Raw genomic sequence first — 56,663 nt, 5'->3', positions numbered from 1 at the left:
CCGAAGGTAGAGAATTAGCTATACATGGCGAATTTACTTTTGTTGCTCTGGATGAGAATAAGAAGCCTACAACAGTAATCAAGTAAAACGTTTTTACCCGGGTTTCTCTTTGCAATACCGGGTAAAACTTAATTTAGCAACCAGAATAAATAAGTATAGACTAAGGGCGCTGCAATTAATAAACCATCAAATCGGTCTAAAAAGCCACCGTGTCCAGGTAAAAAATTACCAGAGTCTTTTACGCCTACGCTACGTTTTAGCATTGATTCTACCAAATCTCCTAAAGTGCCGAAACAAGAAATGATCAATGCCATTCCGGACCATTCCAAGAGAGAAATTTCATGGAACCAGCTATTGATTATAAAAGCTACAATTAAACCGGTAAATATTCCACCAAAAAAGCCTTCCCAAGATTTTTTTGGTGAATGACGCTCAAACAAGCGATGTTTGCCGAACTTCATTCCAAATAAATAAGCCCCCGTATCATTTGCCCATAACATTAGTAAAAAGGCTAAAGGAAAATGAAAGCTGTAAGAATTATTTGTTATGAACCCTAAACTAAAGAAGAAAACAAAGGGAACAATCACAAAAATTAACCCTAAAAAAGTAAAAGCGATATTGGAAAAAGGACGTTCGCTTTTACGATAGAGCTCTGCTATAAATACAGCAAAAAATAAAGGAATATATAATAAAAGGTTTTTAACAGGAATATCGATAAAATGAGACGCTGCTATGCTGCCAAAACAAAGTATGGCTAAAGCAACTCCAATAAATAAGTTAGGATGTATTTTTGTTGTTTTAATCATCCGGTAAAACTCCAGCAAACAAACCATGCTTAACAACAGATAAAATGCCGTAAAAGTATAGGCCCCTAAAAAAATAGAACCTAACATAACAATGGTAAAGAAAAACGCGGTAATGGCTCTAGTTTTCATAAGGTTGCTGTATGTTGTTTTGGCTGGCTTTCTTTTTGATGAACAATAAAAGCGAAACGGTTAAAATTGCGCTAATTACACTCATATATAAAGGAACACTCTGCATATCAGATTCGTTAAGAGGAAGGTTTTTACTTTGGTAATAATAAGCCACAAAAACGGCATAAGCATTATTTAAAAAATGCGCAAAAACGGCGTACCATATACTTCCTGTCCAGAAATATAAATATCCAAATGTTGCACCTAAGAACATGCGGGTAAAAAAGCCAAAAAACTGAAAGTGAATACTGCTGAAAATAATTGCTGATAACCAGATGGCTACATGAGGGTTAACCACTAATCTGAAAATACTGCGCTGCAATCCACCTCTGAAAATAAATTCTTCACAAATTGCGGGGGTTACAGCAATTACCAATAAATTGACAATAAGACCCCAGCCCGAAGATGTTTTTAAAATAATTTCGGTTGTTTTGGCCAGATCAGTTTCCATTGCCCGCATCCAGTCTTCTATATTCTTTAAGAAAGCAGGGAGAGACATTTTTTGATTGAGTTCATTTACCCATGACAGAAACGGGAGGCTGCATAAACCTATAAAGGCTGCCATAAGTAATAAGCTGGGCTTAGGTTTTTCAAAACCATAAAACTTATTTAGAGGCTTTCTTTCAACTACGGCAAGTAAAATAGCCGGAGTTAAGAATAAACCAAACTGTTGTGCCGTTAATATGATTTTAAAAGCACCTACATTTTTTTCATTAAGCTGATTAGACAAAACGGCCATTAATGTGTCTAAGCCATACAAAAGATAAACAATTATACAGGCAGCTAAGGCAAAAACAATTAGGCCTAAAATGGCAAATAAGCCTAAAAACATAAGTTGTATAATAGGGTTATTCTCTTGCTTACCGGGTGCGTTTGGATACATTATTTTAATTATATGTAACTTTGCAGTTAAAATAAAACAGGGTTGAAGATATAAAATGTCAGTAAAGATAGGAAATATTGATTTAGGAGACTTTCCTTTATTGTTAGCTCCAATGGAAGATGTGAGCGATCCTCCTTTTCGTTATGTATGCAAACAAGGAGGGGCAGACATGATGTACACAGAGTTTATTTCATCTGAAGGATTGATCAGGTCTGCTGCTAAAAGCCGTCAAAAGTTGGATGTTTTTGAATATGAAAGGCCAATAGGCATTCAGATATTTGGTAGCGATATAGAAAGTATGCGTGAAGCGACTGAAATTGCCACCCTTGCTCAGCCTGACCTGATAGATATCAATTATGGCTGTCCCGTTAAAAATGTAGCGTGTAGAGGTGCGGGTGCAAGCTTGCTACAGGACATTGACAAAATGGTTAAAATGACTGAAGCCGTTGTTAAGGCTACGCATTTACCAGTTACTGTAAAAACCCGTTTAGGCTGGGATGACAATACGAAGAATGTTTATGAAGTGGCAGAGCGGTTGCAAGACATAGGCATACAGGCTTTAACCATACACGGTCGTACCAGGGCGCAGCTCTATAAAGGAGAGGCAGATTGGACATTGATCAGAGAGATCAAAAGAAATCCACGAATCAAAATACCCATATTTGGAAATGGAGATGTGGACAGTCCGGTTAAGGCGGCTAACTGGCGTATGGAATATGAAGTAGATGGGATTATGATAGGACGTGCGGCCATAGGTTATCCATGGATTTTCAGAGAAATCAAACATTTTTTCGAAACAGGGCAATTAATGGACGGACCAACACTGGAAGAACGCGTTTTGGCCTGTAGAACACATTTAACTAAATCAATTGAATGGAAAGGGCCTAAAACAGGGGTGTTTGAAATGCGCAGGCATTATGCCAATTACTTTAAGGGCTTACCTGATTTTAAACCTTATCGTATGCAATTGGTTAAAGAAGAAAACATCGAAGTGATATACAGCTTACTTGACGAAATTTCAGAAAAATACCTGTTTGCAGAACTTTAAGTTAAATGGCCTGATTATTGAGCACAAAAAATTAAAAATAAGCTATGGTTACGGCAACAACACAAGGCGTAAAAATCTCTATAGAAACGATTTATCAGGATCATCAATCTGATTGGGCAAATGCACACTTTATGTTTGCTTATCGTATTTCTATAGAAAACCTTACAGATTATGCCGTACAGCTTTTAAGCCGAAAATGGCTTATTTTTGATTCTAATGGAACTTTAAGAGAAGTAGAAGGGCAGGGAGTAGTGGGAGAGCAACCCATAATAGAACCCGGAGAAAGCTATGTATATGTTTCGGGATGTAACTTAAAAACAGAAATAGGAAGTATGCGTGGTTATTACGTCATGCAACGTGTTTCTGATGAGAAAAATTTTATTGTAGATATTCCTGAGTTTGAACTGGTTGTTCCTTATAAGCTCAATTAGCATTTTATTTTTTTGCTCCGAAAGCCAGATCTCCAGCATCACCTAAACCCGGTACAATATAAGCCTTTGTAGTCATTTCATCATCAATTGCGCCTAACCAGAGGTGTGCTTTAGGCAAATTTGCCCTTACATGTTTAACACCCTCTGTACTTGCAATTGCAGATACAATGTGTAATTTCTCTATCTTATATTCATTGATCAGTTCTTTGGCACAAAGTACCATACTTAAACCTGTTGCTAACATAGGATCAGCCAGTATAACGGTTTTTCCTTCCAGCTCAGGAGCTGAAATATGTTCCATTTGTATAATGAAATCTCCGCCTTTTACCACCTTTCTGTAAGCAGTAATAAAAGCTGATTCGGCTTTATCAAAAACACTTAGTAAGCCTTGGTGCATAGGCAAGCCGGCTCTTAATATGGTGGCAATAACAGGTTGTTGTACTAAAACTTTACTATTAGCAATACCTAAAGGAGTAGTAGTTTCAATATTTTTATAAGCCAAGTGTTTGCTAATTTCATGTCCAAAATAAGCGCCAATGCGTTCAAGGTTTTTTCTAAAACGCATAGAATCTTTTTGAATAATCTCGTCTCTTAACTCAGCAATATAGGTATTGGCAATGCAGGAAGTTTTACTAATATCAACTATCATTATGCTAAAATTGTATAAATATAATTATTTAACGGCCATTTCAACCATAAATCTGTAAACCTCAGACCACCCTTTCCAGGTTTCTGTTTCTGAGAGTGATTCGTTATGCCATAAACAACAAAAAGTACCATTTACCAGTTTAACGTGTCCCATAATTTTAGAAATAACTTCTTTTGCTTTCTTGGGATTTAGTTTTAAATAAACTTTCAATGTAGAATCCATTACCGCAAAAGGGTGAACTTTTAATACAGATTGCTTTTCAAGCTGAAGATCATACCAGAAAAATGAAGTACAGGTACCCGCCCTGAATCCGGCCTGCGAAGCATATCCCATGCTGTAATCATGTAAAATATGGGCTTCTTTTAATTGCAGGTAAGTTTTTGGTAAATGTAATCTTAAAAAATGTTGTCGGGATTTATGAATAGGTTTCTCTACTAACAGTGAGAGATTTTTTATTTCTTCGGTTAGCATCTGTTTATGCTGGTTTGAAGCATATGAAGGATGTATGCCTATATCTGCATATTGTGCCGTTTCTTTAATCAGGGCGTTAAAGTTTTCTTTACCGGGTTTAATGTTGATATCATACTTTTTATCGCCTTTATGTGCATAAAGAAAGAAAAAGATTGGGTTTAAATTATGCTTATTATGAATTTGTCGAAGCATTTCATACGTATCAAAAGGATCTTTTCTTTTTTTCATGCCGGTTAAGAGCACGTTCTTTAAACGCTCTTGATCTCTTTCTAATAAGGCCTTAATTACACGGGCTGTATTCTTTAAAAGGCCGCTGTTTTGAAAATGATAAGCTCTGTCTATATCAAAAGTAGGAACAAACGTAAAAGCCCTTGAACCGAATTTTAAACCGGGAAGATATTTAAGGAGTATATTTTTGAGCATGAGTGCCCACATATCCACTATTGGAAAATCTAGTAAACCCAAATTGAATTGTAAACTGTTTTCTGCCTTAAAACGCTGGTGTTTATCCGGTTCAAAAGGCAGGTATTCTTCATAACGTGAAACAAAGTAAAAAGAAGCAGCAAAAATGTCAAAAGGCAAAAATCCAAATTTTACTGGAAAAGGAACCAGGGTATCTCCAAAAATGATCTGATCAATATGCTGAGGTTGAATTTTGGTTTCAAATAAAAGTTTACAAGATCCAAAATGCAATTCCTGTTTAAGAGGCTGATCCGCGTAGCTGAATTTTGACCCATCATATTGTGAAAACTCACCTTCATTGGTGCTAAAAGAAAGATCTCCTTCATACAACAGAATATCTTTAAACATAAAATTAAAGATATATTTTACCCGTGGAGTAAGCTGTTTGCAAAAGATGAGTAGAGACATATTAAACAGAACAAACGGTTCAAATTACATAAAAATACCAATAAGACTTAAGAAAATGGAGATATAATTTGAAGAATTTCGTTGAAATAACTCATTTGCAGGTCATCTTAGTTTTAACCGGTTAAAACAAAACGGGTAATTTTTGTGATTAAATAAACAAGGCTTTATTTTTACATTGCATGAAATTCAAACTCATATCAGATTATAAACCTACCGGAGATCAGCCTCAGGCTATAGCTCAACTGGTAGAAGGCGTACAATCAGAAGAACATTATCAGACCTTATTGGGTGTAACAGGTTCCGGAAAAACATTTACCGTGGCTAATGTTATTGAGCAGACTCAAAAACCAACCCTGATATTAAGTCACAACAAAACACTCGCGGCACAATTATATGGTGAGTTTAAGCAGTTTTTCCCTGAAAATGCGGTTAATTACTTTGTGTCTTATTACGATTACTATCAGCCAGAGGCTTACATGCCTACTACCAATACTTATATAGAGAAAGACCTGAGCATAAACGAAGAAATAGAAAAATTACGGCTGCGAACAACTTCGGCACTAATGTCTGGCAGGAGAGATGTAATTGTTGTTTCATCCATTTCATGCATTTACGGTATGGGAAACCCTGAAGATTTTTCCCGCTCGGTTTTCAGGTTTGGAGTGGGTACAAAAATTACGAGAAACTCATTTTTACATCATCTGGTAGAGATCTTATACGCAAGGACCATTAATGATTTTAAACGGGGAACTTTCAGGGTAAAAGGAGATACGGTAGATATTTATCCGGCTTATCTTGATAATGCGTATCGCATATCTTTCTTTGGTGACGAAATAGAAGAACTTACAGTAATAGATCCTGTTACGGGAAAAACATTAGAAAAAATGCAGGATATGTCAATTTATCCGGCAAATCTGTTTGTTACGCCAAAAGACAGATTTAATCAGTCTATATGGGCTATTCAGGAAGAACTTGAGGTAAGAAAGAACCAGCTCACCAAAGATGGGCTTTTGCTTGAAGCCAAGAGATTGGAAGAGCGGGTTAACTTTGATATAGAAATGATGAAAGAACTGGGCTATTGCTCAGGAATAGAAAATTATTCCAGATTTTTTGATGGTAGGCCTCCGGGAATGCGTCCCTTCTGTTTATTAGATTATTTTCCGGATGATTATTTAATGGTGATTGATGAAAGCCATGTTACCGTTCCGCAAATAAGAGCCATGTATGGTGGAGATAGATCAAGAAAACTTGCTCTTGTTGAGTACGGATTTCGTTTACCTTCGGCCTTAGATAACCGACCATTGAATTTTGAGGAATTTGAACGGATGGCTCCACAGACCATTTATGTAAGCGCAACACCTGCCGATTATGAATTACAGAAATCGGATGGTGTAGTAGTAGAACAAGTGATCAGGCCAACCGGATTATTGGATCCTTTAATAGAAGTAAGGCCCGCAGTTAATCAGGTTGATGATTTGTTGGACGAAATAGATAAAACCGTTAAGAACGGAGACAGGGTTCTGGTTACCACGCTTACCAAGCGAATGGCAGAAGAACTGACCAAATATATGGATCGCTTAAATATCAGGTGCCGATATATACACTCTGAAATCAAGACCTTAGAAAGGGTTGAAATTTTAAGAGGATTACGATTGGGAGAATTTGACGTTTTGGTGGGGATTAACTTGTTAAGAGAAGGATTAGATTTACCGGAAGTAAGTTTAGTAGCTATATTAGATGCGGATAAAGAAGGGTTTTTGCGATCAGATAGGGCATTGATACAAACCATTGGTAGGGCTGCTCGTAACGATAGAGGAAGGGTAATCATGTACGCAGATGATATGACCGATTCAATGGAGCGAACAATTACAGAAACCAATCGGAGAAGAGAAAAGCAAATTGCTTATAATACTGAACATGGTATCACACCAAAAACAGTGGGTAAATCTAAAGAAGAAATTTTAGAGCAAACATCTGTATTGGAAGTATCTGAACGTATGAAGGCCAAAGCAAGAGCTTATGTTGAAGTAGATGAAGTAAGCATTGCTGCAGACCCTATTGTACAATACATGAGTAAAACAGAGCTTAAAAAAGCGATTGATCAATCTAGAAAAGATATGCAGAAAGCGGCGAAAGATACCGACTTTTTACTGGCAGCACGCTTGCGTGATGAGATGTTTGCTTTAGAAAAAGTATTTGAAGAACGCTTTGGAAAAACAGAGAAATAGAAATATATGGACGGGCAAAATAGAAAAGACATTTATCCAGGATTGGAAGTAGGTATTATCTTAAAGAAAGATCAGCGGAACGGAAATATTACTTATGGTGTGGTGAAGAATATCTTAACCTCTGCATCTTTTCATTCAAGAGGAATAAAAGTTAGGCTAGAAGATGGGCAGATTGGGCGTGTGGCAGAAATTGTACAGGAAGATTAATCATTAGTCCTGCCGTGCCTGAAATAATACCCAGCTAAATTTACTGCAATTACAAAGTGGTTAAAAACATTTGGGAAAAAGCCATAATAATGCGTAAAGATTTTAAAACGTTCTTTTAAGCTTTCCCAATGTTTTTTTTTGCTCATTCCACCTACCAAGTATTTTGCTACGTACTGATGGGTATTTACAATATTCGAAGATTTTTTTGCCGCTTTGATAATCCAATCTATGTCAGAACTGTATTTGTATTTCAAATCGTAAGGTTCTGCAAGGCTTCGTTTTACATAAATAGCCTGATGGCTGATGTTCATCCCATATTTAAAGCTCTGCCAGTTAAACTGTTCAGGAGCCTCATGTCTGCGCTGACCTAAGCTATGCCAGTCCTCATCATACATTTCTGTTTCACCATAATAAATGTCTCCTGAAGGTGCCGAATTAAAAACATTCTCAACCGTATGGCTGTCATAGATCTCATCGCCAGAGTTCATAAATAATACATAATCGCCCTTAGCTAAAGCCAGCCCCTTATTCATGGCATCATAAATACCTTTATCGGGTTCGGAGATAAAGCAAGCCAGCTTATCTTTATATTGTGCTATCTTTTCGGGCGTACCATCATTAGATGCCCCGTCTATAACAATGTATTCAATGTTAGGATAAGTTTGGTTCAATACCGATAACATGGTGCGTTCAATGTCTTTAACATTATTGTAAACGATGGTAATTACACTCAGTTTCGGTTTCATATTTATTGAGGTTGTTCGGCAATTAAATGTTGGTACAATGTTAAGTGTTGATGAGCAATAACTTCAGGTGCAAACTCCTTTAAAATGGTTTTGCGGGCTTCTTTTTGTATCTCTTCTTTATCTTCTGTTAGATACAACCATTCAATACCATCTGCCAGATCAGTAACAGACTGGTATTTGGCCAGGTAACCATTCTGCAGATGTTTTACCATATCTGGAATACCGCCTGTTTCAAAAGCAACTACGGGAGTTGCACAAGCTAAACTTTCCATCACTGTATTAGGAAGGTTGTCTTCAAGAGAAGGGGTTACAAATACATCAGCAGCGGCATAACATTTTGCCAAATGATCATCTTTATTGATTGTGCCTAAAAAAGTGGTTTTAAAAGGAAATTGAGGGACATCTTGCTGGTCTTTATTCCCAAAAATTACCAGTTCAATCTGCTCATTATCAATTTCAGGTCTCGATGCAAGTTCTTTTAACGCCTCAACAAGATAAGGAGTTCCTTTGTGCTTATCATTTTTAGATGGCATGAAACCACTTAAAATAACAAACTTTTGCGGGCTTATTTTTAAGATTTTTTTGGCTTCTGTCTTAACATAAGGTTTAAAAACAGCTATTTCAATGGTGTTGGGTATAACAGAAATATTTCTCAAGCCCAGTAAGCTGCTGTGCTTAACCGATGCGGCCATCCAATTACTGGGTGCAATGATATGAAAATTAAGATTTGTATAAGCCTTTTGTTTTCTTAACCAGTTACGATGAGAAAGATCTTTTTCTCCTGCAAACTTTAATAAAGGGCAATGTCCGCATTGTTTATGGTAATTTTCACAGCTATAACGCACATGACATCCGCCGGTAAAGGCATTGCTATCATGAAAAGTCCACACAATAGGTTTATCTAGCTCATCAAGCTGAGCTAAAAATTTTGGAGATAAAAAACCATGATTGATCCAGTGGATGTGGATGACATCGGCCTCTTTTACCAATGGATGTTTTAATACCGACCTGCCAAACCATTGCAAAGAAAATGGTGTTCGAGCCGATTGTTTAGTGAAGAACCGAGATAAATAACGTTCGCCAAGAATGTTAAAAACAGCTCTTATTTTAGCAAAGAAGTGTTGGCTTAAATTAAAAATCTTAGGATTGTGTCCAAACTTATAGAAAACCAACACATCTGAGGTGCAATTGGCAGCGTTTAATGAATCGCTTAAACGAAGACAGGCTCTACCTGCCCCCCCGTTTCCATCATAAGTATTTAGGTGAACAATTTTCAAATCAATCAAAAATAATATTTATTAAGAAGGCTTACTAAACCTTAACGCAAAAAATTACTCAAAACATATGCAAAAAAAATTTGGTTATATAAGTTTATGAGCAATGTACTCACCGACAGAGATTTTTGGTTAAACTATTGGCAGCGTAAAACAGGGCTGGCAGTAGAAATTCCTGAAAACTATTTATTCTATAAACAACTAACAAATATCATTAAACAGGATGACGTAAAAACCGCTATTGAATTGGGTGGTTTTCCTGGATATTATGCGGCTTATCTCAAAAAATATCATAATCTGGATGTAACCCTGCTCGATTATTTTATACACCCACCCATTACTTCTGCGCTCTTGGCTGCAAACAGATTGCAGTCGGATGATGTAAAAATCATAGAAGCAGATTTGTTTGCTTACACTCCACAAAAACAATATGATCTGGTATTAAGCTGTGGGCTGATTGAGCATTTTACAGATACCAAGGACATTATAGAGCGCCATGTAGCCTTTCTAAAACCCGGAGGAAGTCTGTTTATTACCCTTCCTAATTTTCGTGGCATAAACGGATGGTTTCAGTTAAAATTTGATAAAGAGAATTACGATAAGCATAACATCAATTGCATGGATCCAAAATTATTGGAGGCCATTTGCAAAGATTTAGGCCTAAAAGTTTTGCAATCCGAATATTTCGGTAAATTTAGTGTGTGGTTAGAAAATGAAAAAGAGAAGTCTATCGGGGTAAAAGCGTTTAAAAAAGCCGTATGGGTTTTAGGAAAGGTGTTTACCCGAGTATTTTCTTTTGAAACCAAACAACTCTCGCCATACATTATGGTTTATGCAAAAAAGGTCTAAATTAATATGAAACAAACCTACCTAATAATATTGGTTCTTTTAACCTCTTGTGCAACTAAAATAAAGGCACAAAATACAGAAGCAAATGAGATTAATAATGCTGTAAACTCAAGGTACATTAGCAGTAGAAAGACTTTTACAGGAAAACTGGACGATATAGAAAATAAAGATATCAGAGAAAAAATAGCAAAAGAGCTAAACAGGAATATTGATGCTGATAAGGCCATATTGATTAATTATTTTCAACGAGGGCCGAACTGCATTACTTATAAATATAACAATGAGACCTATTCCTCTATGTTGAACAATACAGTTAATATTTCAAATCGAATAACGGCTGAAAAAAACGCGGTTGACTTCTTTATTTATGCTAAAGATGCTTTTCATTTAGACTTGTTGAAGGATAGAAAGGATTTTATACAAGATTCGGGCTTTTTTCAAAGCAATGTTTTTACCATTCAGGAAAATTGTGGGGCATTTTTAATCTTAAAACCAGACGGAAGATTTATGAAATGCTATGATGAAGATTATTTTACCGAAGTAGATAATTTTTTAAAGCAGAAATAAAGCAGAGCGATTAAAAAGGAAGTGCTGCAAACTTTTCTTTAACAAACCGTATAACTCTTTGTACAAAACTACCTTTTCTATATGTTAAAAAGTGTTTAATAGCACCATAGGCCTGTTTATTTTCTTCAATAACTTCAGGGAAGTAGCTAATGGGTTTTGGATTAATGATCACATTATAAATATCGTTAATACCTGAATGAACCCCTGAACCGTCGTGGCCAATATTGTTGATTAATGAATGTGCCGGGTTTAAGGTCAGGCCTCCTTTCAAGAAAATAGAGGCGTACCATCTGATAGCCCAGGAGTTATTTTTGCCTCGTTTAAATTCCTTAACCTGTTTCCAGAAATTCATGGAATGATCTATGGAGAAGGCTTTTATTTTTTCTTTGTCGAACTGTTTGACCAATACATCTATGTTGGGTTCAAAATGACGCCATGCCCTTTCCCAGGTAGCCCAGCCCCAACTGCTCGCCGCTCGGTAGAAAAAAGTTTCGGGCAGGTCATTTTCTTTAAGGTTATACATGTAGGCCCCAATATGCATGACTTTTTCTTCATTATGATACCGATCTAAAGCATTGTTGAAATAGGTTAAAGTATGAGGAGAAGAGATCAGATCGTCTTCAAATACAATCACTTTACCATAATCTTTTATAAGCTGAGAAACCCCCTCAATAATGGAATTGGCTAAACCTGTATTGGTCTTGCGCTCAATAACCTTAATAGATTTGAAACCCTCTATATTATTAATGATAGACCTTACCTCGCTAACTTTTTCCTGATCATCATTGGTTTTTGCCCCGTCTGAAAAAATAAATAAACGACTATCTGATGCAAGCGCATTCTGTTGCAGAAACTTAAGGGTACGTTCTGTGTGCTGCGGACGATTGTAAACAAATAACGCTATAGGGGCAAGATTTTGCATTGAATTAAATGGCTAAACAGTTTTGTTCTTTATAAAATACAGAAGTGGCCTTGTAATAAAAAAGACCTGGAGAAATGCCTGAAAAGTACAACTCTTTAAATCCCTGTGCAGATAAGAAAGATCTGGCTTCCTGATAAGTTTCTCTTTCCGAGTCGTCAAGTACAATCACTCCGTTAGCAGATAAAGCATTAACAGCATGTTTGCAACAGTTTACCCGGTCTCTGCCATCTACAATAATCACATCGAATTTTTTTCCGGTTAACATCGCTTTTTGTGCATATTCGCCGTTAGGTTCTAATTGTGTAAATATCATTTCGGCATTCTCAGCTTTTTCGTTTACAATCTTCTTGAACCAAGCTTCATCATGCTCAACAGAAACTACAGAACCAACTCTTTTGGCATAAAATAAAGTAGAGTTACCAGAGCCATATTCAAATACACTTAAGGATTTGTTTAATCGAACCTTTATAAAATCGATAAAAGAATAAGTTACCCATGGAATAGGCTGACCCTCGGCATCAATAGCCTGTTTTTGATCAAAAGCATTGAACCACCCAATTTCGTTTAAATAGCCCTTTCCGTTATAAGAAAGCAAGGCTGCTAATCTTTTAGGCTTTGCAATTAGTTTTGCAAGCGCTGTAAATTTATTCAACGTTTAAATATTTTTTGAAATATACTTACCAAAAATACAGATTTTAACATCATTATGCCTTGTCTGCGGGTTTTGGGGATAAAAAGAATAAGAAAAGTAGAAGAAGCATAGGCCACTACAGTAGCTATTGCTGTTCCCATCATACCCATTTTGGGAATTAAAATAAAGTTAAGTACTACGTTTACAATGGCTCCAAAGCCCGTACGAATAAAGGTTAATTTATGATAACCTTCTGCAATCAATACCTGTGTACTGGCCACACCCAGAAAAACAAACAGCGAACCCCACACATGTACGGTTAAAACCGGTGCTGCGGCAGCATACTGGGTTTTAAAAAGTTTGTAGATCAAAGGTGAAGCAAAGCTGATAAAGATCGCAAACGACAGGCTTAACCAGATCATCAAATCATAAAGATTTTGAATCCGTTTCATATACCGTTGTTTATCATCTCTCCTTGCATTTAAGATAGCCGGAAATAAGGAAGCTACAATGGCTCCCGGAACAAAATTCAGAGCCTCACTAAACATTACAACCGTTGCATATGCGCCTGCCGCTGCAGCACCTTCAGATCCCAATAACTCTTTTAGCATAATGGTATCTATACGCATGTAAACAGAAACCATAATACCTGAAATAATCAGAGGCCATGAAAAACTGAGTAGTTTTTTAGCCAGTTTTTGATCAAAACTCCAGTCAAATATTTTTCGACCACTACGGTTATAGGTTAAGAAATATCCAAGAGAAAGCACAAAAACATCAAATAAGGCAGCATAAACAAAAGAGATTAAATCGGCATTGCTTTTTATCAGGATGATTTTAATCGCTGCAGAGATAAGATTTCCAATTACCTGCACCTGCATAATGTACTTAGACTGTACCTGCGATTGAAAAAAAGCATCTATCACAGTTAAAGACTGTAATAAACCGGTAAAAGAAAGAATAAATATAATCTGATAAGAAATTCCATTTAAAGGGAAAAACTGCCAAACCACAAAAATAAGTGGAACACAGACTGCTCCGGCTATCGCCTTTAACCCAAAAGCAGTTCCTAAAATTTTATTCTTGCTTTGAGGAAACTGATGTAATTCCTTAACAATAAAGCTGTCTAGCCCCAGACCGGCAACAGAAGCAAAAAGAAAAATATAAGAAATGGAAGTATTCAGAATACCATTTTTATTTGCAAGAAGATAATTTGCCAGAAAAATACTTACCACCATTTTAATGGCTAAGCTACCTACACGGCCAAACATTAACAGGCCGGTATTTTTAAAGTACTTTTTAAAGGCTTCTTCATCAAAGCCGGTTTTAGCCAATAACTTCATGCGGTCAAATATGCAAAATTAGCTTTATTGCTTAAAACTATTCTCAATGCGCTCTATCTGTTTAAGGTGATGTTTTAAATGGATTTGAATAAACCTGACCCACTGCCGAGCATTAAGCAGATTTAATACAGGATGTTTTACTTTAACAGATGGATCAGCTGTTTTTATAAGGCTGAAGTGTTTTTCAAACATGATCTCAAAATCAGTAATTAGTTGACGGGCAGCTTCTATGCTAATCTTTTTTACCCGACTCTCTATTCTTTCAGGAGCTTTTATTTTCTTTCCCGAAGGAAATTTGCCCCATAATAAAACCATTTTTACTTTAAAAGGGGTAGAACCTTTTGTTCCCTGACCCTTTATACAATTACTGATAGCCATCATAGATAGCAGGCTGGAGTCAAAAATATGATTGTACACCTCAGCATAACTCCAACCGCCCAGAGGAGGTGTTTCAGTGAATTGTTCAGGATTCAAGGTCTCTAATACAGCCCGATATTTTGCAGTTAGCAGTTGTATAGATGTTTTGATCCCTGATAAACTCATTAATCTAAATTAATTAAAAATGTAATAACAATTCTTCCAAATGGTTGATCTGCCAGTTTACATCTGTCGGTTTTTCTATGTTGGCGGGATTAAAAAATATGGCTTTGATCCCGAAATCCTGCGCTCCTCTGATATCAGCCTCTAAACTGTCGCCTATCATGATGCTTTCATGCTTAAATGCAGAAGCTTTATTCAAAGCGTATTCAAAAATAGCTTTGTCAGGTTTGTTTACGCCCACATCTTCAGAAATAATTACATTTTTAAAGTAAGGGTTCAGGTTAGAAACACTCATCTTTGTCAATGTAGTTTCTTTAAAGCCATTAGAAATAATATGTAAGTGGTACTTGTTCTGAAGATAGCTCAATACCTTTTGGGCCCCATCAAATAAATTGGTTTTATAAGGGCTTATGCGAACATAGTCCTGTTCAAACTCACTCGGTATTAATTCGGGCTTTATGCCTAATTCTAAAAAAGTCTTTTTAAATCGTTGCTCTCTGAGGGTTTCCTTATTGATTTTGCCATTATGATACATAGCCCATAAAGCATGATTATTAACCGTATAAAGCGCTATAAATTGCTGTGCCGAAGAAACACCTAAGGCATTTAAATCATATTTGTCATACAACTCTAAAAGTGCTTCCTGTGCATTGCGATCAAAATCCCAGATGGTGTGGTCTAAATCAAAAAAGATGTGTTTTATGGTATTTTCCATGATATACCGATAAAGGTAAGGCATAAAAGTAAGATCCGTTTAAAGCGGATGTAAAAAAACAGCGAAATGTAAGCTTCAGGCTTTTTACTTTCTGCTAACCAATAGACTGTTAAGGAATTGTATTTTTGAATTATGAAAATAGAAATTTGGTCGGATGTGATGTGCCCGTTTTGCTATATAGGCAAAAGACATCTTGAAAAAGCAATGGATAAACTGCCATTTAAAGATAAGATAGATATAGAGTGGAGAAGCTATCAGCTTAATCCTGATTATCAGAACGAAAATCATGAAACGGTGTATGATTACTTATCGCGCAGTAAAGGAATGAGCGTAGATCAGGCTAAACAAATGACAGCTCAGGTTAGAAACATGGCCGATGAAGCGGGATTATCTGTAGATTTTGGTAAAAACATACCGGCTAATACTTTTAAAGCACATCAGTTGATTCATTTTGCTGCAACTAAGAAGCTGCAAAATCAGGCAGAGGAAGCTCTGTTTAAGGCACATTTTACCGAAGGAAAAGATGTAAACGATAAAGTTATATTATTAGACATTGCTAGCAATTTAGGTTTGGACAGGACAGAAGCAGAAGAGGCGCTTAATAAAGAAACATTTGCTGAAGCAGTGAGATATGATATTTATGAAAGCCAGCAGATAGGCATAAGGGGAGTTCCTTTTTTTGTGCTTGACAGAAAATATGCCCTTTCAGGCGCACAACCTGTAGAAGCATTTGAAGCCGCATTGAAACAAAGTTTTGATGAATGGAGCAAAACACAGCAACCCAATCTAACATCTCTAAATGCTGATGATCAAGCTTCATGTACTGATGAAGGCTGTAGCATATAAAATAAAGAGGCTGTTTAAAAAATCTAGCGATTCGTCATTCTGAACTTGTTTCAGAATCTGAAACATTTTATAGAATCTCTCAGAGAGACCCTGAAATAAATTCAGGGTGACGACTGACTTTTAAACAGCCTCTTAATGTAAGTACTATTTTAAGGAATTAATATTATTGGTAAGCTTAAAATTATCGGCATTTCTCATCAGGTCTACCATGATTTTAACACTTTCATCCTCAATAAAATCATCATTAATAATCTTATTAGCTGCTTTATCTGTTTTGCTTAATGCAGGTAAACCTTTTGAAGCACGAATTTCATTTAAACGGGCCAGGTTTTTATTTTCTATCTGATCGCGTTCTGCTTTTAGCTTGGCTTCATTTAAAGGAACAGAAGTCTCATTCTCTTTTTGCTTAACCTCAGCTACATCTTCTTTTAAGATTTTATACTCAACTGATTTTTCCATACGCTGATTATGTAACTGATTTAAGGTAGCCTTAGCTAAAGTAAAATCATTAAAAGGTGTATAATTAGAGGCTTTAATCATGTCAAAAGGTAAAGCAGAAGGCTCTGTATCTTCCCCAATCTTATCTAAAGGATAAATTGAAGGGAACTGAATATCAGGAATTACACCCTTATGCTGTGTACTGTTACCACTTACACGATAGAATTTAGCCATAGTAAGATTAATCTGACCTAATACAGGAACCCCGTTTTTATCTACAATCGTTACCGTATTAGAGTTTTTATCGTTTTTAGCTGTTTCGTTTTTCTTATTGAAAAGACTCATCAGTTTTTGGATCATAGAAGGATTCATGATAGAGTTCAGATCAATAGAAGACTGTACGGTTCCTTTACCATAAGTTTGGGTACCAATAATAATGCCCCTTCCATAATCCTGCATAGCTCCTGCAAAAATCTCAGAAGCAGATGCGCTTAAACGGTCAACCATAACACCTAAAGGACCAGACCAGGCAACTTTGCTCTCTTCATCATCATAAACTTTTACACTGTTTCTGTAATCTTTTACCTGTACAACAGGGCCTTTACCTACAAATAAGCCAGACAATTCAACGGCTTCATTTAGAGAACCTCCACCATTTGCTCGTAAATCTACAAGCACGGCATCTACTTTGTCCATATTTTTCAGTGTATCCAACAATAACCTTACGTCGCGTGTGGTACTTTTGTAATTTGGATCGCCGGCATTAGCCGCTTTGAAGTCTGCATAAAAAGCAGGGATTTTAATGATCCCTATTTTATATGTTTTTCCATTATCAGTAATGGTTTTTACTGATTTTTTAGCAGATTGTTCTTCTAAAATGATCTTATCTCTCACTAAGGTAACAACCTTAGGTTTTGATGATAAGTCCTGTCCAACAGGAATAACTTTTAAACGCACAACGGTTCCTTTGGGGCCTTTTATTTTAGCTACAGTATTATCTATACGCCAGCCAATCACATCTTCAAACTCCCCGTTTTCACCTTGCGCAACAGCAATAATTTTATCACCGGCATTAAGCTGCTTGCTTTTAAAGGCAGGGCTTCCGGCAACAATAGAAACAATTTTGGTTACTTCGTTGTCTAATTGTAACGTAGCACCAATGCCCTCAAGAGATCTTGACATTTCCTGATTAAAGGTTTCTGCGTTTCGGGGGTTAAAGTAATTGGTATGTGGATCAATAGCCTCTGTAAAAGAGTCCATTAAGATTTGAAATACATCCTGATTGTTAACTTTTGCAGCCTGCGATTTTAGGTTCTGGTATCTTTTGGTCAAAGTTTCAGAATTCTTGGCTTGCTCAGAACCGGTAATTTTTAAATTTACCAGTTCATATTTTATGCGTTTGTTCCAAATGTTGTCTAATTCATTTTGAGATGCTGCCCAAGGTAATTTCTCCCGGTCATAAACGTAAGAATCATCCTGGTTGAAGTCATATTTTGTGTTTACGCGGGAAAGAGAATAATCAATGCGTTGGTTATATCTCTTTAAATAGACATTGAACATATAAAAAGGAACGCTTAGGTCTCCCTCTCTAAGGTAATCATCAAAATTATACCTGGATTTTTCAAACTCTGTAATATCAGCGTTTACAAAATAACTGCGAGATGGGTCTAACGCCTTAATATACCGGTCAAAGATAATGCTCGAAATAGAGTCGTTAATCTTGATTTTTTTGTAATTGTAGTTCTCAATCAATGAGACCAATTCCCTGCTAACCAAACTCTGCTGCTCATCAGGTTTAATGTTGATCACTCCTTCTACAGGCTTTTGTGCTTTGGGTTGCGCACTACAGGCCAGCACAGCTGCGGTAAGCGTGATGGTGAATATTTTCTTTAGCATCTCTCTAACTGTTTTAAAATCCATTGTTGTAAAAAACATCATCCAATATGATACCAATTTTTTAAATAAACAAAAAAGACACAGCGATTTTCTGTATCTTTTTTGTAAACTTAGTAAAAAATGACCTCTGCTTGCGCAAAAATCTATGTGGGTTTAACTTAATGACCTTAACTTTTGCCTTTGCTTTTTTCTGTAAGTACAGATTTACTTACCCTTATGCGCTGATTGTATTGAAGCAGATTAGAAGCTTTTGCCAGTTCCTCTGCTCTTAACAGATCTTTAGATGCCAGCCCAAATTCTTTTTTCTTGATTTTAATATCTGCAATACCCAATACAGAATCTAAATAGATGGATTGATTATTCAGCTGCTGAGCTAATATACCCTGCTGTGTATAAAACCACATAGACTGGGTTAATTTATTCGCGGCAAAATAAATGCGGCCAAGCATATTATAAGATAACATTTGCCCGTTTCTGCTTCCGATCTTTGAGTAATTTTTCAATGCAGATTTAAGAACAACCTGTTCAGCTTCATTATAATTCTCTTGTTCAAGTAGCAATGCGCTAATCTTTAAAAGAACCGAACCGTATTTGTTGTATTTTTTGTCGGCGTTATATTCTTCGGCAGCTTTTTTATATAATGTAATGGCCCCACTCAAATCTCCCATTTGTTCATTAAACTCTGCCAGCTCCATTTGCTTATCGGCATTAGATACTTTGGTACTGATAACAGCGATATTAATAGCTGGCTGGCTTCCTGCATTTTCTGCCCCATTTGGGGAGATAAAGTTTTGAGCCATAGCCCAATTACATGCTATAAATGCGATGAACGTTAATGCTGTTCTTTTCATTTTATAAAAGTTGGAAAGCAAATATAACAAAATAATTACATCATTAAATCTGCTTTTATTCTGATTTTCAGGAGATAAAGAAAATAATGGAACGCTGTTGACAAAAAATGTAACAAATAAAGCAGATAAAAATCTAAATTGTAAACAGACGAATAAGCATGTTAATTACAACCACAAATCAGGTAGAAGGTAAAAAGGTAGTAAAATACCTGGGCCTTGTAACAGGAGAAACAATTATTGGCGCAAATATATTTAAGGATATTTTTGCCGGTATAAGAGATATTGTAGGCGGAAGATCAGGCTCGTATGAGCAGGTTTTGAGGGAAGGAAAAAATACTGCCGTTAATGAAATGCAACAATACGCTGCGGCATTGGGTGCGAATGCTGTAATTGGTGTTGATCTGGATTACGAAACGGTAGGAAATGGCGGAAGTATGTTAATGGTTGCGGCAAGTGGTACGGCCGTTATTTTAGAAGATCTTCCGTAATAAATAAGGGTGTTTAAATCTGGAAAGCAAATCCCGGTAAAATGGGAAGAGTAACCTTTTTAAACACCCCTTTATTTTTTGCAAAAATTAGCGCTGAGGCATTTTTGGCATATTTCTCATTAATTTTGCTGCTGCTGCAGGGTTTGAAAACTGTTTCATCACCTTACGCATATCCTCAAACTGTTTAAGCAGTTTACTTACGTCCTCTAATTTAGTTCCTGAACCTCTGGCAATCCTGGCTCTGCGACCCGGATTAATTGCATCAGGATTTTCTTTTTCAAAAGGGGTCATAGATTGGATAATAGCCTCAACACTCTTAAAAGCATTGTCATCAATATCAACGTTCTTCATCATTTTTCCAACACCAGGTATCATGCCCATTAAATCTTTCATGTTACCCATTTTCTTAATCTGTTGGATTTGATTGTAGAAATCGTTGAAATCAAACTTATTCTTACGGATTTTCTTTTGAAGTTCAGCGGCTTGTTGCTCATCAAATTGCTGCTGAGCTCTTTCTACTAAGGAAACCACATCACCCATACCGAGAATACGCGAAGCCATCCTGTCTGGATAAAAGACATCCAACGCATCCATTTTCTCGCCTGTACCAATGAATTTAATCGGTTTATCAACAACCGATTTGATAGATAGGGCAGCACCGCCACGAGTATCACCGTCTAATTTGGTTAAAACAACACCGGTAAAATCAAGTCTGTCGTTAAATACTTTTGCAGTATTTACGGCATCCTGTCCAGTCATTGAGTCAACCACAAATAAAATTTCATGAGGCTTGGTCTGAGCTTTAACGTCAGAAATTTCGGCCATTAAAGCTTCATCAATTGATAAGCGGCCGGCGGTATCTATAATTACAACGTTGTTATTATTCTTTTTACCCTCTTCAATGCCTTCTAAAGCAATGGCAACAGGATCTTTGGATTCGGTATTGGCATAAACCGGAACATCGATCTGTTCACCTAAAACCTTCAGTTGGTCAACAGCCGCCGGACGATAAACGTCGCCAGCAACCATAAGAGGTTTTTTGCCCTTACTCTTAAGGTGTAAAGCAAGTTTACCCGTAAAGGTGGTTTTACCCGCACCGTTTAAACCTGCAATTAATATAATAGTTGGGTTGTTTTTTAAATCTAGTTCTGTAGCCTCACCACCCATTAAAGCAGCAAGCTCATCGTTCATGATCTTGGTAAGTAACTGCCCGGGTGAAATAGAAGTTAATACATTTGCTCCTAAAGCTTTTTCTTTTACCTGATCTGTAAAAGTTTTGGCTGTTTTATAGTTTACGTCAGCATCCAATAACGCTTTACGGATCTCCTTCATGGTTTCAGCCACGTTAATTTCCGTAATGCTTCCCTGTCCTTTTAAGACCTTAAATGCTCTGTCTAACTTATCCTGTAAATTTTCAAACATTGTTTTTAATGCTTTGGTATTTTATAAAAGGCAAAGGTATTGTTTTTTTGCCTAAAAGCTATTTAATCCTGATTATAAGACCATTTTTCTATTCTCGTATTTTAAAATACCTTGCTTTTATTTCTAAGTGTATCTGAAAAGTTACATAAATACTAATCAATTAGTTTTAATATTAATTTATTAGTAGTAAGTTTGTTTATCAAATTTTATAACATGATCAAATTAGCAAAAAGAGAAGAGCAGATTATGCAGGCATTCTGGGATGTGGAGAAAGCTTTTATAAGAGATATTATTCCTTTGCTACCAGACCCTAAACCACATTACAACAGTGTGGCCACAATGGTAAGGATTTTAGAGGAGAAAGGATTTTTAGGACATGAGGTAATCGGTAATATTTTCTGTTATTTTCCAATTATCAGCAGAGAAGAATACCAGAAACATGCTTTAAAAGATGTGGTAAGTCAGTATTTTGATAACTCTTACCCTCGAATGCTGGCTTTTTTTGCCAAAGAACAAAATCTCTCAGAAGAAGAGTTAACTGAAATTATCACGATTATTAAAAACAGGAAATCATGACCTTTTATGTATTAAGTGTGGCCCTGATTTTAGCAGGGTGCCTCTTGTTTTATAAACTGTTACTACAAAAGGAAACTTTCTTTCCCTTGAACCGGTTTGTACTATTAATCTGTCTCGCACTTTCTTTTAGTTTGCCTTTAGTGCCAGTGCCTCAACAATGGTCTTTCAGAAAGGCAAATGTAGACATACCTTTTCCCGAAAAACCTCCTCTGCCAGCATTAAAGGCAGATAAAACCTTTTCAGATCAAGAAGATGCCTCATTTAATACAGATCATACTCAATTAGCGGCGAATGATTCTTTCTTTAAAGATATAGCTCCTTTAAAGATTTTACAGTGGATCTACTGGCTTGGTGTAGCCGTTTTTGGCATCAATTTTCTTTTTCAGTTAGGCGTTCTGCTTTACAGAGCCTATTCGCGACCTATGATTAAAGATGGACGTTTCAGAATTATTGAGCTTTCAGGAGATCAGGCTCCTTGTTCTTTTGGCAATACCATTTTTATTAATCCTGAGAAATATGATTGGGATACCTATAACCAGATCATTATCCATGAGAAGATTCATATACAACAAGGACACAGCTATGATATTCTTTTGGTTGAACTTGCGCTGGTTTTTCAATGGTTCAATCCTTGCGCCTGGATGTATCGTAAGGCTATGGAAGACAACCTTGAGTTTCTAACCGATAATGAATTGTTGGCTCACTCGGATATTGAACCTGAAAGCTACCAGATGAGTCTGGTAAAAGTTTCAGTACCTCATTTTCCGGTTAGCTTAACTACCAACTATAATCAATCCATACTTAAAAAAAGATTAGTTATGATGAACGCAAAAAAATCTAACGTAAATTCTACCTGGAAATACCTTTTTATTCTGCCTTTGTTAATGGCTTTTATGGCTTTTCTTAACGAGCCTGTAGCTTATGCCAAAAATAGCGGACAGTTTTCCGGTAAAAGTAACCCGTTTCAATACATGCAAAGTGAAGGTGACTGGTTTGCCACTATTAAAGGCGACAAGATAAATGTTCGCTTTACATCTGATGATGACGGAGATAGTAAAAGTACGCAGACTTTTTCTATGAATGATTTTAAAAATCTTCCGGTAAATACCGAAGGAACTTTCTCGGTAAGCCGGGATGCTGGGTCAATGACTTTTACAGGAAAGTTTGAAGGGAACACAGGCAGAGGCAGATATAAGTTTAATCCTGATGCTGGCTTTAAAAACTTTATGGATAAAGAAGGGATAGCGGGCCTAAAAGAGAAAGATCTTTTGGTATTCTTCCTGATTAATGTAAAAAAAGATTATGTAAAGTCATTAAAAAATATGGGATATCAGCAAATATCTAAAGAAGATCTTATTCCTTTGGTTGCCTTAAATGTTAATACTGAATATATCACATCTTTAAAAACTGCAGGAATTGAAGGGCTTACTTTACAACAGCTTATACCATTAAAAGCGTTGAATGTAGATGCTAAATTTGTTGAAGGGGTTAAAACCTCGGGCTATAAAAAAATCTCGGCCGACAGATTGGTTACGCTAAAGGCAAATGGCATAAACGGCGAATACCTTAAAAACATAAAAGCAGCCGAATCAGAAAATCGTAAAGTTACCAATGAGGAAACAAAAGAAGTTGTTGCTAAATCAAAGGGAGCTAAAAAAATCACGATGCAAGCAGGAGAAGATGATGAGCTGGGAAAACTAATTGCCAAGAAAGTGTTGAATGTTACACCTGAATTTGCCCAAGGCTTTATCAATATGGGTTTGAAGGTTTCAGACGATAACTTGTTTGCTTTTAAGTCATTAGGCGTTACGCCCGAATTTCTTGAGAGCTTTAAGGCTGCGGGCTTAAAAGTTACCGATGAACAATTAATTTCTTTTAAATCGTTGGGTATTACTGCCAGTGACTTTAGCGATTTTAAAAAAATAGGCTTCAAAAATGTAAGTGTTGATGATGTGATTTCGGCTAGAGCTACAGGAACTACTCCCGGTTTTATCAACTCTATGAAGAAAAAAGGTCACAATTATGATTCTATAGAAGACTATATCAAAATGAAAGTACTTTCTGTAGAGTAACCCTCCAATATTTTATTTGAAATAAACCAAAATCTACAAACTTGTTTCCTGGTTATTTATAACAGGAAACAAGTTTGGTAAGGAGCCCTTTGCCTAAAAAACCAAATTTAAATCTTAACAAGCTTCATTACTCGTTTTTTGAAATCAGTGCCCTTGATAAAAAATGTTAAAAAACGATGTTAGGTGAAACATATACAGGCTTAATGCCATCTAATTAAAAATAAACCAAACGAACAATGAAAATAAAAGCGTTATTTTTTGCTTTTCTATTGATAAATATTGCTGCATTTGCACAAAACACTGCTAAAAAGAGACTTCCGGCAAAAAGAACCGGAGCAGCTATAAAGGTTGATGGAATATTAAATGATGAAGCATGGGCCGATGCCCCTGTTGCAGGTGATTTTATCGAAATGAGGCCAAACCCGGGCAAGCCAGAGTCTAAAGATAAAAGAACCGAGGTAAAAATCTTATATGATGATTTTGCTATCTATGTAGGTGCCCGTATGTATGATAATCCTGAAAGTGTAACAAGAGAAATTGTACAGAGAGATAATATAGGAAATGCAGATTTTATAGGGGTAATTTTTGATACCTTTTTAGATGGGATCAACGGGAATGGGTTCTTTGTAACGGCGGCCGGCGTTCAGTTTGATGCGAAGTATTCGCAGATAGGCGGAGAAGATGCCAACTGGAATGCAGTTTGGGATAGCGCCGTAAAAATAGACGATAAAGGATGGACAGCAGAATTTAAAATTCCATATTCGGCTTTGCGTTTCTCTACAAAGGATATACAAAACTGGGGCTTTAACATCACCCGTAAACGTACCGGGGTTAATCAGCAGTTTTTTTGGAATTCGGTGGATCCCAAAGTAAGTGGTTTTATTAATCAAAGTGGAGTACTAGAAGGTTTGCAAAATATAAAGGCGCCTTTGCGTTTATCTTTTTCACCTTATGTAGCTACGCTTTTTAGCCACTATCCTTACAATACACCGGGAATTAGTAACTCAAAAGTTTCTTTTAGCGGCGGGATGGATGTGAAATACGGGATTAATAAAAGTTTTACACTTGATATGACCCTGATACCCGATTTTGGTCAGGTACAGAGCGATAATCGTATCTTGAATCTAACGCCTTTTGAAGTTCGTTTTGATGAGAACAGGCAGTTTTTTACAGAAGGAACAGAAATGTTCAATAAAGGAGATTTGTTTTACTCCAAAAGGATTGGTTCAATTCCTTCCTATCATGATTTATCTGGCGTAAAACCTGGCGAGACACTTATAGAAAACCCACAGGAAGCCAAAATTCTCAATGCTACAAAAATATCAGGGCGTACAGCTGGAGGTTTAGGAATAGGGGTTTTTAATGCTTTAACCAACAAAATGTATGCTGAAGTGGAAGATGCGCAGGGCAACCGTCGCCGGTTTGAAAACCAGCCTTTAACCAATTATAACATTATTGTTCTAGACCAGTCGTTAAAAAATAACAGTTCAGTAAGTTTTATTAATGCCAGTACACTTAGGCAGGGCAGTGCTTATGATGCAAATGTAAGCGCTGCACTTTTTGATCTGAGCGATAAACAGAATAAGTATTTTGTAAGTGGAGACGGAAAGATGAGTTATGTTACGGCAAGCTCTGAAAAAGCAGATAGAAATGGTTATAGCTATAACTTTAAGGTAGGTAAAAAGAGCGGTAATTTTACCTGGCAATACGTACATGAGCTGGCCGATACCAAATTTGATCCTTCTGATATGGGATTTTACCAGAACAATAATTTTCTGAATCAGGGACTTAACGTTGCTTACAACGTTTACAAACCCAGTAAATGGTATAATGAAGTACAAGCTTGGTTTGAGCTTATGTACTCAAGAAGATATAAACCAGGAGATTACCAGAAATTTGGGATATATCCGGGTACCTATGTGCAGTTTAAAAATTTCTGGTCTGTTGAGCTGAATGGCTTTTGGGAAGCAGAGCAGAATGATTTTTACGAGTCGAGAAATGGACAGGTCTATAAAAATCCTGAAAGCTACAGACTGGCAGTTTACGTAAATCCTAATAGAGCAAAACCTTACAACTTTGGAGGAAATATCCGTTATCTGGCACAGGCTAAATATAATAGCCACAGTTATAATTTTTATTTCTTCCAAAACATGCGTTTTAATAACCGATTTGCCATGGGCATAGACCTGAACTATAACCCTAACTTTAATCAGGTAAACTGGGTTGCGGCTAACGGAAATACAGCGCTTTTCTCAAAATATGACAGACGTACCGTAGAAAACTCAATAGACGCAAAATACAGTTTCAGTAATCGTATGGGAATTACTTTCAGGGTTAGGCATTATTGGTCTGACAGGAGAAACAAAGAGTTTTATGAGCTGCAACCAGATGGCTATCTGAAATCTTATACAGGAGCTGCACCTCAAAATGCCGACAGAAACTATAATGTTTTCAATATAGACTTAGTTTATGTATGGCAATTTGCTCCTGGAAGTGAACTGAGCGTTACCTATAAAGATGCTGCCGAAACCAACGAACGGTTTTATACAATGCAATATGGTAGAAATCTGGATAAAATCCTGTCCAGCCCACAAAATAATACCATCTCTTTAAAGGTATTGTATTATGTTGATTACTTGAATCTAATGAAAAAAAAGCATAATAATTAGCGAGGGAAAGCAAAGACCAGGCCTAAGGCCAAAGCCTGACTGGCCTGGACTTTCATGTCCATATTTTTATCATATAAAATAACTCCTGTTAAGGATACATTCATAAAACGGTTTATTTTAGAAAGAACAGAAAGATCTAAACGGTGGCTAATGTTTTTCAGGTCATCGTAAGGAATAAAGATGTTATACTTTGATTTAAGTACCGTGTTTTTAACAATCTCTTTCTCAAAATTACTTACCACCTGAAATGCAAGCTCGTTTCTGAACTGATGGCCTTTTTTAACACCAAAATTGTTAGGATTAGTTTTATAAATGGTGGTATCTAACACAAAAGTTTGGCGAGCCGTGCCGGTACCAATACGGGTAGAAAAAGCCTTACTGGGTTTGTATTCGAAACCGAGAGACTCTGTAATGTATCCGGGAGCCATAAATCTGGATAACAATTTAGCTTGTTCATTACCCTGTGCATCTTTAGAATAAGAAAAACCCTTGTCAAATTGAGATTCGAAACTTAGAGAAGCAAAGAAATACCAGTTTTTAGATAATTGTATTGCAGCTTTGTTATCCCAGTAAATACGGTCACTGGTTTTCTTTTGCAGCTGGTCTTTATTTTTTACTTTTCCATATTGCAAAATAACCTCACTGGTATAGCTGTAGCTTTCTTTGCTATATTCGGCTTTATGGTTTACCAGTCCGCCAATGGCAATAGAGTTTACACCACCACCTTTCCAATTGTTACTGAACGAAGCCTGGTTTACGTTTATGGTAACGGTTGCTTTGGTTTTCCAGTAATTAATCTTTGCCTGAACCAGATTTGCAGGTAGCGTAACAGGTTCAAAGATAAGTGGGCCTAAACGGCTGGGTAGCGGATTGCGTTTAAGCTTAATTTCCATATCCTTTAAATTAAAAGGAATGGTATCAATCTCCTGGGCAAAGGTATAATAAGAGCAAAAAAGGGCTATGAGAAAACTATATAACAACTGCTTCATTGCTTACAAAATAACAGAAAAATAAAGCGGAATAAAAATAAGAAGCCAGGTTTTTGTTGGATGTTAGTATTTAGATATGAGATATAAGACTTTGAGCTTCGGTCATCGGACTTCCAACTTTTCACTTACTTTAGAAAGTTTATCCAAAAGTAGAAAGGACGGTTTTTTAAATAATTCATATCCAGCTCTTTCTGATAGGCTTCTTTTTCGAAGGGAATTTGACTGTAAGCCAGTGCATGCTTTTTATATTTGAGCAGATTAAACAAGTAAAAGCAAAAATAAAGAAGGTAAAAAAGCAGGATAAATAACTCAAGCTGTTGCCTGAAATGGATCTTTTCATGGTTAACCAAAACTTTATCTTCTTTATATATCGCTTTTTTAACAAGGATAAACGGATAAAGCGCCATCGCGGCGGCGGGTAAACTGGGAACCACGATGAAAAAGGCCATTATAGTTTTTCTATAGTTACTTTAGGTAGGGGCGGCAATTTGAACATGGAAGGATTACGCTTATAAGATGCATAGCTGTTTTTTACAAACTGTACAAAGGTATATTCACTAGCCGAAAGAACAAACTCATAAGTTGGCCTGTATTGTGTCATAAAATCAGGAATATCCTCATCGCTGGCTTTGGTGAGTCGTTTCACATACTCGGGGTTAAAGCGAAAATCAATAACCTCATCTCTGTAATCATTTTCTAAAATTTTCTGTAGCTGACGGGCATTCTTTCCCTCGCGGCTTAACAGGTTATAGATTGCATCAATGCCCAAGCCAACACCGGTCTGTCCTAAATTTAAAAGATCTTTGGCACTGCCTTTATCCAGTTTATATTGATATTCCTTTTTACGGCTTTCATAACGTTCCTGAGGTGTTTTGGCTTTGCCATAAATAGGAACCTCCTTTAATCTGATGCCTAAAGATTTAAGCTGAAAAACAATAGCACTTTGGTTTTTATAAATTATGGTATCTAAAGCATAACCGCCCAAAGCAGCAAACAAGGTATCTCCAGGTTTGATATTAGTTGTAAACTCGCCTTTGTTATTGTTAAAAATGCCTTCATCAGAAGATGAATTATAGATATATACCTTAGCGAGTCTTAATTTGGTATCTTTATCTACAACAAAACCCTGCACCGTTTTTTGCTGAGCAAAAAGGTTTACAGAAGCACATAACAGAATAAATAAGATAACCGGAAATTTCATTTCAGTAACAAAACTACAATTTATTACAAACTTGCAATTCTTGTTAACATTATTTAACTACAATAAGTTTTTGACCAATTTTGATGTTATTATCAGGTAGTTGGTTCAAAGACTTAAGGTCATCTACAGATAGTTTAAACATTTGAGAAATCTTATAAAGCGTATCGCCTTGTTGCACGGTATAATACTTGCCATCTACGTTAGAAGGAGGATCTTTGGGTGCAACATTAACCGGAGTAAACAGTTTCTTCTCATTAGGAATATTGGCATTAATTTCTTTGAACACACGGTCTTCTCTTGCCAATTTCTCCCTTTCACTTTCGGGGCTGTCATACAGATACAACTGATATTTTTCTATGATGTTGATCAAAAGATCCGGGTATTTAGGGTTGGTGGCATAACCGGCATTTTTTAATCCGATAGCCCAGTTTTTATAATCGTTCTTGTCTAATTCAAATAAAGCACTGTAGCGTTTTCTTTTTAAGAACTCAGAATGATCCCTGTATGATTCCCGAGGGTCTTTGTAAACCCTAAAACAATCATCTTTCTGGTCATCATCTTTGTAATAAGCTTTGCCTTTCCAGTCAGAGGTACATTTGATACCAAAATGGTTGTTTGCATATTTCGCCAGGTCGCTGGCTCCGCTGCCCGATTCTAAAATTCCCTGAGCAAGAGTAATACTGGCCGGAATACCATATCGGTTCATTTCTTCAATGGCTACACCCTTAAAAGCATCTATATAAGTAAGCGTAGTATATGAAATAGGGTTGGGATTTTGTTTTTGAGCCTCTTTCTCTATTTGTTTATTGTTACGACTGTACTGTCTGGTTTTACAGCTAGATAGAAATGCAAGCGCAAGGCATAAAAGAACTACATAATATCTCATAAACAATGGTTATAGTTTAAGTTTTTGTCCAGGTTTTAAAGCGTTAGATTTAAGGTTATTTTTTGTCATAATAGACTTAACAGAAGTCTTGTACTTCTTTGCTATGATGCTTAGATTATCTCCTGATTTAACCGTATAAGTTTTCAAAGAAATTTTTTTAACAGACTTTACAGGTTCTGCTTCTACAATGGGTTCTTCATAACCATCGGGTCTTTCATCATAACTCCAAAGCTGGTATTTATTGATAATGGCCATTACTTGCGAACCCCATTTACGACTCCCGGCATACCCGCCCCTTTGTATGCCTTTTACCCAGCTTTTGAAGTCGTATTGGTCATACTTATCAAATAAACTGTTATAGTGTGCCCTGCTTTTTAAAAAAACAATGAAGTGATTATAAGAGGAATCTACTGTAGGAAAATCTCTGTAAGAAGAACGTATTTCGGTGCTGCTATTTTTGCCTTTAAAACCAAAATGATTGTTTAGGTAACGGGCCACCTTACTTGTTCCGGCTCCAGATTCATGTATAGCTATACCTAAAATAACGCTGGCAGGAACAAGGTGCATACGCATGAGTTCTTGTGCTTTTGGTGCATTCTCAAGTATATAATCTTCAGTTACAGATTGTGCTTTAACTAAATTAAAGATGAGGAGCGCCAGTACAAGAAAGGTTATTTTTTTCATGTGCGGGTTACATTATTTTTTCCGGATAACAAACAATCCGTCTCTAACGGGTAAGATCAATTTTTCTACTCTTTGGTCGTTATTAACCTTATCATTAAATAAATGTATGTTCTGGGTATCTTTATCTTGTGCTTTTTTTACAATCTTACCGCTCCAAAGCACATTATCTACGATGATTAATCCGCCGGGTCTTACCTGATCAAAAACCAGATCGTAATAAGTACCATTATTTTTCTTATCGGCATCTATAAAAACCAGATCAAAAGTTTCAGCTTTTAAGTTCTGCAGGCTCTGTTGAGCATCACCAATCAGGTATTTTATTTTATGCTCTAATGGCGATTTTGCAAAGTTGTTTCTTACCATATCTTCCAGCTCGGCATTCACATCCAGCGTATAGATTAAGCCTTCATCAGTTAAGCCCTCAGCCAGACACAGAGTCGCATAACCGGTAAATGTGCCTATTTCAAGAATTCTTTTAGGAGAAATGAGTTTGCTCAAGAAACTTAAAACCCTACCCTGATAATGACCGCTGATCATTCTTGGCATAAGCACTTTAAGATGGGTTTCTCTGTCTATGTGCTTTAACAGATCGTTTTCAGGCTCGCAGTAATGCAGTAAAAGTTCCTGTAGTTCTTCGCTGATCATGTTTTTATAAACGGGTTTTATCCATAAAATATTGCAAAATGAGTGTGGCCGATATGGTATCAACCCGCTCTTTATCTCTGCGATCGTTCTTTTTGAGGCCACTTTGCATAATGGTTTGTTGGGCAATTTTTGAAGTAAAGCGCTCGTCAACCAAGTGCTGCGGAATATGAGAGAAGTTCTTTTTTAGCATAGTACAAAATCCCTTTACATGTTGTGCATTTTCTGAAGAAGAGCCATCCATTTGTTTGGGGTCGCCAATTACAAAAGCTTCTATGGCTTCTGTCTCCATATATTTTTTAAGATAGGGAATAATATCTTTAGGGTGTATGGTATCTAAGCCGGTAGCTATAATCTGCAAAGGATCGGTAACTGCTAAACCGATGCGTTTGGTACCATAATCAAATGCAATAATACGTGCCATCAACTGCAAAGATAGGCTTTTTTAAAAATAGCTTTTCCAGCCGATAGAGTAAGATACAACCAACAGAAAAAAATTTTTATAACTTCATGCAACGTTTTAAAAAAAGCGATGTCTTTTGTTCAGAAAGCTTTAAAATTTGGAAACTGTTTACGTAGACAAGCATACATCATTAGTTAGCGATTGCAAGAAAGGCAATAGAAAGGCGCAATTTGAATTGTACAAATTGTATGCCGGGGCAATGTATAACGTGGCCTTGCGTATTGTGAATGATGAAGCAGAAGCAGAAGATGTATTACAGGAAGCTTTCTTAGATGCATTTAACCGTATAGCTGATTTTAGGCAGGAAACAACTTTTGGCCTCTGGATTAAGCAGATTGTAATTAACAGAGCCATTAATTATCTGCGAAAACGTAAAATGGAATTGGTGAGTATGGATGATGTGGAGATTGCAGATGAGGGGGCTGACGATGCCGAGGATAATATGCTTAAAGTTGAAGCGATAAAAAACGCAATGGAAAAAATGCCTGATGGATATAGGGTAGTATTAAGTCTGTATTTGTTTGAAGGATATGATCATGAAGAGATCTCTCATATTCTGAAAATAACAGAGAATACCTCTCGTACACAATACATGAGGGCAAAACGTAAGTTAATTAGTTTGTTGGAAATGAAAGGAGTAGAAAGATGAATAATAAATTGGAGAGCTTTATAAAAGACAATAAGAAGCGATTTGAAGAGAAAGGCCCTTCTGAAGAATTATGGAACAGAATTGCGGCAGATCTGGATAAAAAAGGAGCACCCAAGACCATTAAGCTTTACCGGTGGATGAGTGTAGCAGCAGTTTTAATATTGGGTATAGGAATATATTTTGGTTACAGTTACCGCAGTTTAGACAAGAACATTGAAGTAGCTGATATTAATCCTACACTGGCTAAAAAAGAAGTACGCTTTGCCAGTATGATTGAAGAAAAACGAGATAGTTTAAGCAATTACGCTAAGGCAAATCCGGAGTTGTACCAGGAATTTACCACAGATCTAAGCAGGTTAGACAGAGATTATGAAGATCTTAAAAAGAAACTGCAAACCAGTGTAAACCGTGAAATGGTCGTTAAGGCTATGATGAAGAACAGGGAAATCCAATTGCAAATTTTAACACAGCAGTTAAGTATTATAACGCAGGTTGATGCATATAAGAAAGACAGCAGCTTATAATAAAAGCTATAAATGACGTCAAAAAATAGCAAAGACAACAAATAAACCGGGCAGAACGCTCACAAAATATTTAACACAATGAGAAAAAAACTATTTGGTTTGATGGCCCTGATCATATTCTCGGCCCAAATAAAAGCACAGGAGGCACCAGAAGCGCCACGTGTTACAAAAAAAGAAAGAAAAATTGCATCAGCTCCGGTTTACGCCGGAACGAAGAATTCAGAATCCTCTTCAGAGACTTATACATCTGTTTCAAGAATTAAAACTTCTAACGGAGATAAAGTAGAAACAGTTAGTACCTATTCTTCTTCGCAGGATATGCAAGATGAGCCGCAGAAAACAAAAACGTTTTCTAAGTCATTTAGCATAGATAAGAATGACGACATAGAATTAAAAAACGTTTATGGCGGTATGGTGATTAAGATCTGGAATAAGAACGAGATTAAGGTAGATGCAGATATCAAAGCTTATGCTGATAGCGAAGGCGAAGCCCAAACCCTAATTGATAATGTAAATATAGAAGCCTCAAAAAATGGTAATCAGGTTAGTTTTAAAACCGTTATCAATGACAGAAATAATAACATGGGAAGAGGCAGAAGTAATGGCAGAAGCTGGAGACGTGAAGTAAAGGTAATGATGACGGTTTATATGCCAGCCAGCAATGCTTTAACGCTTAGCCAGCAATACGGAAATGTAGAAATGCCAGATTACAACGGTGCAACCTCTATAAAGGTACAATATGGCAACCTGGTTACCGGAAATCTTAACAGCAATAATAATTACATTTCTATACAATATGGTAAAGCAGACTTGCAAAATGTAAATACAGGAAAGTTTAAATTTCAGTATGGCGGAGGGGTAAAAATAGGTAATGTTGACGAACTGGAATTAGAAGCACAATACACTTCAGTAGATGTTAAATCAGTAAAGAAAACAGCTAATGTTAAAGCGCAGTACGGTAGAGGTGTTACCATTGGTTCAATAGGGGGCTTAAGCCTTACCGCACAATATACAACCGTAAATGTGGGTAAACTCAATGGCATCTTTACCGGTAAACTGCAATACGGTAAACTGAACATAGACGAAATAGAAGGCGCCTCTAAAACAATTAATGTAGATGCACAATATACTACAGTTAATTTAGGGTTTGCAGCGAACTTTAACGGAGATTTTAATGTAAATACAGCTTACAGTGGCTTTAGCTATGGCAGCAATGTAAGTGCACGTAAATTGAATGATGACAGGAATTACAGCTCACGTAGTGATTATGAGGGTAAAGTAAACAAAGGAGGAGCATCAAATATTAGCGTAAAATCACAATATGGAAGTGTAAGATTTAACTAAAGCCAAACAAACAAGCAAATGAACCAAAGGCCCCGGAATTATTCCGGGGCTTTTTTTGTAGGGGGAGTTAAATAGTAGAAAACAACCGGGAGGAATGTAACAATATTTGCACTCTGAAATCCAAACAGCGCAATAAAAAACAATAAGAGAGGATTGGTACAGAATTAATCATTTGTTTTATGGTTAAACCGCTTCCAATTTTTATTTTAGTAGCAGATAATTTAGCCTTATATATGGAATTTTTAAGTACTCCCGAAGCATGGATCTCTCTATTGACTTTAACGGTTTTAGAAATCGTTTTAGGTATAGACAATATTGTTTTTATTTCTATCCTGTCTAACAAACTTCCGCAAAGTCAGCAGAAAAAAGCAAGGCAATTGGGTTTGGCCTTAGCCATGATTACCCGTGTATTGCTTTTATTATCACTAAACTGGATCATGACTCTTACAGCTCCATTGTTTAGCATAGGACATTGGTTTGGCTTAACGGACGCAGAGTGGCTGCAAAAGTTTGAAATATCGGGCAGAGATCTGATTCTCTTAATAGGAGGTATGTTCCTGATCTATAAGAGCACCCATGAAATTCATCAGAAGCTGGAAGGAGAAACAGAAGAAGGTGCAAACGTAAAACCTCATTCATTTGCTGGTACCATTGTGCAAATTCTGATCTTAGATATTGTTTTTTCGCTCGATTCAGTAATTACAGCCGTAGGTATGGCACAACATATAGAAATTATGATTGCTGCGGTAATTATTGCAGTAATTATCATGATGGTATCTGCAGGAGCCATTAGTGATTTTGTAAACAGGCATCCTACCGTAAAAATGCTGGCCCTGTCTTTCTTATTGCTGATCGGTGTTTCATTGATAGCAGAAGGTTTAGATCAGCATATACCCAAAGGTTATATTTATTTTGCCATGGCTTTTTCTGTGATTGTAGAAATGCTTAACCTGAGGATGAAGAAGAAATCAGAACGAAATAGATGAGAGCATTTAAGAATATTTAAATAAATTGCAGAAAATTTAACTATAACAAACTGATTTAAAAAATAATCTCATGAAAAAGGTTTTTATTATTCTATTGTTTCTTCAAGTATCATTAAATTCTTTTGCTCAGGATCCCAATATATTAATTGGATTAAGTTCTCCTGCTTTGGGAATAAACATGAAAATGAATTTTCCAAGTTATACCGGAAGCTGGGCTAGAGGCTTTACATTATCTAATGAAAATGCAAACCCTTATTTTGGATTAGGCGTTTATGGGCTTGCAGATAATGGTGTAACATCTTTTGAGTGGGGGTGGATTGGAAAGAGTTATGATAACAGCTATATGAACTTTTTAGCAAATGGTAATATTGGTATAGGAACGTCAACTCCCCAGGAAAAACTTTCAGTAAACGGCAAAATAAGAGCGAAGGAAATAAAAGTAGAAACTGCTAACTGGCCTGATTACGTATTCTCGGATAATTATCTGCCAAAATCATTGCCAGAAATAGAGCAGTTTATTAAAAAGAATAAACATTTACCAGAGGTACCTTCAGCACAAGAAGCAGAACAAAATGGGATAGAATTAGGAGAAATGAACAAAATTCTGTTGAAAAAGATAGAAGAACTTACCCTGCATTTGATAGAAAAGGATAAAGCAATTCAGGAATTATACAAACGGGTTGAACGTTTGGAAAAAAACAACTAATCTCCCAATCAATAAATTTGAACCTAAGTTAACGGCTATATGAGGACAATCCTGATATAGCTGTTTTTTCTTCAGGATAAAATCGTTTCTTTGCGCTTCAGGTATTTTTATTATGGTATCATTTTTTGAAGCATCACTTTCAGAACTTTCAGTACATCGCGTAGGCAATAAACAGCAAGATGAATTTTATGTGCTGTCAGACAAGTCTATGCACATACAGGACGAACTGCTTAACCAGTTATTGAAGCAGTATTTTTTGACACCTTACCAAAAAGTAAACGAGATATACCGGTTTACGCATCCTAATAACGACCTGTCGTTAAATGAGGTTTTTCATTTTGTTGAAGAAGTATTTACCAATAGCGAATTATTTCATGAGAACAGCAAGAAAATAGCCACCTATTTATATGAAATTTCTAACCACCCTAAAATAAAATCGGGAGAAGTGTATGTGGTCTATTTTGAAAATGTTCAGATAGAAGGCGATTTGCATGATGCTATCGGTATTTTTAAATCAGAAACTAAAGAAAGCTATTTGAAAGTATCTCCGGCACAAAACGGATTTACCATCAGTTATGAGCAGGAAGCCATTAATATCAATAAATTAGATAAAGGCTGTCTTATTTTTAACACCGAAAAAGAAGAGGGTTATAAGGTTGCCGTAATTGACCAGACCAACAGAAACGGAGAGGCAGTTTACTGGAAAGATGAGTTTTTAAAACTGAAAGTGCGTAACGATAACTTTAACCAGACCCAGAATATATTGGGCGTTTACAAATCATTTGTAACCGAAAAGCTGGATGAAGAATTTGAAGTAGAGAAAACCGATAAGATAGATCTGCTTAACCGTTCAATGAAATACTTTAAAGAAAAAGAAAGCTTTGATCTGGATGAATTTGCAAATGAGGTAATCGCAAACCCCGAAGGGATCGCACTCTTTAAAGACTACAAACAAAGTTACGAGCAGGAGTTTGAAACCCCAATTGCCGATACCTTTGATATTTCTAATGCGGCCGTTAAGAAACAAGCCAAAGATTTTAAAAGCGTATTAAAGTTAGATAAGAACTTTCATGTTTACATCCACGGTAACAAACAGCTTATAGAAAAAGGATATGACGGAGAGAAGGATATGAATTATTACAAAATATTCTTTAACGAAGAAAGTTAGATGAAACCGGAGAAAAGAATATTAATGGTTTGTCTGGGCAATATATGCCGATCGCCACTTGCAGAAGGTATAATGCGGGCAAAAGTGCTTGAAAGAGGTTTGAATTGGGAAATTGCATCGGCAGGTACGGGCAACTGGCATATCGGACAGGCTCCCGACCGCAGGGGCATTGCTGCGGCTAAAGCTTTAGGTTATGATATCTCTAGGCAAAGAGCGCAACAGCTTAGCTTTGAAATGCTGGCTTATTATGATCATATTTTTGTGATGGATCATAACAACCTGAGAGATGTGCAAAGCCTTTTGTATGATGAGGAAAGCAAAAATAAAATAAGCTTATTTCTGGCAGACCAGCAGAATGTTACCGATCCCTATTTTGACAATGCCTTATTTGAACCCGTTTGTAAGCAGATAGAAGAACGCTGTGAAGAACTGATAGAAATATTATCAGCTCAGATTTAAGATTCTAACTGGTTATTTTCTGTTAAATATATATAGCTGAACATACAAAAACAAGCAATAGCTCCCATTATATGCCATAAAAAATGAGTGCCGCTGTTTAGCCAGCCCCAACTATCGGCAATTCTAAAAGTTAATGCGGCAATAAAAGCGCATACAGCAGCAATAACCCATTTCACATTTTTCCAACGGGTATAAATCAAATAACTGAGTACCGAAAAAAATACCAATCCGGCCATAGTAGCATAGTTGATGTTAATGAAAAGCTGTCGGTCTTCTATACTGATAAACCATCTTAGCAAATAGCGTAAAATCAAATACACTCCCATTACCAGAACAACATAATACCAGCGCATAAGCTGCAGCATGAAATAAATTCCGGCAGCAACGCATAAGATCATAATGGGCATCCAGTCCATTAAAATGAATACATGCCATTTTCTGAAGGCGTGGTAAATACTTCCGCCTATGCCACCTATATACAGTAACAAGATGCAAAAACTTAAAAAAAGATGCTCTTTGTATTTAGTATGAATTTTAAAAGACCAGTAAATGGCAATGAGCAGAAAAATAAAGGCGGTAATGGCGTTTAAAGGCTCAGGAAAAGCCTGCTTTAAATTAGTTTCGGTATATAACATGCCGCCGTCTAATGGTTTTTGCTGTAAAAACATATATTAGCATTATAATTCCATAACTTCTAATATTGCTATAAAGTTTCAGAATATCACATTTTAAACAACACCGTTACAAATGAAAGACCAGGTAAAACTTTTTATGATTATGCTGGGCTGTAAGCCCCAAGGCAGAAATACAGAGCAACATGATATATTTTTTGGTATAGCAACAGATCTCAAGAACCTGGTTCCTAAAATAAATGCTTTCTGGCCAGAGGCTAACGGAAAAATACATATTGATGCCTATCGCGAAATAACCCGTGTTAATGATTTTGCCATTGAAATTATACCTCGAAATCAGGCTGTAGAACATGCAGAAAAATTGTTCTTTCTGAATTTGGGAGGCTATAAGGAGCATATTTTCGAAGAGTTTCATTACAAATTCCTGAGTGTTGCAACCGGAAAAGCTGAGGCTACCAAACAAGCAAAAGAAACCACCTTTTACCAGCATTACGGATTTGAAGGAGCCGTTTCGCATATAGATGATAAATATGGCGTAGATGTGGATGATATTTTTGAGATTGCAGACATTTTGTGTGAACAGGATAAAACCACATATCAAATAAAGATTACCCCTACGTCAGGGCGGCAAGAAGACGAACCGGTTATAGGCTACTTACCTTTGAGCAGATTATGATACTTTGCATATTTATGTAAAGAAATCATTATTTGTTTGCCTTTTCGGGCTTTTTTACCATATTTATATAACTAACTTAATGTAAGTATGAGCTTTAAGAAAGCTTTCTCTTTCTTTCTAGGACTAATTATCTTTGTTGTGCAGTTAAAGGCTCAGCAGCAAAAAATCAATTCCTTTTATTTTGATACCGATAAAAGCGTACTGGAAGTACAGCAGGAAACTTTAATAAAGCAATTTATTAGTGAACTGGATACGACTAAAATAAAGGAAATAGAAATTTTAGGCTATTGCGATGATGTAGGGAGGAAGGGTTATAACGATACTTTATCCTACAAAAGAGCCGCTTATGTTCAACAACTTTTACTAGCTAAAGGAATTGATCCAAGCGCAATAGTGATGCTAACAGGAAAAGGGAAAATAACCCTGAAAGATAAAAAAGATGTATATGCAGAACGGGCCAACAACAGAAGAGTTGATATCATTATTAAATATCTGCCACCAGTTCCAATTGCCAAAGCAAATGAGATTTTTTCAGACACCTTAAAAGTAGGAGATAAAATCATTCTTGAAAATGTACTGTTTGAGAATAGCAGGCACCAGATACTTGAACAGTCTATACCTGTGGTAGAACGCTTGGCAGATGTTTTATTAGCTAAAAAGAAATATAGTATAGCTATTTTGGGGCATATTTGTTGTAATCCACCAGGAGTAGATGTAATTGATTTTGATACCGGAGAACGCAACCTTTCTGAAGCCAGAGCCAAAATTATTTACGATTACCTTATTTACAGAGGCATAGAGAAAAAACGCTTAAGTTACAAAGGCATGATGGCTAATTATCCATTGGGCAAAGGAGATCGTTATGACAGACGGGTTGAACTACAAATTGTTTCTATTGACGAAACAGCACATTAAAACAGGTTAATTCATTCAATTAAAACAAAATTCATTTAATTTCGCTTAACCTATAATAAAAGAGATTTTTATGTTTGATAAATTGATGGCTGCACAAGGCAAAGCCGAAGAAATTAAGAAAAGATTAGATACGATATCCGTTTATGGAGAAGTAGAAGGAGGAGCAATTAAAGTTACTGCAACTGCCAATAAATCGATAACAGCGATACATATTAATGAAGATTTTTTTAAACAGGCCGATAAAGAAGAGCTGGAAGAATTGTTGCAGGCAGCAGTGAATAAAGCCCTTGCCCAAGCAGAGCAAGTAAGCGCAACAGAAATGCAGGCAGCTACCAAAGATATGTTAGGTGGGCTGGGCGGATTGTTTGGAAAATAGCGATAAAAACAACATTGATCAAGTTATGAAATATACCTATTACGGCCAGTCTTGTTTCCTGTTGGAAACCAGTACAGCAAAATTGTTGTTCGACCCATTTATTACGGGTAATTCTTTAGCAGCTTCTATTAACGTGAATTCGATTGAAGCAGATTACATCCTGCTAAGTCATGGACATTCAGATCATATAGGTGATGCGGTTGCAATAGCCAAACGTACCAATGCCAAAGTTATTTGTATGCCTGAAGTTAATACTTGGCTGGAAAAACAAGGCATAACAAATGTGCATGAGATGAACTACGGAAAATACAAGTTTGATTTTGGTTCGGTAAGAATGGTTTGGGCTACGCACTCAAGCAGTTTGCCCGATGGAAGTTATGGTGGTAATCCTGCCGGTTTTGTGATAGATGCCGATAATTTACAGATTTATTATGCCGGAGATACAGGCCTTACCCTTGAAATGAAGTTACTGGCAGAACTGTATCAGTTAGAATATGCTATCTTGCCAATAGGCGGTAATTACACCATGGATCCGGCTGATGCCGCAATAGCTGCAGATTATGTAAAATGCAACACGGTTATAGGTGTTCATTATGATTCTTTTCCGGTAATTACCATTGATAAGAATTTTGCTCAAGAAAGCTTTAAAAGAGCACAGAAGAATTTGTTACTCCCCCGAATTGGAGAAACTATAGACCTTTAAAGCACATAAATAAAAAAGCTCCAATTTGGAGCTTTTTTATTTTTAACCTAACCAGTTAGTTTTTCTTAGCAGCGTCTTTATTTGCTTTATAGCGCATATCTGGTGTGCCATCTTTCTTTTTAGGCCCAGGAGCGGTAGCAGCTTTATTTGCTTTGTAGCGCATATCCGGAGTTCCATCTGCTTTAAGTTTAGCGCCAGTCGCAGCAGCTTTGGTTTCTACTTTTTTAACTTCTTTCTTAGTGTCAGCTACTTTTGCAGTGGCTTTAGCTTCTGTTTGTTTAACATCTTTTTTAACCGCTTCTTTTGTACTGGTAGCTTTGGTTTCAGCTTTTTTAACTTCTTTCTTAGCTGCAGTTACACTTTGCTTTGCAGGAGCAGTAGCTGGTGTTTGTGCAAAAGCTGAACTTAAACCTAAAGTAGCGATTGCAATTAAACTCAATAATTTTTTCATTTTTAAGACGATTTAGTTTAACAATATCTTCATGTTTTAATGATATAAAATTGAACATTCAGAATGAAGATTATATGAAGTTATGAAAAAATTATTTTAAAATAAACAGCTCTTTTAAAGATAGTTAGGGGAGTTTAAAAACAACGGGTACAATAACAGTGGATTCAGTCTTTTCTCCAAATTCGAGAGCAGGCGCCCAGTTTTTAAGCATTTTAACTACTCTTAATGCTTCCCGGTTAAACATACCATTATCGCTTTCGGCAATTCTAAAATCTTTAAGTTCTCCATTAGACATAACCATGAAAGAAACCTTAACTGTGCCGCTCATCTTTTGTTTAGCGGCAAATGACGGGTATTTTATCAGCTCATTGATTTTTGACAGATAGGCTTCTTCCCCATCCTTATAATAAGCATCTCTGAATAACGTATTTTTTTCTGCTACAGACCCGTCTGTATGAAAATATTGCCCATTGTTAAGCACTCCATTCTCTATATAAGTTTCCTGGGCAGCTGTTTTGCCATTAGGGTACAACATAATCCATTGGCCATGTTTCTTTCCGTTTAGATAGCTACCTTCTTTTTTGACGTTACCATTAGACCAGTATGAAACGTATTTGCCACTTAATACTCCATAAGTATAATGTTCTAAAAGGATAAGCTTTTGTTTTTCAAAATGCTTCCACTCACCATTTTTATGTCCTTTGTCATATTGTCCTTCTGTACTTATAGTACCATCGGTATAAAAGGCATAAGGCCCCTGTCTTACAGATAAAGATTTATCTTCAAAATGGATCTGTTCTTTTAAAACGTCCTGATCATCATAAAAAGAAACCAGGTAAAGCCCGTTTTTGGATGTAACCTTAGTGTGCCATTTAGACCGCATAGGATCTTTCAGGTAACCAGGCCTTGAATAAACAGTTGTAGTGTCCTGTTGTGCAAGAGCACTTACCGAGAACATTATAGAAAAATATAACAACAACTGTTTCATCATATGATTTTTAATGGGCTTCTAGCCAGTTTTTTCCTTCTCCAATTTCTACTACAATAGGAACATTAGTTTTGATAGCTGTTTTCATTCTATGTGTAATGATTTCTTTAAGCTGGTCAATTTCGCTGATATGCGCATCAAACACCAACTCATCGTGCACTTGCATAGTCATTTTCGACTGAAGGTTTTTAGCCTTGATATCTTTATGAATATTGATCATGGCTATTTTGATCATATCTGCAGCCGAACCCTGTATAGGAGCGTTGATCGCATTTCGTTCTGCAAATCCTCTTACGGTTGCATTGGCCGAATTAATATCTCTAAGATAACGCCTTCTGCCCATAATGGTTTCAACATAGCCATTTTCGCGGGCAAAATTCATCGTATCAGACATATATTTTTTAATACCCGGGTACTGGATAAAATATTGATCAATAATTGCTGCGGCTTCTTTCCGTGGAATATTCAGATTTTGAGATAAACCAAATGCTGATTGCCCGTAAATAATGCCGAAGTTCACGGCCTTGGCGTTTCTACGTTGAGTAGAATCAACATCTTCAACGTTTATTCCGTAAACTTTTGCAGCTGTGGCAGTATGAATATCTATGCCTTTTGCAAAAGCATCTAACATATTTTCTTCCTGACTGATCTCTGCAATGATGCGCAGCTCAATCTGCGAATAATCGGCTGAGAGCAAAATGTGATTTTCGTCTCTTGTAATAAAGGCTTTTCTAACTTCTTTTCCTCTGTCGGTACGAATAGGGATGTTTTGCAGGTTAGGGTTATTGGAGCTTAAGCGCCCGGTTGCGGCTACCGCCTGATTATAACTGGTGTGTACACGTCCGGTTTTAGGATTTACCATCAAGGGCAGTGCATCTACATAAGTAGATTTAAGTTTCTGCATCTGCCTGAAATCTAAAATGTCCTGTACAATATCACTTTTATTGGCTAATGCTATTAAAACATCTTCGCCGGTTTGGTATTGCCCCGTCTTGGTTTTTTTTGCTTTGGGGTCTAATTTTAAATGGTCAAACAGCACTTCGCCAAGTTGCTTTGGCGAGGCAAGATTAAATTTTAAACCCGTTTTTTCATAAACCCTGAGTTCAGCCTTTTCTATTTCTTCCTGTAAAGAAACAGAATAATTTTTAAGGGTTTCAATATCAATCTTAACCCCTTCTTTTTCCATGTCGGCCAGTACGTATATTAAAGGATTTTCAACTTCTTTGGCCAATTTATCTGCATTCTTTTCAATTAAAAGAGGTGCAAAAACACGCTCCAGTTGCAACGTAATGTCTGCATCTTCGGCCGCATAATCGGCAGCTTTTTCTACCTCAACATCACGCATATTGCCTTGGTTTTTGCCTTTTGCGCCAATAAGCGTAGTAATAGAAACCGGAGTATAGCCTAAATAATTCTCAGACAAAACATCCATATTGTGGCGCGTATCGGGATCAATGAGGTAATGCGCAAGCATAGTATCAAACAACTCACCCTGTAATTCAATATCGTACCACTTAAGTGTTAAAAGATCGTATTTAATGTTTTGTCCTATTTTTTTAATCTGCGGATTTTCTAAAACAGGTTTAAAATCGGCTAAAATGCTAAGGGTTTCTTCTCTGTCTGCAGGTGTGGGTACATAATAAGCTTTACCCGGCTCAATAGAAAATGACAAGCCCACAAGCTCGGCAAGATTTGCATCAGTTCCGGTAGTTTCTGTATCAAAACAGAAGGCTTGCTGTTGTGTAAGTAAATTTGCTAAACTTTTTCGCTCTGCGGCATCTTTTACCAGAATGTATTCATGTGGTGTATTGTGGATGTTTTTTGCATCTACAGGCGTATCAAAAAGTGAGGGTTGTACCACAATCGTTTCTTTGGTAACCTGTACTTCTATTTCGTTTCCAAAAAGGTCTTTCTGAACGGCAATACTAACCGTTTTACTCTCGTTTACAGAGAAATTCTCACCGAAAACCCTTTTACCTATAGTTCTGAATTCTAATTCTGCAAAGAGCGGTTCTAGAGCATCTTTATCTGGAGATTCTATTTCAAGCGATTTTTCATCAAATTCAATCGGCACATTTAAAATGATGGTTGCTAGCTTTTTAGAGATGAGCCCCTGTTCCTTAAAATTCTCAATGTTTTCACGCATCTTGCCTTTTAGTTCATGACTGTGCGCAAAGATATTTTCCATGCTGCCATATTGCTTAATTAAAGCTTTGGCCGTTTTTTCGCCTATTCCCGGTATTCCCGGTATGTTATCTACCGCATCGCCCCAAAGGCCTAAAATATCAATAACCTGATCTACCCGTTCAATTTCCCATTTTTCCAATACTTCTTTTACACCCAAGATTTCCATGTCATTACCCATTCTGGCAGGTTTGTAAATAAAGATATTTTCAGATACCAGTTGCGCAAAATCTTTATCAGGAGTCATACAAAACACCTGATAGCCTTTTTGTTCGGCTTCCTTGGCTAATGTTCCAATGATGTCGTCGGCCTCATAACCATCTTTGGTAATTACCGGGATATTAAATCCTTCAATTAATTTAAAAACATAAGGTATTGCTGCGGCCAGATCTTCGGGCATTGCTTCACGATGTGCCTTGTATGCTTCAAAATCTGTATGTCGCTCGGTGGGTGCAGCAGTATCAAATACTACGGCCATATGGGTAGGTTTTTCTTTTTTAAGCAGCTCAAGCAGGGTATTGGTAAAACCCATTACCGCAGAGGTATTAATACCTGTTGAGGTAAATCTTGGATTTTTACTCAGCGCAAAATGCGCTCTGTATATTAATGCCATGCCATCCAATAAAAATAATTTTTTGCTGCTCATAACCTTTGTCGTAATTAAATTGCTTTAAATATGTATAGAGGGTAAAGTTACTAATAGTAAATACTTGAGATTAAAACTAACAAAATAATTTTTAGCAGAATGTAAAAAACAGCCGATGTATTAAAAATAGTTAAATCTTATTTTGCCGGGTAAGATGATGAAAAAAATTTCGTTATTTGAGCATATGAAAATGAGAACGGTATTTATTCTTTTAATGTTTATCTGTTTAGGCAGTTATGCCCAGGATGCGATTTTGATCAGTGAGGGGAACTTTATACGGGGAGTAATACAGGGGACGAACTTTGAAACAGTTGCGATAAAAACAACGGAAGGAGAAATGCAAACCTTTAGAGCTAAAGATATCAGGTCTTTTTTATGGAATGGTGATACCTATGAAAGTAAGCCGGTTATTTTGAATAAAAAAGCAGAAGTTCGATTTTTTAAACTGCTTGAAGGTGGTAAAGTTAACCTGTACAGTTATGGCGTAACTTCTGAAGTTGAGGAAAGTCAGCAAAAAGCACCAGCCAAAATAAAACCAAGCTTTGGTGTAGGTCTTGGTACCGGAGGGTTTGGAGGTGGCGTTGGCGGTGGGGTAAGTATAAACCTTGGGGGCAGAAGAAATAGCGACGAAACAAATACGACGAGACAAAAAGTTAAAGCAACTTATTTTATTGAACGTCCGGGCAGCGGTCCTATTCAGGAAATTTTTGCAGATGGTACAAAAACTGCAGCTACCAAAACATTGTTGCTGCAAAAACTAACAGGTGATGAAGATTTGACAGAAAGAATTAAAGCAACAGACAGCTTTGATGATAAAATTATTCTAGCATTTGTTAAATCTTATAATGAATCTATAAAATAAGAAACTCTATTATCTAAAACTGCAAGAAGGAAGGTGGTCGTTAACCATACCAACAGCTTGCATAAAAGCGTAGCAGATGGTAGAGCCGAAAAACTTAAAACCTCTTTTTTTCATGTCTTTTGCTATGGCATCAGAGATAGGGGTACGTGCAGGCACGTTACCATCAAAATGATTGATCAAAGGTTTTTGATTTGGCATAAAAGCCCAAATGTAATTGGCAAAAGAACCAAATTCCTGTTGTATCTGTAAGAAATGTTGCGCATTGCTTATAGTGGCTTTAATTTTAAGCCTGTTTTTTATGATGCCATCATTTAACATCAGCGCTTCTGCCTGTTCTGGCGTAAAGGCCGCAACTTTTACAGCATCAAAGCCAGCAAAAGCTTTTCGGTATCCTTCCCGTTTACGTAAAATAGTAATCCAGCTTAACCCAGCTTGCGCACCTTCTAGAACAAGAAATTCGAATAAGATTTTGTCATCATAAACAGGTTTGCCCCACTCCTGATCGTGGTATTTTACATAAAGATCGTCATTGCCGCACCAGGTACAGCGAATTATCGAGTTAGATTGCAAAGCAGGCATAATTATGAGTTTAATGAATTTAGGGCTTAAGATAGAAAATTAGATTTTATATACGGTTTTGTGATTGAATTTCTGTTTTTATTTATAAAACAATTTTTAGAGAATCAAAACAAAAGCCGGATATATATCATATCCGGCTTTTCTCTTAAATCTAAGAAGTGAAATTTGTGTGCTCATAATTTATCTGCCTTTAATAAAGCTAGCTACTGCCTCACTTTCCAACTGATTATTGGTGAAATTGAAAGCAGATATGTTGAATTGCATTTCAAAAGCTTCGTATATAGTGCATTTAGGAGAAGTTGGTTTTATCACATATAATACATACAAACCACCTCCGGTATTTGGGCAGGTAACGCAGACCAAAACGGTAGAACAGGTTTGATTAGCCTGTTGCTGCCATTCTGCCTTATGAGCATTTACATAAGCATCTATTTCATCCCAACATAATTTGTTAGGGTTTGGTAAAACAGGTTCGCCTACAATAGGTATAAATACATTATTGCTGGCCGATACTTTTTTAACATAAATAGGCACATATTTTTCACTTAAGGCTGTTTTCAGTTCTGTTTTGCTGCCAATAATAATAGCGTTTTCAGTATTGCCATTTGCCGCAGCAACTTTCATTGCGATAGAAAATCGCTCTTCTTTTTTTACTTCTTCACCACTTTTTTTACAGGCAAAAACAGTAACCAGCGCAAGGGCTAAAACTCCGATAATTTGAATAAACTTTTTCATGACTTGGTTTTTTTAAGGTTAACAATGTTGTTTGCAGATATATCATCTTGTCCTGAAAATTGTTACCCTTCTTTTTTTAAATAATCACAAATCGGGCCTTATCGGCCTAAGAAACAAGGATTAAACGCTTGCATACCTTAGAGACTTATTAACTAAATCAAATCTTTTAAGAAATGTCTATACTAAATTTACGTTCATTCTTTTAAGAAAATCTTGTTTTTTACTTACTTGCATTATGAAAACCAGAATTTTAATTACCGCATTCTCTTGTCTGTTGCTGGCAAAGGCATCGTTTGGCCAGGAACGTATAGGCAAAGAAGTTACTGCTGCATTAAAACTTGCAAGTGCAGATCAGATAAAGGCAGATATTACCTATCTGGCCGATGATAAGTTGTTGGGTAGAAAACCCGGCACACCAGGCTATAAAATGGCTGTAGATTACGTTATTGAAGAGCTAAAGAAAAATGGTGTAAAACCTGCCGGAGAAAATGGCTCCTGGCTACAAACTATTTTGATGCGAAGCGCAACAATTGAGCCTGATTTTACAGCATCTTTATATTCAAACACCAGCAATGAAAATCTAGCTGAAGATCATGGCATAACTTTAAGCCCAAATCCCGTAGCGCCTCAAGCCTCTGTTGATGCTGAAGTTGTTTTTGTGGGATATGGTATAACTGCCCCGACAAAAAATTACGACGATTATAAAGGCCTTAACGTAAAAGGTAAAATTGTATTGGTACTACGTGGCGCTCCCGAAAGTTTCTCGTCAAGCGAAGCTTCGGCAAGTATGAGTATAGCTACAATCCAAAAGAATGCATTGCAGCATGGTGCAATTGGAGTTGTTATGGCCACCGTGGTAGATAGACAAAGAAATATCCCTGCAGGAGCAGTTAACAGACCTAGTATAGCTGTAATGACCCCTAAAGGAGAACTAGTGGTTTCATCAGGCTTTAGTTCAAAAGATTTGAAGATTGCCGGTACATTAGGTTTTAATGCGGTTAAAAAAATATTTAGCAGTGCAGAGAAAGATATTCCAACTGTTACTGAAAAGTTAAAGAAAGGTGAAACACAATCTTTCGCTACAAATTATAAGATGAAAGCATCTTATAAAACAAGCCATAACGATTTTATGACCTATAATGTTGCGGGAAAAATTGAAGGGTCAGACCCTAAATTAAAAAAAGAGTATGTAGTACACAGTGCGCATCTTGATCATTTAGGTATAAGCAAACCTATTGAGGGCGATTCTATTTATAACGGAGCTCATGATAATGCCTCTGGAGTTGCCAGCTTGCTACAGATTACGAAGATTTACTCAGGCTTAAAAGCTAAACCTAAAAGATCGGTTTTAATTCTAATGGTAACCGGAGAAGAAATGGGACTTTTGGGCTCTTCATATTTTGCCATTAAACCAACGGTTAACATTAATCAGATTGTGGCAAACGTAAATACAGATATGCCTACTATTATTGCGCCATTATTATCTATAACGGCATTGGGCGCAGAGCATTCTACTTTAGTTAACCCGGTAAATGAGGCGGCTGCCTATATGAATTTAACTGTAGAGCCAGATCCAGAACCAAATGAAAACAGATTTGTGCGTAGCGATCAATACAGCTTTATTAAAGAAGGTATTCCTGCATTACACGTTAAATACGGAAACAAAACCGCAGATGGAAAAAACAATTTGGATGTATTTGTAAAAGAATGGCGTGCTAAATATTACCATAAACCACAAGATGATATTAACGGGATATTTGATTTTGATGCGGGTAAAAAATATGCTCAGCTCAACTTCTTAATTGGATATCTGGTTGCAAATGATGTTGAAAAACCCGTTTGGAATCCGGGTGATATTTTTGAAAAGAAGAAATAATAAAAAACAGTCGAAATAAAAAATGCGGAGTTTGTATAGCTCCGCATTTTTTATTTAAACACTTATGAGGTGGTATTTATGATAATCAGTTTGAATTTTAGCTTTGTTTTAAATCATCCCAAAACTCAACAGCCCTTCTGTAATGGGGAATAACAATTGATCCGCCTACTAAATTGGCGATCATAAAGATTTCGTTCATTTCCTCATCATTCACTCCCTCGTTATAGCATTTCTCTAAGTGATATTTAATGCAATCGTCGCAACGCAATACCATAGAAGCTACAAGGCCCAGCATTTCTTTAGTTTTAACAGATAAAGCACCATCCGCATAAGAAGTGGTATCTAAGGCAAAAAAACGCTTAATATTGGTGTTTGATGTTTCCATGATCCTGTCGTTCATTTTTGTACGATAGGCGTTAAATTCTTCTGCTAATTTTCCCATGAGTTTAATTTACGGTTTTTGATTTACGAATTACAATTTGCATTTTATGATCCGGACCTTGGATCTGTGTCTTTCTAACTTTACAGCTCTTTCAACGGATCCCAGAAGACCTTTTTAAAATTCTTTACTTTATCATTTTCAACAATGATGCCCTCGGCGGCTAAAAGCTCTTCCATTAAAGAAGGGGGAGAAAAATGAAACTTTCCGGTAAGCAGCCCGGCACTGTTCACTACCCGATGTGCGGGTACTTTGGGTTGCGACATACCGGCATAACGCATAGCGTGCCCTACCATTCTTGAAGAATTGGCCACACCTAGAGCTTTTGCAATGGCGCCATAAGAAGTTACTCTGCCTTTTGGAACAAGGCGAACAACTTCAAAAACTTGCTCATAAAAATTGGTATCCATTTTCCTAAGTTAAGAGTTGAAAGTCAAAAGAACTGTTTGCTAACTAAACGAAAACTGAATGTAATTAATGTTTTTATCTTTTTTAAGGTAAATGCGTTCGTAATGTGTTTTGATAGAAAGCACTTCATCTGCCAAATCAGACTGGTAAAGATGGTCGGTATCTTTATGGGTTAATAAACCCAGTTCAGCAACTTTCTCTTTTGTATAATTATACAAACCATCATTATCTGTTTTCAGGTTTATTTTTGCACCCTCACGTAGTAAAGGCTTATATTTTGCTAAGAAATTAGGTGAAGTAAGGCGTTTGCGTTCCCTGCTGATCTGTGGCTGTGGATCTGCAAAGGTGATCCATATTTCGGCAATTTCCTTTTCTCCGAAGTAATCCTGAAGATCTTCTATTTGTATGCGTAAAAAGGCAAGATTAGGAATGTTTTCTTCCACGCCCGTTTTAGCCCCACGCCAGATACGGTTACCTTTAAGGTCTATTCCTATAAAGTTTTTCTCAGGAAATAATTTGGCCATGTTAACGGCATATTCACCTTTTCCGCAGGCCAATTCTAAAACAACCGGATTATCGTTTTTAAAATGCTCACGGCTCCATTTTCCTTTTAAAGGTTTGCCCTCTTCTAACTGGTAAACGTTGTCAAACGTATTGATCTCTGAAAACTTTCTTAATTTATCTTTACCCACAACTTAATATTAAAGCACAAAAATAGCAATTAATCGTTAATCTGCAGTTGCAATAAAGACAGGATAAGACCATTCATATTCACTAACACAAATAGGAATGTTTTAACGATATATTGACATATAAGTGAGTTAGGTAGATTCTATTTTTAGCATATTTGTCCATATAGTTTATAATTATTTAATTCTGATACGCAGCTGTTTATGAGATCCGTTTTATTGAAGATAATTCCCTTGTTTTTCCTCGCTTTTCCTTTTACATTATTTGCACAACAGGTCTTTACTATTTCAGGGATGGTAACATCAGGAACTGAACCTTTAGAAAGAGTAAGTATCAAAATATCAGGAATTAAACAAAGAATATATACAGACAGTCTGGGCTTTTACGAAGTTAAGCTCAAGGCAGGAAACCATGTATTTGATATTACAGCTGTAGGCTTTAAGGAAAAGAAACAAAGCTTAATGGTAAAACAAGATCAAACCCTGAATTTTGAACTGGAAGAAGATCTCAATACTCTAAATGAGGTAGTGGTCTCTTCAAGAATGAATGAACGGAAGCTTGAAAACCCACAGATGGGTACCGAAAAGCTGAGCATGAAAGAAGTAAGAAGCATACCGCTTATTTTTGGAGAGCGGGATATTTTAAAAGCAATCCAATTTTTACCAGGAATTAAATCGGCGGGCGAAGGAGGAGCAGGAATTTATGTGCGAGGGGGATCATCAGGTCAGAATCTGGTTCTAATGGATGATGTTCCGGTATATAATGCATCCCACTTGATGGGCTTCTTTTCAACTTTTAATCCCGATGCGGTAGAAGATATTACGGTTTATAAAACAGGTATGCCAGCACAATTTGGCGGCAGACTTTCTTCTGTGCTGGATGTTAAGATGAAACAAGGCAATGCCGAAAAATTTGAAGTAGATGGAGGCATCGGGCTGATTTCCTCCAAACTTACCCTTAAAGGCCCCATTCAAAAAGAAAAATCTTCTTTTATTATTTCAGGTCGCCGTACCTATGTAGATGCATTGATCAGGTTATCGCCAGATAGTAGTATCAATAAAAACATTATGTACTTTTATGACGTAAATGGTAGAGCAGATTTCAAGCTTGGCGAGCGTGACAAGCTAATTTTTACGGGATATTTAGGTGCCGATAAATTAGGGCTTGCAGAAACATTTGGTTTAACCTGGGGCAATAAGCAGGCAAGTTTGCAATGGCAGCATTTATTTTCCTCTGCTTTAAGTGTAAATACCACAGCATCCTATACGGGTTATCAGAATAAAATCGCTGTTAACACGGGTTTGGATAATGTACAGATTTTCTCTCAGATTAAGGACCTGACTTTTAAACATCAGTATTTCTGGCAAACATCAGCTCAAAATCAGTTAAAATTTGGACTTAATAGTATATATCATACTGTAAAACCAGGACAAATAACTTCTGAAGGGCAATCGAGTTATAATCCTATCAACTACCAAGAGCGCTATTCCTTAGAAAATGGCATTTTTGTGTCTGATGAATGGAATATTTCTCCTGGCTTCAACGTTACTGCAGGCTTAAGACTAAGCGCTTTCAGTATTTTAGGTAAAGGCGATTTCCTGCTTGTTGATCCTCAAGGAAATATTGTAGATACAAAGACTTACAAAAGTGGTCAGATTGTTAAAACCTATTTCAATCTTGAACCTCGTTTAGCAATAAGTTACCTGTTAGATAATGATCAGTCGGTTAAGATGTCGTATGTACGGAATACGCAAAATATGCACCTTATTTCCAACTCCACATCGGGCAGACCAAGTGATAAGTGGCTGCCTAGTTCTTTAATGGTCAAGCCGGAGATTTCTGATCAGTATTCTGCTGGTTATTATCGCAATTTTAGGGATAATACTTTTGAATTTAATGTAGAAAGCTATTATAAAACCATGCAAAACCAGCTCGATTACAGAGATGGAGCAGATACATTTAACTCAGATAACATAGAAACACAAATTCTTGCGGGCAAAGGCAGAGCTTATGGCCTCGAATTTCTGTTTAAAAAGAAAAAAGGAAAGTTAACGGGGTGGTTAAGTTATACGCTTTCTAAAACAGAAAGAAAAATAGAAGGAATTAATCAGGGCGATTGGTACAATGCCCGTCAGGACAGGACACATGAATTTTCAACGGTTGTGGCATATGATCCGGGCAAGAAATGGAGCTTTTCTGCTTCATGGATCTATTACACGGGCGATGCAATTACTTTTCCGGCCGGAAAATATAATATGGATGGAAGGACCTTCTTCTACTACAGTAGCAGGAACAGTTATAGAATGCCGGCCTATCACAGATTAGATCTGGGTGCCAATTATAAATTAAAACAGAGAAAGAATTTCAGCTCAGAACTTTCATTCAGTCTTTATAATGCCTATGGAAGAAAAAATGCTTATGCCATAACTTTCAGGGAGTCTGAAAAAGATCCTTCGGTTACCGAGGCTGTAAGAACTACGCTATTTAAGTTTGTACCATCTGTTTCATATAATTTTAAATTTTAATGATGGAGAAGAAATATACATTAAACCCTGCTTTTTTGCTTGTTGCACTTTTGTTTTTGCTGACCGGGTGTGAAGATGTGATTACACTTAAGCTGGATGAGCCCGGAGATCAGTATGTAATTGAAGCACAAATAACCGATCAGTTAAAAGGCGCTCAGGTAGCTTTAAGTAAAGTGAAGAATTTTAATGCAGATAATCATTTTAACGGACAAAGTGGGGCGCTGGTAAGTATAGAAGACGAATCTGGAACACCTTACATTCTGCCCGAAACGAGTACTAAAGGAATTTACAGAAACGACCTTTTAAAGGGTATTCCCTCAAAAGCATATAAACTTAAAGTACAAATAGTAGGGAAAACCTTTACTGCCACGAGCATAATGCCCCAAAAAGTAGTGGCTCAAAATGCTTTTGCATTCGAGTTAAGTTTGTTTGACGGCCCCAGATTGTTTACACACGTTACTTACCTTGATCCGGTAGATCGGGAGAATTATTACAGGTTTTTCGAATATGTAAATGGAGTTTATACTAAAACCATAACTGTTACCGATGATGAGTTTACCAATGGGAAGCTTGTAAAACAAATGCTTTGGCCAAATGAATTTACCGAAGAAACTAAGCTAAAAAAGGGCGATGAGATAAAAGTAGAATTCCTGAACATAGATAAAAACATTTTTAAATACTGGAAATCTGTTAAAGACGGTGCTCTGGGCAGCAGTGGCAATGCTTCTCCGGTTAATCCTGTAAGCAATATTTCAGGTGGCGCAATAGGCTATTTTAGTGCACACACTATACAAAGTATAGAATATACAGTTAAATAGGCCTTCTCGCTTAGAAAATTACTTTGCTCCATTCCAAATGTCTTTGGGAATTGCATCCTCACAAGGGCATTTAGTTTTATCAACAACTATTAACTTAATAGACGAGACAATTTTAGCGGCATATTCCTTAAAACCTTCCTCGTTCATACTACTGCGAGCCATAGCTGCTGCTGCACAAAAAGACCATAACTGGGCGTCTTTTTTATCACTTAGCATCTTCGCCTTATATTTTTCGGAAAGGGCAAAATAGGTGTTGAACTGCTCATTGGAAGCTGTCGCGTTTTTACTGTTGAGTGTAAGGGTATAACGGCTACTATTAACTGCTGGCTTAAAGGTTTGTATGGTTGTTGGGCTGGTCACTTCTATCCTGTAATCGATTTTGTTGGTAGGATGAATAAACTGAAATACATTTCCTTCAAGCTTATGGTACACCGAAGTACGATTGGGCTCAATTAAGGTAAGTTCCTTGTCGGTAAAATTGATCGTAACCGTATAATAGCCATCCTCAGTAGTATATTGCCCTGATGTGAGTTTAATTTGCGAGCTTGCACTACTCCCAATTAAGCAAAGTAATGCAATGGTTAAAAATCTTATGGACATTCTGCTTTTCTTCTATTTGCTTCAGAAAAATTATCGGCATCATTGCAACCATAGGTACGGGCATAATACTCCCAATTTCTTTTGCAAGTGGCTGATAAACGATTAGGAATTTGAACAGTGTTTGTCCGGCCTGTTGGGCAAGTGTAAGTGTAGGTGTAAGTAGAGTTATCCACTTTTTTTTCTTCTTCAGGCTCTGCCTCAAACAGTTCACATCCAGATGCGAAAAGGCAGGTTGCTGTTAATAGAAATAATGTTTTGCTTGTTTTCATATTCATAAAAATTATTGATATCTTAAAGTTAGGGCTAGTTTCAAGTCGATCAAATACTTAAAAATGAGTATTTTTAGTGCTCTATTTTATCTTTGAAATCATGAATATTTACTGAGTTCTGACGGTATAATTGGTCTGTTATATATTATTTACGATAATATTTTATAAATTTATAATGTAGTAAACAGACTATCAATTTTAACTATATGACCTTAGTTCAACTTGAATACATCGTTGCTGTAGATACTTACAGAAGCTTTGTTAGTGCGGCAGAAAAATGCTTTGTAACTCAGCCTACGCTGAGTATGCAAATCCAGAAACTGGAAGAGTTTTTAAATGTAAAAATCTTTGACCGCAGTAAGCAGCCCGTTGTGCCTACTGAAATTGGTACTCAGATTATTCAGCAGGCCAGAATTGTTTTACAGGAAAATCAGAAAATAAAAGAAATCATCAATAACCAGCAACAGGAAATTACAGGAGAACTTAAAATTGGTATTATTCCAACTATAGCGCCTTATCTATTGCCCGAAGTTATTGCTGTAATGTTGGCTAAGTATCCCGATTTAAAATTATATATATGGGAATACACTACAGATGATATTATTCATCACTTGAAAACCGGTGTAATAGACTGTGGTATATTGGCCACTCCGTTGATAGATACTAATCTTGAAGAATATCCTTTATTTTATGAAAACTTTGTGGGTTATATTAGTAAAAACAGCAAGTTATATAAGAAAAAGGCTATTGATGCACATGATTTTGATGAGGAAAATATATGGCTGCTTAACGAGGGGCATTGCATGCGTTCGCAGGTTTTAAACATCTGCCGCACCACTAAAAATAATAAGCCGCAAACTTTAACCTATAATACGGGTAGTGTAGAAACACTTATTAGAATGGTAGATGTGAACGAAGGCACTACACTTTTACCTGCATTGGCATTGAGAGATCTGAATACCAAACAACTCAATAAAGTCCGATATTTTAAATCACCAGAACCGGTACGTGAAATTGGCCTGGTAACCCATAAAAGTTTTGTGAAAAGACGTATGCTGCAAGCTTTGAAGGATGAAATCCTGGCGATTATACCTAAAAGTATGAAGCAGAAAAAAAAGAAAGACGTGGTTGGGATATAATCATTATCGATTAAATACGAGCCATTTAAAGCCAAAAATAAGACGAATTCTTTGGAAACATATACCTGAGCCTAAACCTAAAATGTTAACTTTGCCGCATGGTAGAAGTTAAGCTGAAAAAAGGTAAAGAAAAAGCAGTTCTGCAAATGCACCCATGGGTATTTTCAGGAGCGCTGGAAAAAGTAAAAGGTAGCCCTGAAAACGGAGATATTGTAAAAGTAATAGCTTTTAATGGCGATTTTTTAGCTTACGGATTCTTTAATGACCAGTCTAGAGTAGCAGTACGCTTGATTGAATGGAACGAGGACAAAAAAATAGACAGAAACTGGTATTATGAAAAAATAAAGAATGCCATAAAAGCAAGAACTCATGTTTTGCACAATCCTCAAACCAATGCCTGCAGATTAATTTTTAGCGAAGCAGATTTTTTACCAGGCTTAATTGTAGATAAATATGCAGACTTTCTATCCGTACAGATCTTAAGTTCTGGTATAGAACAAGCGAAACCCGTTATTATTGAAGTTTTAGTAGATCTCCTGCAACCTAAAGGGATATTCGACAGAAGTGACGCTACCGCCCGTACACATGAAGGTATAGAAGCCGAAAATGGTTTGCTATGGGGAGAAAATCCTCCTGAATTTATTGAAGTAAAAGAGAATGGCATTTTATACCATATCAATATTGCCGAAGGACAAAAATCAGGATTTTATTGTGATCAACGTGATAACCGAAGAATATTAGCAGAATATGTGGAAGGTAAAACCGTATTAGATTGCTTTAGTTACAGCGGAGGTTTTACCTTAAATGCCTTACAGCAAGGAGCGAAAGCGGTTACCAGTGTAGAT

Annotated in this window: 61 protein-coding genes (2 of these 61 cut by a window edge); 29 read left to right on the top strand and 32 right to left on the bottom strand. The window is 36.6% G+C overall.

Annotation, left to right across the window (positions count from 1 at the left end; translation table 11 throughout):
* Nucleotides 1-86 carry the 3' portion of an acyl-CoA thioesterase gene (locus MMF97_RS03310; RefSeq protein WP_243359134.1) on the top strand. Its footprint begins 301 nt before the window's first position, so the window shows 86 of its 387 coding nt (coding positions 302-387); the start codon falls outside the window, past its left edge; the stop codon is at nt 84-86.
* A gap of 42 nt (nt 87-128) precedes the next feature.
* Here MMF97_RS03310 and MMF97_RS03305 read toward each other — a convergent pair whose 3' ends face one another.
* Both MMF97_RS03305 and MMF97_RS03300 read right to left on the bottom strand, forming a co-directional pair.
* On the bottom strand, nt 129-935 hold the full coding sequence (locus MMF97_RS03305) for a phosphatidate cytidylyltransferase (protein ID WP_243359128.1): 807 nt from the start codon (nt 933-935) through the stop codon (nt 129-131).
* Nucleotides 925-1,857, bottom strand: coding sequence for a CPBP family intramembrane glutamic endopeptidase (locus tag MMF97_RS03300; protein ID WP_243359125.1), 933 nt, complete (start codon nt 1,855-1,857; stop codon nt 925-927). The genes MMF97_RS03305 and MMF97_RS03300 overlap by 11 nt, the downstream gene beginning before the upstream one ends.
* A gap of 55 nt (nt 1,858-1,912) precedes the next feature.
* On the opposite strand from MMF97_RS03300, the gene dusB reads away from it, so the two are divergent.
* Both dusB and apaG read left to right on the top strand, forming a co-directional pair.
* Nucleotides 1,913-2,905: a tRNA dihydrouridine synthase DusB gene (dusB, locus tag MMF97_RS03295; protein ID WP_243359123.1), complete on the top strand. Its 993-nt coding sequence runs from the start codon at nt 1,913-1,915 to the stop codon at nt 2,903-2,905.
* Between the two features lie 44 nt (nt 2,906-2,949).
* Nucleotides 2,950-3,336: a Co2+/Mg2+ efflux protein ApaG gene (gene apaG / locus MMF97_RS03290; RefSeq protein ID WP_243359122.1), complete on the top strand. Its 387-nt coding sequence runs from the start codon at nt 2,950-2,952 to the stop codon at nt 3,334-3,336.
* A 4-nt stretch (nt 3,337-3,340) separates the two neighbouring features.
* Here the strand turns inward: apaG and upp are convergent, their stop codons facing one another.
* Nucleotides 3,341-3,985 (bottom strand): uracil phosphoribosyltransferase, encoded by a 645-nt coding sequence (gene upp, locus MMF97_RS03285; RefSeq protein ID WP_243359120.1) that lies wholly within the window; start codon nt 3,983-3,985, stop codon nt 3,341-3,343.
* A 24-nt stretch (nt 3,986-4,009) separates the two neighbouring features.
* A complete protein-coding gene (locus MMF97_RS03280; protein WP_243359118.1) occupies nt 4,010-5,266 on the bottom strand; it encodes a polysaccharide deacetylase family protein in 1,257 nt (418 codons plus the stop codon).
* A gap of 239 nt (nt 5,267-5,505) precedes the next feature.
* Here MMF97_RS03280 and uvrB point away from each other — a divergent pair, with 239 nt between their 5' ends.
* The gene (gene uvrB / locus MMF97_RS03275) at nt 5,506-7,554 is read left to right on the top strand and encodes an excinuclease ABC subunit UvrB (RefSeq protein WP_243359117.1); all 2,049 of its coding nucleotides are present in this window, start codon (nt 5,506-5,508) and stop codon (nt 7,552-7,554) included.
* A 6-nt stretch (nt 7,555-7,560) separates the two neighbouring features.
* Nucleotides 7,561-7,761, top strand: a complete 201-nt coding sequence (locus MMF97_RS03270) for a YwbE family protein (protein WP_243359116.1) — start codon at nt 7,561-7,563, stop codon at nt 7,759-7,761.
* Here MMF97_RS03270 and MMF97_RS03265 read toward each other — a convergent pair.
* Nucleotides 7,758-8,507, bottom strand: a complete 750-nt coding sequence (locus MMF97_RS03265; RefSeq protein WP_243359115.1) for a glycosyltransferase family 2 protein — start codon at nt 8,505-8,507, stop codon at nt 7,758-7,760. The two genes, MMF97_RS03270 and MMF97_RS03265, sit on opposite strands and share 4 nt — an antisense overlap.
* A 2-nt stretch (nt 8,508-8,509) precedes the next feature.
* Nucleotides 8,510-9,784 (bottom strand): glycosyltransferase family 4 protein, encoded by a 1,275-nt coding sequence (locus tag MMF97_RS03260; RefSeq protein WP_243359113.1) that lies wholly within the window; start codon nt 9,782-9,784, stop codon nt 8,510-8,512.
* Nucleotides 9,785-9,880: 96 nt separating this feature from the next.
* On the opposite strand from MMF97_RS03260, the gene MMF97_RS03255 reads away from it, so the two are divergent.
* Both MMF97_RS03255 and MMF97_RS03250 read left to right on the top strand, forming a co-directional pair.
* Nucleotides 9,881-10,630, top strand: coding sequence for a class I SAM-dependent methyltransferase (locus MMF97_RS03255; RefSeq protein WP_243359111.1), 750 nt, complete (start codon nt 9,881-9,883; stop codon nt 10,628-10,630).
* Between the two features lie 6 nt (nt 10,631-10,636).
* Nucleotides 10,637-11,197 (top strand): hypothetical protein, encoded by a 561-nt coding sequence (locus MMF97_RS03250; protein WP_243359110.1) that lies wholly within the window; start codon nt 10,637-10,639, stop codon nt 11,195-11,197.
* A gap of 10 nt (nt 11,198-11,207) precedes the next feature.
* Here MMF97_RS03250 and MMF97_RS03245 read toward each other — a convergent pair whose 3' ends face one another.
* Genes MMF97_RS03245 through MMF97_RS03225 form a run of 5 tightly spaced genes read right to left on the bottom strand, consistent with a single transcriptional unit; the run spans nt 11,208 to nt 15,348 of the window.
* A complete protein-coding gene (locus MMF97_RS03245) occupies nt 11,208-12,119 on the bottom strand; it encodes a glycosyltransferase (RefSeq protein ID WP_243359109.1) in 912 nt (303 codons plus the stop codon).
* Nucleotides 12,120-12,123: 4 nt separating this feature from the next.
* Complete coding sequence (locus MMF97_RS03240) at nt 12,124-12,771, bottom strand: class I SAM-dependent methyltransferase (protein ID WP_243359107.1); 648 nt, start codon at nt 12,769-12,771, stop codon at nt 12,124-12,126.
* The gene (locus MMF97_RS03235) at nt 12,768-14,093 is read right to left on the bottom strand and encodes a flippase (RefSeq protein WP_243359106.1); all 1,326 of its coding nucleotides are present in this window, start codon (nt 14,091-14,093) and stop codon (nt 12,768-12,770) included. Before MMF97_RS03235 ends, MMF97_RS03240 begins: the two co-directional genes overlap by 4 nt.
* A 24-nt stretch (nt 14,094-14,117) precedes the next feature.
* The gene (locus MMF97_RS03230) at nt 14,118-14,636 is read right to left on the bottom strand and encodes a DinB family protein (RefSeq protein WP_243359104.1); all 519 of its coding nucleotides are present in this window, start codon (nt 14,634-14,636) and stop codon (nt 14,118-14,120) included.
* Nucleotides 14,637-14,649: 13 nt separating this feature from the next.
* Complete coding sequence (locus MMF97_RS03225) at nt 14,650-15,348, bottom strand: YjjG family noncanonical pyrimidine nucleotidase (RefSeq protein WP_243359101.1); 699 nt, start codon at nt 15,346-15,348, stop codon at nt 14,650-14,652.
* Between the two features lie 132 nt (nt 15,349-15,480).
* Between MMF97_RS03225 and MMF97_RS03220 the strand changes: the two genes are divergently transcribed.
* Entirely contained in the window at nt 15,481-16,194 is a 714-nt protein-coding gene (locus tag MMF97_RS03220; protein ID WP_243359100.1) for a DsbA family oxidoreductase, read from the top strand.
* Nucleotides 16,195-16,338: 144 nt separating this feature from the next.
* Here MMF97_RS03220 and MMF97_RS03215 read toward each other — a convergent pair whose 3' ends face one another.
* Both MMF97_RS03215 and MMF97_RS03210 read right to left on the bottom strand, forming a co-directional pair.
* Nucleotides 16,339-18,528 carry a carboxy terminal-processing peptidase gene (locus tag MMF97_RS03215; protein ID WP_243359099.1) on the bottom strand — a complete coding sequence of 730 codons (2,190 nt, stop codon included), beginning with the start codon at nt 18,526-18,528 and terminating at the stop codon, nt 16,339-16,341.
* A 167-nt stretch (nt 18,529-18,695) separates the two neighbouring features.
* A complete protein-coding gene (locus tag MMF97_RS03210; protein WP_243359098.1) occupies nt 18,696-19,379 on the bottom strand; it encodes a tetratricopeptide repeat protein in 684 nt (227 codons plus the stop codon).
* Nucleotides 19,380-19,537: 158 nt separating this feature from the next.
* Between MMF97_RS03210 and MMF97_RS03205 the strand changes: the two genes are divergently transcribed.
* On the top strand, nt 19,538-19,867 hold the full coding sequence (locus tag MMF97_RS03205) for a YbjQ family protein (RefSeq protein WP_243359096.1): 330 nt from the start codon (nt 19,538-19,540) through the stop codon (nt 19,865-19,867).
* Nucleotides 19,868-19,954: 87 nt separating this feature from the next.
* Here MMF97_RS03205 and ffh read toward each other — a convergent pair whose 3' ends face one another.
* Complete coding sequence (gene ffh / locus MMF97_RS03200) at nt 19,955-21,289, bottom strand: signal recognition particle protein (RefSeq protein ID WP_243359094.1); 1,335 nt, start codon at nt 21,287-21,289, stop codon at nt 19,955-19,957.
* A 213-nt stretch (nt 21,290-21,502) separates the two neighbouring features.
* Here ffh and MMF97_RS03195 point away from each other — a divergent pair, with 213 nt between their 5' ends.
* From MMF97_RS03195 to MMF97_RS03185, 3 genes are all read left to right on the top strand, one after another.
* A complete protein-coding gene (locus MMF97_RS03195; protein ID WP_243359092.1) occupies nt 21,503-21,865 on the top strand; it encodes a BlaI/MecI/CopY family transcriptional regulator in 363 nt (120 codons plus the stop codon).
* Nucleotides 21,862-23,937, top strand: coding sequence for a M56 family metallopeptidase (locus MMF97_RS03190; protein WP_243359090.1), 2,076 nt, complete (start codon nt 21,862-21,864; stop codon nt 23,935-23,937). Before MMF97_RS03195 ends, MMF97_RS03190 begins: the two co-directional genes overlap by 4 nt.
* Nucleotides 23,938-24,173: 236 nt before the next feature.
* Nucleotides 24,174-26,606 (top strand): DUF5916 domain-containing protein, encoded by a 2,433-nt coding sequence (locus tag MMF97_RS03185; protein WP_243359089.1) that lies wholly within the window; start codon nt 24,174-24,176, stop codon nt 26,604-26,606.
* Here the strand turns inward: MMF97_RS03185 and MMF97_RS03180 are convergent.
* From MMF97_RS03180 to ruvX, 7 genes are all read right to left on the bottom strand, one after another.
* Nucleotides 26,603-27,595, bottom strand: a complete 993-nt coding sequence (locus MMF97_RS03180; RefSeq protein WP_243359087.1) for a DUF3078 domain-containing protein — start codon at nt 27,593-27,595, stop codon at nt 26,603-26,605. The genes MMF97_RS03185 and MMF97_RS03180 overlap by 4 nt on opposite strands.
* A gap of 125 nt (nt 27,596-27,720) precedes the next feature.
* Complete coding sequence (locus MMF97_RS03175) at nt 27,721-28,044, bottom strand: hypothetical protein (RefSeq protein WP_243359085.1); 324 nt, start codon at nt 28,042-28,044, stop codon at nt 27,721-27,723.
* The gene (locus MMF97_RS03170) at nt 28,044-28,796 is read right to left on the bottom strand and encodes a hypothetical protein (protein ID WP_243359084.1); all 753 of its coding nucleotides are present in this window, start codon (nt 28,794-28,796) and stop codon (nt 28,044-28,046) included. The genes MMF97_RS03175 and MMF97_RS03170 overlap by 1 nt, the downstream gene beginning before the upstream one ends.
* Nucleotides 28,797-28,845: 49 nt before the next feature.
* A complete protein-coding gene (locus tag MMF97_RS03165; RefSeq protein ID WP_243359083.1) occupies nt 28,846-29,682 on the bottom strand; it encodes a glucosaminidase domain-containing protein in 837 nt (278 codons plus the stop codon).
* Nucleotides 29,683-29,691: 9 nt separating this feature from the next.
* Nucleotides 29,692-30,366: a glucosaminidase domain and LysM peptidoglycan-binding domain-containing protein gene (locus tag MMF97_RS03160; RefSeq protein ID WP_243359082.1), complete on the bottom strand. Its 675-nt coding sequence runs from the start codon at nt 30,364-30,366 to the stop codon at nt 29,692-29,694.
* A 12-nt stretch (nt 30,367-30,378) separates the two neighbouring features.
* A complete protein-coding gene (locus MMF97_RS03155; RefSeq protein WP_243359081.1) occupies nt 30,379-31,011 on the bottom strand; it encodes an O-methyltransferase in 633 nt (210 codons plus the stop codon).
* A 4-nt stretch (nt 31,012-31,015) separates the two neighbouring features.
* Complete coding sequence (ruvX, locus tag MMF97_RS03150; protein WP_243359080.1) at nt 31,016-31,432, bottom strand: Holliday junction resolvase RuvX; 417 nt, start codon at nt 31,430-31,432, stop codon at nt 31,016-31,018.
* A gap of 136 nt (nt 31,433-31,568) precedes the next feature.
* Between ruvX and MMF97_RS03145 the strand changes: the two genes are divergently transcribed.
* From MMF97_RS03145 to MMF97_RS03115, 7 genes are all read left to right on the top strand, one after another.
* Complete coding sequence (locus MMF97_RS03145; protein WP_243359079.1) at nt 31,569-32,120, top strand: RNA polymerase sigma factor; 552 nt, start codon at nt 31,569-31,571, stop codon at nt 32,118-32,120.
* Entirely contained in the window at nt 32,117-32,644 is a 528-nt protein-coding gene (locus MMF97_RS03140; protein ID WP_243359077.1) for a hypothetical protein, read from the top strand. Before MMF97_RS03145 ends, MMF97_RS03140 begins: the two co-directional genes overlap by 4 nt.
* Before the next feature lie 78 nt (nt 32,645-32,722).
* Nucleotides 32,723-33,988, top strand: coding sequence for a hypothetical protein (locus MMF97_RS03135; RefSeq protein WP_243359076.1), 1,266 nt, complete (start codon nt 32,723-32,725; stop codon nt 33,986-33,988).
* Nucleotides 33,989-34,167: 179 nt separating this feature from the next.
* Nucleotides 34,168-34,974, top strand: coding sequence for a TerC family protein (locus tag MMF97_RS03130; RefSeq protein ID WP_317228596.1), 807 nt, complete (start codon nt 34,168-34,170; stop codon nt 34,972-34,974).
* A 70-nt stretch (nt 34,975-35,044) separates the two neighbouring features.
* Nucleotides 35,045-35,680 carry a hypothetical protein gene (locus MMF97_RS03125; protein ID WP_243359074.1) on the top strand — a complete coding sequence of 212 codons (636 nt, stop codon included), beginning with the start codon at nt 35,045-35,047 and terminating at the stop codon, nt 35,678-35,680.
* A gap of 112 nt (nt 35,681-35,792) precedes the next feature.
* A complete protein-coding gene (locus tag MMF97_RS03120; protein ID WP_243359073.1) occupies nt 35,793-36,848 on the top strand; it encodes a nucleoid-associated protein in 1,056 nt (351 codons plus the stop codon).
* Nucleotides 36,849-37,307 (top strand): low molecular weight protein-tyrosine-phosphatase, encoded by a 459-nt coding sequence (locus MMF97_RS03115; protein ID WP_243359071.1) that lies wholly within the window; start codon nt 36,849-36,851, stop codon nt 37,305-37,307.
* On the opposite strand, the gene MMF97_RS03110 is transcribed toward MMF97_RS03115, so the two are convergent.
* Entirely contained in the window at nt 37,304-37,975 is a 672-nt protein-coding gene (locus tag MMF97_RS03110; protein WP_243359069.1) for a hypothetical protein, read from the bottom strand. The two genes, MMF97_RS03115 and MMF97_RS03110, sit on opposite strands and share 4 nt — an antisense overlap.
* 79 nt (nt 37,976-38,054) lie before the next feature.
* On the opposite strand from MMF97_RS03110, the gene MMF97_RS03105 reads away from it, so the two are divergent.
* The 4 genes from MMF97_RS03105 (at nt 38,055) to MMF97_RS03090 (ending at nt 40,609) form a co-directional block, all read left to right on the top strand.
* The gene (locus tag MMF97_RS03105) at nt 38,055-38,615 is read left to right on the top strand and encodes a DUF1543 domain-containing protein (RefSeq protein ID WP_243359064.1); all 561 of its coding nucleotides are present in this window, start codon (nt 38,055-38,057) and stop codon (nt 38,613-38,615) included.
* An 87-nt stretch (nt 38,616-38,702) separates the two neighbouring features.
* Nucleotides 38,703-39,530 carry an OmpA family protein gene (locus MMF97_RS03100; RefSeq protein WP_243359062.1) on the top strand — a complete coding sequence of 276 codons (828 nt, stop codon included), beginning with the start codon at nt 38,703-38,705 and terminating at the stop codon, nt 39,528-39,530.
* Between the two features lie 70 nt (nt 39,531-39,600).
* Entirely contained in the window at nt 39,601-39,906 is a 306-nt protein-coding gene (locus tag MMF97_RS03095) for a YbaB/EbfC family nucleoid-associated protein (RefSeq protein WP_243359060.1), read from the top strand.
* A gap of 25 nt (nt 39,907-39,931) precedes the next feature.
* Nucleotides 39,932-40,609: a metal-dependent hydrolase gene (locus MMF97_RS03090; protein WP_243359058.1), complete on the top strand. Its 678-nt coding sequence runs from the start codon at nt 39,932-39,934 to the stop codon at nt 40,607-40,609.
* Between the two features lie 55 nt (nt 40,610-40,664).
* Here MMF97_RS03090 and MMF97_RS03085 read toward each other — a convergent pair whose 3' ends face one another.
* From MMF97_RS03085 to polA, 3 genes are all read right to left on the bottom strand, one after another.
* The gene (locus MMF97_RS03085) at nt 40,665-41,060 is read right to left on the bottom strand and encodes a hypothetical protein (protein WP_243359057.1); all 396 of its coding nucleotides are present in this window, start codon (nt 41,058-41,060) and stop codon (nt 40,665-40,667) included.
* Nucleotides 41,061-41,184: 124 nt separating this feature from the next.
* Nucleotides 41,185-42,051: an energy transducer TonB gene (locus MMF97_RS03080; RefSeq protein ID WP_243359055.1), complete on the bottom strand. Its 867-nt coding sequence runs from the start codon at nt 42,049-42,051 to the stop codon at nt 41,185-41,187.
* A gap of 7 nt (nt 42,052-42,058) precedes the next feature.
* Nucleotides 42,059-44,878 carry a DNA polymerase I gene (gene polA / locus MMF97_RS03075; RefSeq protein ID WP_243359054.1) on the bottom strand — a complete coding sequence of 940 codons (2,820 nt, stop codon included), beginning with the start codon at nt 44,876-44,878 and terminating at the stop codon, nt 42,059-42,061.
* A 154-nt stretch (nt 44,879-45,032) separates the two neighbouring features.
* Here polA and MMF97_RS03070 point away from each other — a divergent pair, with 154 nt between their 5' ends.
* Nucleotides 45,033-45,740 (top strand): hypothetical protein, encoded by a 708-nt coding sequence (locus tag MMF97_RS03070; protein ID WP_243359049.1) that lies wholly within the window; start codon nt 45,033-45,035, stop codon nt 45,738-45,740.
* A 9-nt stretch (nt 45,741-45,749) separates the two neighbouring features.
* Here the strand turns inward: MMF97_RS03070 and MMF97_RS03065 are convergent, their stop codons facing one another.
* Both MMF97_RS03065 and MMF97_RS03060 read right to left on the bottom strand, forming a co-directional pair.
* On the bottom strand, nt 45,750-46,319 hold the full coding sequence (locus MMF97_RS03065) for a DNA-3-methyladenine glycosylase I (RefSeq protein WP_243359048.1): 570 nt from the start codon (nt 46,317-46,319) through the stop codon (nt 45,750-45,752).
* A gap of 180 nt (nt 46,320-46,499) precedes the next feature.
* Nucleotides 46,500-47,054, bottom strand: a complete 555-nt coding sequence (locus MMF97_RS03060) for a hypothetical protein (protein ID WP_243359047.1) — start codon at nt 47,052-47,054, stop codon at nt 46,500-46,502.
* A 235-nt stretch (nt 47,055-47,289) separates the two neighbouring features.
* Between MMF97_RS03060 and MMF97_RS03055 the strand changes: the two genes are divergently transcribed.
* Entirely contained in the window at nt 47,290-48,930 is a 1,641-nt protein-coding gene (locus tag MMF97_RS03055) for a M28 family peptidase (RefSeq protein WP_243359045.1), read from the top strand.
* Nucleotides 48,931-49,027: 97 nt separating this feature from the next.
* Here the strand turns inward: MMF97_RS03055 and MMF97_RS03050 are convergent, their stop codons facing one another.
* The 3 genes from MMF97_RS03050 to trmB all read right to left on the bottom strand — a co-directional run bounded on the left by MMF97_RS03050 (nt 49,028) and on the right by trmB (nt 50,469).
* Entirely contained in the window at nt 49,028-49,372 is a 345-nt protein-coding gene (locus MMF97_RS03050; RefSeq protein WP_243359044.1) for a carboxymuconolactone decarboxylase family protein, read from the bottom strand.
* Nucleotides 49,373-49,452: 80 nt separating this feature from the next.
* Entirely contained in the window at nt 49,453-49,779 is a 327-nt protein-coding gene (locus MMF97_RS03045) for an MGMT family protein (protein ID WP_243359042.1), read from the bottom strand.
* Between the two features lie 39 nt (nt 49,780-49,818).
* Nucleotides 49,819-50,469: a tRNA (guanosine(46)-N7)-methyltransferase TrmB gene (trmB, locus tag MMF97_RS03040; RefSeq protein WP_243359040.1), complete on the bottom strand. Its 651-nt coding sequence runs from the start codon at nt 50,467-50,469 to the stop codon at nt 49,819-49,821.
* Between the two features lie 201 nt (nt 50,470-50,670).
* On the opposite strand from trmB, the gene MMF97_RS03035 reads away from it, so the two are divergent.
* Entirely contained in the window at nt 50,671-52,992 is a 2,322-nt protein-coding gene (locus MMF97_RS03035) for a TonB-dependent receptor (protein ID WP_243359038.1), read from the top strand.
* Nucleotides 52,992-53,810, top strand: a complete 819-nt coding sequence (locus tag MMF97_RS03030; RefSeq protein WP_243359036.1) for a DUF4249 family protein — start codon at nt 52,992-52,994, stop codon at nt 53,808-53,810. The genes MMF97_RS03035 and MMF97_RS03030 overlap by 1 nt, the downstream gene beginning before the upstream one ends.
* An 18-nt stretch (nt 53,811-53,828) precedes the next feature.
* Here MMF97_RS03030 and MMF97_RS03025 read toward each other — a convergent pair whose 3' ends face one another.
* Nucleotides 53,829-54,410 carry a hypothetical protein gene (locus MMF97_RS03025; protein WP_243359035.1) on the bottom strand — a complete coding sequence of 194 codons (582 nt, stop codon included), beginning with the start codon at nt 54,408-54,410 and terminating at the stop codon, nt 53,829-53,831.
* The gene (locus MMF97_RS03020) at nt 54,401-54,679 is read right to left on the bottom strand and encodes a hypothetical protein (protein WP_243359033.1); all 279 of its coding nucleotides are present in this window, start codon (nt 54,677-54,679) and stop codon (nt 54,401-54,403) included. Before MMF97_RS03020 ends, MMF97_RS03025 begins: the two co-directional genes overlap by 10 nt.
* Before the next feature lie 206 nt (nt 54,680-54,885).
* Here MMF97_RS03020 and MMF97_RS03015 point away from each other — a divergent pair, with 206 nt between their 5' ends.
* Together MMF97_RS03015 and MMF97_RS03010 are read left to right on the top strand one after the other, a co-directional pair.
* Complete coding sequence (locus tag MMF97_RS03015; RefSeq protein WP_243359031.1) at nt 54,886-55,818, top strand: hydrogen peroxide-inducible genes activator; 933 nt, start codon at nt 54,886-54,888, stop codon at nt 55,816-55,818.
* A gap of 98 nt (nt 55,819-55,916) precedes the next feature.
* Nucleotides 55,917-56,663, top strand: partial view of a class I SAM-dependent rRNA methyltransferase gene (locus tag MMF97_RS03010; RefSeq protein WP_243359029.1) — the 5' portion only. Its footprint extends 441 nt past the window's final position; only the first 747 of its 1,188 coding nucleotides appear in the window; its start codon is at nt 55,917-55,919; its stop codon lies off the right edge, out of view.

This window comes from Pedobacter montanisoli (assembly GCF_022809115.1).
Classification (GTDB): domain Bacteria; phylum Bacteroidota; class Bacteroidia; order Sphingobacteriales; family Sphingobacteriaceae; genus Pedobacter; species Pedobacter montanisoli.
This window is presented reverse-complemented; position numbering and strand designations above follow the sequence as displayed.

Bases quoted from the DNA above. Each gene is read 5' to 3' on its own strand.
- MMF97_RS03305 (WP_243359128.1), bottom strand. From the start codon at position 935: ATGAAAACTAGAGCCATTACCGCGTTTTTCTTTACCATTGTTATGTTA.
- MMF97_RS03300 (WP_243359125.1), bottom strand. From the start codon at position 1,857: ATGTATCCAAACGCACCCGGTAAGCAAGAGAATAACCCTATTATACAA.
- dusB (WP_243359123.1), top strand. From the start codon at position 1,913: ATGTCAGTAAAGATAGGAAATATTGATTTAGGAGACTTTCCTTTATTG.
- apaG (WP_243359122.1), top strand. From the start codon at position 2,950: ATGGTTACGGCAACAACACAAGGCGTAAAAATCTCTATAGAAACGATT.
- upp (WP_243359120.1), bottom strand. From the start codon at position 3,985: ATGATAGTTGATATTAGTAAAACTTCCTGCATTGCCAATACCTATATT.
- MMF97_RS03280 (WP_243359118.1), bottom strand. From the start codon at position 5,266: ATGTTTAAAGATATTCTGTTGTATGAAGGAGATCTTTCTTTTAGCACC.
- uvrB (WP_243359117.1), top strand. From the start codon at position 5,506: ATGAAATTCAAACTCATATCAGATTATAAACCTACCGGAGATCAGCCT.
- MMF97_RS03270 (WP_243359116.1), top strand. From the start codon at position 7,561: ATGGACGGGCAAAATAGAAAAGACATTTATCCAGGATTGGAAGTAGGT.
- MMF97_RS03265 (WP_243359115.1), bottom strand. From the start codon at position 8,507: ATGAAACCGAAACTGAGTGTAATTACCATCGTTTACAATAATGTTAAA.
- MMF97_RS03255 (WP_243359111.1), top strand. From the start codon at position 9,881: ATGAGCAATGTACTCACCGACAGAGATTTTTGGTTAAACTATTGGCAG.
- MMF97_RS03250 (WP_243359110.1), top strand. From the start codon at position 10,637: ATGAAACAAACCTACCTAATAATATTGGTTCTTTTAACCTCTTGTGCA.
- MMF97_RS03245 (WP_243359109.1), bottom strand. From the start codon at position 12,119: ATGCAAAATCTTGCCCCTATAGCGTTATTTGTTTACAATCGTCCGCAG.
- MMF97_RS03235 (WP_243359106.1), bottom strand. From the start codon at position 14,093: ATGAAGTTATTGGCTAAAACCGGCTTTGATGAAGAAGCCTTTAAAAAG.
- MMF97_RS03230 (WP_243359104.1), bottom strand. From the start codon at position 14,636: ATGAGTTTATCAGGGATCAAAACATCTATACAACTGCTAACTGCAAAA.
- MMF97_RS03225 (WP_243359101.1), bottom strand. From the start codon at position 15,348: ATGGAAAATACCATAAAACACATCTTTTTTGATTTAGACCACACCATC.
- MMF97_RS03220 (WP_243359100.1), top strand. From the start codon at position 15,481: ATGAAAATAGAAATTTGGTCGGATGTGATGTGCCCGTTTTGCTATATA.
- MMF97_RS03215 (WP_243359099.1), bottom strand. From the start codon at position 18,528: ATGCTAAAGAAAATATTCACCATCACGCTTACCGCAGCTGTGCTGGCC.
- MMF97_RS03210 (WP_243359098.1), bottom strand. From the start codon at position 19,379: ATGAAAAGAACAGCATTAACGTTCATCGCATTTATAGCATGTAATTGG.
- MMF97_RS03205 (WP_243359096.1), top strand. From the start codon at position 19,538: ATGTTAATTACAACCACAAATCAGGTAGAAGGTAAAAAGGTAGTAAAA.
- ffh (WP_243359094.1), bottom strand. From the start codon at position 21,289: ATGTTTGAAAATTTACAGGATAAGTTAGACAGAGCATTTAAGGTCTTA.
- MMF97_RS03195 (WP_243359092.1), top strand. From the start codon at position 21,503: ATGATCAAATTAGCAAAAAGAGAAGAGCAGATTATGCAGGCATTCTGG.
- MMF97_RS03190 (WP_243359090.1), top strand. From the start codon at position 21,862: ATGACCTTTTATGTATTAAGTGTGGCCCTGATTTTAGCAGGGTGCCTC.
- MMF97_RS03185 (WP_243359089.1), top strand. From the start codon at position 24,174: ATGAAAATAAAAGCGTTATTTTTTGCTTTTCTATTGATAAATATTGCT.
- MMF97_RS03180 (WP_243359087.1), bottom strand. From the start codon at position 27,595: ATGAAGCAGTTGTTATATAGTTTTCTCATAGCCCTTTTTTGCTCTTAT.
- MMF97_RS03175 (WP_243359085.1), bottom strand. From the start codon at position 28,044: ATGGCCTTTTTCATCGTGGTTCCCAGTTTACCCGCCGCCGCGATGGCG.
- MMF97_RS03170 (WP_243359084.1), bottom strand. From the start codon at position 28,796: ATGAAATTTCCGGTTATCTTATTTATTCTGTTATGTGCTTCTGTAAAC.
- MMF97_RS03165 (WP_243359083.1), bottom strand. From the start codon at position 29,682: ATGAGATATTATGTAGTTCTTTTATGCCTTGCGCTTGCATTTCTATCT.
- MMF97_RS03160 (WP_243359082.1), bottom strand. From the start codon at position 30,366: ATGAAAAAAATAACCTTTCTTGTACTGGCGCTCCTCATCTTTAATTTA.
- MMF97_RS03155 (WP_243359081.1), bottom strand. From the start codon at position 31,011: ATGATCAGCGAAGAACTACAGGAACTTTTACTGCATTACTGCGAGCCT.
- ruvX (WP_243359080.1), bottom strand. From the start codon at position 31,432: ATGGCACGTATTATTGCATTTGATTATGGTACCAAACGCATCGGTTTA.
- MMF97_RS03140 (WP_243359077.1), top strand. From the start codon at position 32,117: ATGAATAATAAATTGGAGAGCTTTATAAAAGACAATAAGAAGCGATTT.
- MMF97_RS03135 (WP_243359076.1), top strand. From the start codon at position 32,723: ATGAGAAAAAAACTATTTGGTTTGATGGCCCTGATCATATTCTCGGCC.
- MMF97_RS03130 (WP_317228596.1), top strand. From the start codon at position 34,168: ATGGTTAAACCGCTTCCAATTTTTATTTTAGTAGCAGATAATTTAGCC.
- MMF97_RS03125 (WP_243359074.1), top strand. From the start codon at position 35,045: ATGAAAAAGGTTTTTATTATTCTATTGTTTCTTCAAGTATCATTAAAT.
- MMF97_RS03120 (WP_243359073.1), top strand. From the start codon at position 35,793: ATGGTATCATTTTTTGAAGCATCACTTTCAGAACTTTCAGTACATCGC.
- MMF97_RS03115 (WP_243359071.1), top strand. From the start codon at position 36,849: ATGAAACCGGAGAAAAGAATATTAATGGTTTGTCTGGGCAATATATGC.
- MMF97_RS03110 (WP_243359069.1), bottom strand. From the start codon at position 37,975: ATGTTTTTACAGCAAAAACCATTAGACGGCGGCATGTTATATACCGAA.
- MMF97_RS03105 (WP_243359064.1), top strand. From the start codon at position 38,055: ATGAAAGACCAGGTAAAACTTTTTATGATTATGCTGGGCTGTAAGCCC.
- MMF97_RS03100 (WP_243359062.1), top strand. From the start codon at position 38,703: ATGAGCTTTAAGAAAGCTTTCTCTTTCTTTCTAGGACTAATTATCTTT.
- MMF97_RS03095 (WP_243359060.1), top strand. From the start codon at position 39,601: ATGTTTGATAAATTGATGGCTGCACAAGGCAAAGCCGAAGAAATTAAG.
- MMF97_RS03090 (WP_243359058.1), top strand. From the start codon at position 39,932: ATGAAATATACCTATTACGGCCAGTCTTGTTTCCTGTTGGAAACCAGT.
- MMF97_RS03085 (WP_243359057.1), bottom strand. From the start codon at position 41,060: ATGAAAAAATTATTGAGTTTAATTGCAATCGCTACTTTAGGTTTAAGT.
- MMF97_RS03080 (WP_243359055.1), bottom strand. From the start codon at position 42,051: ATGATGAAACAGTTGTTGTTATATTTTTCTATAATGTTCTCGGTAAGT.
- polA (WP_243359054.1), bottom strand. From the start codon at position 44,878: ATGAGCAGCAAAAAATTATTTTTATTGGATGGCATGGCATTAATATAC.
- MMF97_RS03070 (WP_243359049.1), top strand. From the start codon at position 45,033: ATGATGAAAAAAATTTCGTTATTTGAGCATATGAAAATGAGAACGGTA.
- MMF97_RS03065 (WP_243359048.1), bottom strand. From the start codon at position 46,319: ATGCCTGCTTTGCAATCTAACTCGATAATTCGCTGTACCTGGTGCGGC.
- MMF97_RS03060 (WP_243359047.1), bottom strand. From the start codon at position 47,054: ATGAAAAAGTTTATTCAAATTATCGGAGTTTTAGCCCTTGCGCTGGTT.
- MMF97_RS03055 (WP_243359045.1), top strand. From the start codon at position 47,290: ATGAAAACCAGAATTTTAATTACCGCATTCTCTTGTCTGTTGCTGGCA.
- MMF97_RS03050 (WP_243359044.1), bottom strand. From the start codon at position 49,372: ATGGGAAAATTAGCAGAAGAATTTAACGCCTATCGTACAAAAATGAAC.
- MMF97_RS03045 (WP_243359042.1), bottom strand. From the start codon at position 49,779: ATGGATACCAATTTTTATGAGCAAGTTTTTGAAGTTGTTCGCCTTGTT.
- MMF97_RS03035 (WP_243359038.1), top strand. From the start codon at position 50,671: ATGAGATCCGTTTTATTGAAGATAATTCCCTTGTTTTTCCTCGCTTTT.
- MMF97_RS03030 (WP_243359036.1), top strand. From the start codon at position 52,992: ATGATGGAGAAGAAATATACATTAAACCCTGCTTTTTTGCTTGTTGCA.
- MMF97_RS03025 (WP_243359035.1), bottom strand. From the start codon at position 54,410: ATGTCCATAAGATTTTTAACCATTGCATTACTTTGCTTAATTGGGAGT.
- MMF97_RS03020 (WP_243359033.1), bottom strand. From the start codon at position 54,679: ATGAAAACAAGCAAAACATTATTTCTATTAACAGCAACCTGCCTTTTC.
- MMF97_RS03015 (WP_243359031.1), top strand. From the start codon at position 54,886: ATGACCTTAGTTCAACTTGAATACATCGTTGCTGTAGATACTTACAGA.